At 62.8% G+C, this 57,671-nt stretch carries 48 protein-coding genes and 1 tRNA gene (2 of these 49 cut by a window edge); 26 read left to right on the top strand and 23 right to left on the bottom strand.

From position 1 onward, the window contains the following. The 4 genes from RIE31_03710 to RIE31_03695 form a co-directional block, all read right to left on the bottom strand. Positions 1-126, bottom strand: the beginning of a protein-coding gene (locus RIE31_03710) for a nitrate reductase subunit alpha (protein ID MEQ8639706.1). It extends 3,618 nt beyond the left edge of the window; the window shows 126 of its 3,744 coding nt (coding positions 1-126); it begins with the start codon at positions 124-126; its stop codon lies beyond the left edge, outside the window. 72 nt (positions 127-198) lie between these two features. Further along, positions 199-1,806: an antiporter gene (locus tag RIE31_03705; protein MEQ8639705.1), complete on the bottom strand. Its 1,608-nt coding sequence runs from the start codon at positions 1,804-1,806 to the stop codon at positions 199-201. 64 nt (positions 1,807-1,870) lie between these two features. Beyond that, positions 1,871-3,529: an MFS transporter gene (locus tag RIE31_03700; protein MEQ8639704.1), complete on the bottom strand. Its 1,659-nt coding sequence runs from the start codon at positions 3,527-3,529 to the stop codon at positions 1,871-1,873. 18 nt (positions 3,530-3,547) lie between these two features. Then, a complete protein-coding gene (locus RIE31_03695) occupies positions 3,548-4,045 on the bottom strand; it encodes a universal stress protein (protein ID MEQ8639703.1) in 498 nt (165 codons plus the stop codon). Between the two features lie 268 nt (positions 4,046-4,313). Between RIE31_03695 and RIE31_03690 the strand changes: the two genes are divergently transcribed. The 5 genes from RIE31_03690 (at position 4,314) to nhaA (ending at position 9,466) form a co-directional block, all read left to right on the top strand. Then, positions 4,314-5,012, top strand: coding sequence for a helix-turn-helix domain-containing protein (locus RIE31_03690; protein MEQ8639702.1), 699 nt, complete (start codon positions 4,314-4,316; stop codon positions 5,010-5,012). Positions 5,013-5,252: 240 nt separating this feature from the next. After that, entirely contained in the window at positions 5,253-6,581 is a 1,329-nt protein-coding gene (locus tag RIE31_03685) for an MFS transporter (GenBank protein ID MEQ8639701.1), read from the top strand. A gap of 141 nt (positions 6,582-6,722) precedes the next feature. After that, positions 6,723-7,724, top strand: a complete 1,002-nt coding sequence (locus RIE31_03680) for a sodium-dependent bicarbonate transport family permease (GenBank protein MEQ8639700.1) — start codon at positions 6,723-6,725, stop codon at positions 7,722-7,724. A 17-nt stretch (positions 7,725-7,741) separates the two neighbouring features. Further along, complete coding sequence (locus RIE31_03675; GenBank protein ID MEQ8639699.1) at positions 7,742-8,053, top strand: DUF190 domain-containing protein; 312 nt, start codon at positions 7,742-7,744, stop codon at positions 8,051-8,053. A gap of 186 nt (positions 8,054-8,239) precedes the next feature. After that, entirely contained in the window at positions 8,240-9,466 is a 1,227-nt protein-coding gene (gene nhaA / locus RIE31_03670) for a Na+/H+ antiporter NhaA (GenBank protein MEQ8639698.1), read from the top strand. 23 nt (positions 9,467-9,489) lie between these two features. Here nhaA and RIE31_03665 read toward each other — a convergent pair whose 3' ends face one another. The 6 genes from RIE31_03665 to RIE31_03640 form a co-directional block, all read right to left on the bottom strand. After that, complete coding sequence (locus tag RIE31_03665) at positions 9,490-10,155, bottom strand: DUF899 family protein (GenBank protein MEQ8639697.1); 666 nt, start codon at positions 10,153-10,155, stop codon at positions 9,490-9,492. 133 nt (positions 10,156-10,288) lie between these two features. Further along, positions 10,289-11,740: an aromatic amino acid lyase gene (locus RIE31_03660; protein MEQ8639696.1), complete on the bottom strand. Its 1,452-nt coding sequence runs from the start codon at positions 11,738-11,740 to the stop codon at positions 10,289-10,291. Between the two features lie 30 nt (positions 11,741-11,770). Continuing rightward, positions 11,771-13,222, bottom strand: a complete 1,452-nt coding sequence (locus RIE31_03655; GenBank protein MEQ8639695.1) for an aromatic amino acid lyase — start codon at positions 13,220-13,222, stop codon at positions 11,771-11,773. 52 nt (positions 13,223-13,274) lie between these two features. Continuing rightward, positions 13,275-13,790 carry a hypothetical protein gene (locus RIE31_03650; protein MEQ8639694.1) on the bottom strand — a complete coding sequence of 172 codons (516 nt, stop codon included), beginning with the start codon at positions 13,788-13,790 and terminating at the stop codon, positions 13,275-13,277. A gap of 2 nt (positions 13,791-13,792) precedes the next feature. After that, positions 13,793-14,512, bottom strand: a complete 720-nt coding sequence (locus tag RIE31_03645) for a flavin reductase family protein (protein MEQ8639693.1) — start codon at positions 14,510-14,512, stop codon at positions 13,793-13,795. 26 nt (positions 14,513-14,538) lie between these two features. Beyond that, on the bottom strand, positions 14,539-14,970 hold the full coding sequence (locus tag RIE31_03640) for a RidA family protein (GenBank protein ID MEQ8639692.1): 432 nt from the start codon (positions 14,968-14,970) through the stop codon (positions 14,539-14,541). 204 nt (positions 14,971-15,174) lie between these two features. Between RIE31_03640 and RIE31_03635 the strand changes: the two genes are divergently transcribed. Continuing rightward, positions 15,175-16,410 (top strand): MFS transporter, encoded by a 1,236-nt coding sequence (locus RIE31_03635; GenBank protein MEQ8639691.1) that lies wholly within the window; start codon positions 15,175-15,177, stop codon positions 16,408-16,410. A gap of 3 nt (positions 16,411-16,413) precedes the next feature. Here RIE31_03635 and RIE31_03630 read toward each other — a convergent pair whose 3' ends face one another. Continuing rightward, a complete protein-coding gene (locus RIE31_03630; GenBank protein MEQ8639690.1) occupies positions 16,414-17,793 on the bottom strand; it encodes an amidohydrolase family protein in 1,380 nt (459 codons plus the stop codon). Positions 17,794-17,941: 148 nt separating this feature from the next. On the opposite strand from RIE31_03630, the gene RIE31_03625 reads away from it, so the two are divergent. Beyond that, on the top strand, positions 17,942-19,138 hold the full coding sequence (locus RIE31_03625; GenBank protein ID MEQ8639689.1) for an acetyl-CoA C-acyltransferase: 1,197 nt from the start codon (positions 17,942-17,944) through the stop codon (positions 19,136-19,138). A 39-nt stretch (positions 19,139-19,177) separates the two neighbouring features. After that, positions 19,178-20,437 carry a sodium:proton antiporter gene (locus tag RIE31_03620; GenBank protein ID MEQ8639688.1) on the top strand — a complete coding sequence of 420 codons (1,260 nt, stop codon included), beginning with the start codon at positions 19,178-19,180 and terminating at the stop codon, positions 20,435-20,437. Between the two features lie 26 nt (positions 20,438-20,463). On the opposite strand, the gene RIE31_03615 is transcribed toward RIE31_03620, so the two are convergent. The 3 genes from RIE31_03615 to RIE31_03605 all read right to left on the bottom strand — a co-directional run bounded on the left by RIE31_03615 (position 20,464) and on the right by RIE31_03605 (position 22,298). Next, complete coding sequence (locus tag RIE31_03615; GenBank protein ID MEQ8639687.1) at positions 20,464-21,222, bottom strand: sulfite exporter TauE/SafE family protein; 759 nt, start codon at positions 21,220-21,222, stop codon at positions 20,464-20,466. Between the two features lie 65 nt (positions 21,223-21,287). Further along, positions 21,288-21,776: a peptide-methionine (S)-S-oxide reductase MsrA gene (gene msrA, locus RIE31_03610; GenBank protein MEQ8639686.1), complete on the bottom strand. Its 489-nt coding sequence runs from the start codon at positions 21,774-21,776 to the stop codon at positions 21,288-21,290. 63 nt (positions 21,777-21,839) lie between these two features. Further along, on the bottom strand, positions 21,840-22,298 hold the full coding sequence (locus RIE31_03605) for a RidA family protein (protein ID MEQ8639685.1): 459 nt from the start codon (positions 22,296-22,298) through the stop codon (positions 21,840-21,842). A 123-nt stretch (positions 22,299-22,421) separates the two neighbouring features. Here RIE31_03605 and RIE31_03600 point away from each other — a divergent pair, with 123 nt between their 5' ends. The 3 genes from RIE31_03600 to RIE31_03590 are packed head-to-tail and all read left to right on the top strand — an operon-like array spanning position 22,422 to position 26,204. Next, a complete protein-coding gene (locus tag RIE31_03600; GenBank protein MEQ8639684.1) occupies positions 22,422-23,492 on the top strand; it encodes a saccharopine dehydrogenase NADP-binding domain-containing protein in 1,071 nt (356 codons plus the stop codon). A 19-nt stretch (positions 23,493-23,511) separates the two neighbouring features. Next, on the top strand, positions 23,512-25,023 hold the full coding sequence (locus tag RIE31_03595; GenBank protein MEQ8639683.1) for an aldehyde dehydrogenase family protein: 1,512 nt from the start codon (positions 23,512-23,514) through the stop codon (positions 25,021-25,023). Continuing rightward, positions 25,020-26,204 (top strand): amidohydrolase, encoded by a 1,185-nt coding sequence (locus tag RIE31_03590; GenBank protein ID MEQ8639682.1) that lies wholly within the window; start codon positions 25,020-25,022, stop codon positions 26,202-26,204. The genes RIE31_03595 and RIE31_03590 overlap by 4 nt, the downstream gene beginning before the upstream one ends. 13 nt (positions 26,205-26,217) lie before the next feature. Here the strand turns inward: RIE31_03590 and RIE31_03585 are convergent, their stop codons facing one another. Further along, entirely contained in the window at positions 26,218-27,492 is a 1,275-nt protein-coding gene (locus RIE31_03585) for an amidohydrolase/deacetylase family metallohydrolase (protein ID MEQ8639681.1), read from the bottom strand. A 149-nt stretch (positions 27,493-27,641) separates the two neighbouring features. On the opposite strand from RIE31_03585, the gene RIE31_03580 reads away from it, so the two are divergent. Then, positions 27,642-29,009: an amino acid deaminase gene (locus RIE31_03580; protein ID MEQ8639680.1), complete on the top strand. Its 1,368-nt coding sequence runs from the start codon at positions 27,642-27,644 to the stop codon at positions 29,007-29,009. A 42-nt stretch (positions 29,010-29,051) separates the two neighbouring features. Here RIE31_03580 and RIE31_03575 read toward each other — a convergent pair whose 3' ends face one another. Continuing rightward, positions 29,052-31,778, bottom strand: a complete 2,727-nt coding sequence (locus tag RIE31_03575) for a methyl-accepting chemotaxis protein (protein ID MEQ8639679.1) — start codon at positions 31,776-31,778, stop codon at positions 29,052-29,054. Between the two features lie 552 nt (positions 31,779-32,330). Here RIE31_03575 and RIE31_03570 point away from each other — a divergent pair. Both RIE31_03570 and RIE31_03565 read left to right on the top strand, forming a co-directional pair. Next, positions 32,331-32,807 (top strand): hypothetical protein, encoded by a 477-nt coding sequence (locus tag RIE31_03570; protein ID MEQ8639678.1) that lies wholly within the window; start codon positions 32,331-32,333, stop codon positions 32,805-32,807. A 213-nt stretch (positions 32,808-33,020) separates the two neighbouring features. Beyond that, complete coding sequence (locus RIE31_03565; GenBank protein ID MEQ8639677.1) at positions 33,021-34,052, top strand: Fe(3+) ABC transporter substrate-binding protein; 1,032 nt, start codon at positions 33,021-33,023, stop codon at positions 34,050-34,052. Between the two features lie 9 nt (positions 34,053-34,061). Here RIE31_03565 and RIE31_03560 read toward each other — a convergent pair whose 3' ends face one another. Then, entirely contained in the window at positions 34,062-35,789 is a 1,728-nt protein-coding gene (locus RIE31_03560; GenBank protein ID MEQ8639676.1) for an iron ABC transporter permease, read from the bottom strand. A gap of 265 nt (positions 35,790-36,054) precedes the next feature. On the opposite strand from RIE31_03560, the gene RIE31_03555 reads away from it, so the two are divergent. The 3 genes from RIE31_03555 to RIE31_03545 all read left to right on the top strand — a co-directional run bounded on the left by RIE31_03555 (position 36,055) and on the right by RIE31_03545 (position 37,825). Beyond that, positions 36,055-36,450, top strand: a complete 396-nt coding sequence (locus RIE31_03555) for a hypothetical protein (GenBank protein MEQ8639675.1) — start codon at positions 36,055-36,057, stop codon at positions 36,448-36,450. A gap of 147 nt (positions 36,451-36,597) precedes the next feature. Continuing rightward, entirely contained in the window at positions 36,598-37,614 is a 1,017-nt protein-coding gene (locus RIE31_03550; protein MEQ8639674.1) for an aromatic ring-hydroxylating dioxygenase subunit alpha, read from the top strand. After that, complete coding sequence (locus tag RIE31_03545; GenBank protein MEQ8639673.1) at positions 37,604-37,825, top strand: hypothetical protein; 222 nt, start codon at positions 37,604-37,606, stop codon at positions 37,823-37,825. Before RIE31_03550 ends, RIE31_03545 begins: the two co-directional genes overlap by 11 nt. A gap of 23 nt (positions 37,826-37,848) precedes the next feature. On the opposite strand, the gene RIE31_03540 is transcribed toward RIE31_03545, so the two are convergent. The 4 genes from RIE31_03540 to RIE31_03525 form a co-directional block, all read right to left on the bottom strand. Further along, the gene (locus RIE31_03540; protein MEQ8639672.1) at positions 37,849-38,280 is read right to left on the bottom strand and encodes a DUF427 domain-containing protein; all 432 of its coding nucleotides are present in this window, start codon (positions 38,278-38,280) and stop codon (positions 37,849-37,851) included. A gap of 109 nt (positions 38,281-38,389) precedes the next feature. Further along, complete coding sequence (locus RIE31_03535) at positions 38,390-39,799, bottom strand: DASS family sodium-coupled anion symporter (GenBank protein ID MEQ8639671.1); 1,410 nt, start codon at positions 39,797-39,799, stop codon at positions 38,390-38,392. A gap of 146 nt (positions 39,800-39,945) precedes the next feature. Next, positions 39,946-40,022: transfer RNA gene (locus RIE31_03530), tRNA-Pro, on the bottom strand. Positions 40,023-40,146: 124 nt separating this feature from the next. Then, positions 40,147-41,169 carry a polyprenyl synthetase family protein gene (locus RIE31_03525; GenBank protein MEQ8639670.1) on the bottom strand — a complete coding sequence of 341 codons (1,023 nt, stop codon included), beginning with the start codon at positions 41,167-41,169 and terminating at the stop codon, positions 40,147-40,149. A 169-nt stretch (positions 41,170-41,338) separates the two neighbouring features. Between RIE31_03525 and RIE31_03520 the strand changes: the two genes are divergently transcribed. The 6 genes from RIE31_03520 to ppdK all read left to right on the top strand — a co-directional run bounded on the left by RIE31_03520 (position 41,339) and on the right by ppdK (position 49,490). Then, complete coding sequence (locus RIE31_03520; protein MEQ8639669.1) at positions 41,339-41,587, top strand: DUF2007 domain-containing protein; 249 nt, start codon at positions 41,339-41,341, stop codon at positions 41,585-41,587. 88 nt (positions 41,588-41,675) lie between these two features. After that, positions 41,676-42,446, top strand: coding sequence for a methyltransferase (locus RIE31_03515; protein MEQ8639668.1), 771 nt, complete (start codon positions 41,676-41,678; stop codon positions 42,444-42,446). 55 nt (positions 42,447-42,501) lie between these two features. Continuing rightward, the gene (locus RIE31_03510; protein ID MEQ8639667.1) at positions 42,502-43,374 is read left to right on the top strand and encodes a S49 family peptidase; all 873 of its coding nucleotides are present in this window, start codon (positions 42,502-42,504) and stop codon (positions 43,372-43,374) included. A gap of 346 nt (positions 43,375-43,720) precedes the next feature. Beyond that, positions 43,721-44,632 carry a glycine--tRNA ligase subunit alpha gene (locus RIE31_03505; GenBank protein ID MEQ8639666.1) on the top strand — a complete coding sequence of 304 codons (912 nt, stop codon included), beginning with the start codon at positions 43,721-43,723 and terminating at the stop codon, positions 44,630-44,632. Beyond that, positions 44,625-46,715 carry a glycine--tRNA ligase subunit beta gene (glyS, locus tag RIE31_03500; protein ID MEQ8639665.1) on the top strand — a complete coding sequence of 697 codons (2,091 nt, stop codon included), beginning with the start codon at positions 44,625-44,627 and terminating at the stop codon, positions 46,713-46,715. Before RIE31_03505 ends, glyS begins: the two co-directional genes overlap by 8 nt. 84 nt (positions 46,716-46,799) lie before the next feature. Continuing rightward, positions 46,800-49,490, top strand: a complete 2,691-nt coding sequence (gene ppdK / locus RIE31_03495) for a pyruvate, phosphate dikinase (protein MEQ8639664.1) — start codon at positions 46,800-46,802, stop codon at positions 49,488-49,490. A 51-nt stretch (positions 49,491-49,541) separates the two neighbouring features. On the opposite strand, the gene RIE31_03490 is transcribed toward ppdK, so the two are convergent. Continuing rightward, on the bottom strand, positions 49,542-50,498 hold the full coding sequence (locus RIE31_03490; GenBank protein MEQ8639663.1) for a folate-binding protein: 957 nt from the start codon (positions 50,496-50,498) through the stop codon (positions 49,542-49,544). Positions 50,499-50,688: 190 nt separating this feature from the next. Between RIE31_03490 and RIE31_03485 the strand changes: the two genes are divergently transcribed. From RIE31_03485 to pyrC, 3 genes are read left to right on the top strand one after another with little or no spacing between them, the layout of a single operon-like run. Continuing rightward, entirely contained in the window at positions 50,689-51,657 is a 969-nt protein-coding gene (locus RIE31_03485) for a glycosyltransferase (GenBank protein MEQ8639662.1), read from the top strand. Next, positions 51,654-52,676 carry a glycosyltransferase family 9 protein gene (locus RIE31_03480; GenBank protein MEQ8639661.1) on the top strand — a complete coding sequence of 341 codons (1,023 nt, stop codon included), beginning with the start codon at positions 51,654-51,656 and terminating at the stop codon, positions 52,674-52,676. The genes RIE31_03485 and RIE31_03480 overlap by 4 nt, the downstream gene beginning before the upstream one ends. Next, entirely contained in the window at positions 52,669-53,709 is a 1,041-nt protein-coding gene (gene pyrC / locus RIE31_03475) for a dihydroorotase (protein ID MEQ8639660.1), read from the top strand. The genes RIE31_03480 and pyrC overlap by 8 nt, the downstream gene beginning before the upstream one ends. Before the next feature lie 48 nt (positions 53,710-53,757). Here pyrC and gltB read toward each other — a convergent pair whose 3' ends face one another. After that, on the bottom strand, positions 53,758-57,671 hold the 3' portion of the coding sequence (gene gltB, locus RIE31_03470; protein MEQ8639659.1) for a glutamate synthase large subunit. Its footprint extends 700 nt past the window's final position; the window shows 3,914 of its 4,614 coding nt (coding positions 701-4,614); its start codon lies off the right edge, out of view — the gene reads right to left on this strand; its stop codon occupies positions 53,758-53,760.

The following is a 57,671-nucleotide window of genomic DNA, read 5'->3' as shown; positions in this document are numbered from 1 at the left end:
CTGCCAGCGCTTCCTGTAGCCGTCTTCCCAACGACGGTCCTCGTTGGTGGTCATTCCGTGGCCGTCGGAGAAACGGCCAACTGTCTTGCGGGACAGGAAGTTCAGGCGATCAAGCAGATGACTCATGACTATAGCTCCCTAAAGGCGGTATGCAGGTGGAGCCTGCCCGAAGCGATCTTCGGGCAGGCCGGGAGTGGTTCAGGGGTTCTGGATGTACGCGTTCCGGCGCAGATAGAACCACCAATTGATCGCGATACAGAGCGTGTAGAAAGCCGCGAAGCCATACAGCGCGTATTGCGGCGTTCCGCTACTCATCTGTTCCCCGAAGATCTGCGGGATAAGGAAAGCGCCATAGGCGGCCACGGCACTGGTCCAGCCAAGAACCGGCCCTGCCTGCTCCTTGTTGAAGGCAATCGCAATGGTCCGGAAAGTCGATCCGTTGCCGATTCCCGTGGCCGCAAACAGCAGCAGGAAGATCAGCAGGAAGGGCAGGAAGTAGGTTTCGGGCGTCGCCGACGAATAGGCCTGCTGCAGGATCCAGGCCAGCGCCAAGGCGCAGATCACCATTACGACCGAAATGATCTGGGTGACCTTCGCGCCCCCGGCCTTGTCCGCCCAGATACCGCCGAGCGGACGAATGAGCGCACCGATGAAGGGGCCCATCCATGCGAACATCAGCGCCGAAGGGCCATTCGGGTTCGACGTGTCATGGGTCAGAACGCCGTCCACCATCAGGTGCTGGAAGCCGAACACGACCTTGATAGTCAGGCCCATTGCGGCTGAGTAGCCGATGAACGAGCCAAAAGTCATGACATAGATGATGGTCATCGCCCAGGTGTGCTTGTTGCGGAAGATCTGGTATTGCCGCTGGAGATTTTTACCGATCTGACCGGGAATCATCCTCAGCAGCGCGATGGTCAGCACGATGACGATGGGCAGGACGAACCATTTCGAGATCATGAAACCGGACCCGCCGACCGCGGTCGGCAGCATCAGCCAGAGGCCGAAGCCGGCACAGAGCAAGCCGATCAGGTACATGAAACCGATGATCCCGAAGGCTCCGAAGGGGTTGGGAATATCAGGACTGACATGCTCGTCGCGGATGTTGTTCATGCCAAGCCAACCGGCGAAGGCCAGAGGGATCAGCGCCAGCAGCCAAACGAACCCGGCGTTCTGGATGTAGGTTTCGGTGCCGGCCGGGATGCGTCCAATCAGAGTGCCGGACGTGTTGACCAGCGTCTGGCTTTCACCACCAAACAGTCCGAAGGTCATCACCAGCGGGATCACGATTTGCATCGTGGTCACCCCGAAGTTCCCTAGACCCGCATTCATACCCAGCGCGTAGCCTTGGACCTTTTTCGGGAAGAAGAAGGAGATATTGGACATCGAGGCGGCGAAGTTGCCACCCCCGATTCCAGACAGAAGCGCCAGGATCTGATACTGCCAGAGCGGTGTATCAGGGTTCTGTAGGGCAATCCCCGTGCCGATGGCCGGGATCATCAGAAGCGCAGTGGTAAAGAAGATCGTGTTCCGTCCACCTGCGATCCGGATGAAGAAGGTCGCGGGAATTCTGAGCGTCGCGCCGGACAAGCCGGCGATTGCGGTCAAAGTGAAGAGTTGAGAGGTTTCGAAAGGGTAGCCCAGGTTGATCATCTGAACGGTGATGATCCCCCAGTAAAGCCAGACGGCGAACCCGCACAACAGCGACGGGATCGAGATCCACAGGTTGCGGTTCGCGATACTCTTGCCGGTCGAGGTCCAGAAGGACTCGTCGTCCGCTGCGTATCCTGTCAAGTCTCTTGCCATTGAGATGTCTCCTTGGTCTTTGGCATGGGTCGGCCAGAGGCGGTGTTCCGCCAGCAGTTCAGTCCTACTCGGCGGGTTCAGCGGGTTGGCCGCCGGATTTTGGTCCCAGCCGCGAGAGCGCGGCCCTCAGATCGTCGAGATCCCTGAAGCGAGCGGTGACCGTCAGACTGTCGGCTTTCTCGGCCAACGCGACTCTCTCGGACCCAGCAAAGATCAGCGCGAGTTCGGCCTCGGTTTCTTTCTTGCGGGCTGCCTGGGCGGCGATGGCCTCGTCCACCGAACTGAGGACATATTCTTCATCAAAGCCGCCCTCCGGTTCCTTCAGCCAGAAGTAGCAGATGAGCCATGAAGCCAGCGCACCGGCCGAAATGATGAAGAAGAAGGTCGAGGCGTCCACGAACATGAAGATGAAGAGGTAGAACACCGCGCCGACGTTGCCGTAGGCGCCAGCCATGCCGGCGACCTGGCCGGTCACCCGGCGCTTGATCGAGGGGATGATCCCAAAGGTCGCGCCCTCGGCACCCTGCACGAAGAACGAGCAGGCGATTGTGATCGCAATGGCAATGATCAGCGGCCAGGCACTGTTGAGCAGCCCCATCAGAGCAAACCCGATGGCGATCCCCAGCATGTAGGCGAGCATCACGAAACGACGGTTGCCCATCCGGTCAGACACCAGGCCGCCCATGGGACGGGCCACCAGGTTAATGAAGGCAAATGAGGCCGCGATGAGGCCGGCTGTCACCGGCGTCAGGCCCCAGGTCTCCTGGAAGAACATCGGCAACATGGAAACCACGGCCAGCTCAGCGCCAAAATTGGCGAAATAGGTGGTGTTGAGCGCCGCGACCGAGCTGAACGGATAGCGGTCGTCCTTGGGTACGCCCTTGCGCAAGATCGGAAGATTGACGCGCAGGACCTGCCAGACCTGGTAGATGACCAGAGTCGCGATGGAGGCGTAGCAGATTGTCGCGACGAAGCCATCGATATAGCCCATCCTCTGCACACGGTAGACAAGGATTGACAGAATCCCGATCAGCGGCACCGTGAAGACAACCAGCAGGGCAAGATCGCGGTATGTCGAGACCTCAAGCGCACCGGTCTTGCGGGCCTTTTTGTGGGTGTCAGCGGTCGGCCCGTCGGTGATGGCGAACCAGTAGAAGACCCCGTAGGCCGCCATGATCACACCGGAGGTCGCGATGGCGTAGCGCCATCCGTCATCACCGCCAAAAAGGACCAGTGCCACCGTGGGGATGGTCATCGCGGCCGCCGCGGAACCGAAATTGCCCCAACCGGCATAGAAGCCCTCGGCAAAACCGATGTCGCGAGGCTTGAACCAGAGCGCGGTCATGTGAATGCCGACGACGAAGCCGGCACCAACCGACGACAGAACCAGGCGCGAGACAAAGAGCTGCATCTTGGTATCGCCGAAGGCGAAGAACAACGTCGGAATGGCCATGACGATCATCAACAACGAGAACACCCGCCGCGGGCCCCATTTGTCGAGTGCCATGCCGATGAGAATTCGGGCCGGTATAGTGAGCGCCACGTTTGCGATGGCGAACAGTCGAATGTCGTCGCGCGTCAACCAATCATTTGACGCCAGCATCGACGATGCCAGCGGCGCCATGTTGAACCACACATAGAAGGTGATGAAGAACGCGATCCAGGTCAGATGCAGTGCCCGAATGGCGGGATCGTGAACCCGGACAAGACTGGAGATTTTCATATGATCTGTGCCCCGGTGCTATTCGGCCGCTTGCTTTGAAGGTGCCAGGACGTGGGAGGGAATGATGAGGATCGGGCATTTCGCGCGCCGCGCGAGAAAGGCTGAGACCGACCCGAAGGTCATGTGGTCGAATTCTTCGGCTATGGCGTCGAGCCGTTTGGTGATGAAGTTCAGCGCGCCGCCATCTGCCTGGTGGCTGTGGCGGGCCATGACCAAAAGGTCGGGTTGCCTTTCCTCGGTGGCGCGCAGGATCATCTTGCGTGCGTCGCCCTCGGCGATCATGACCTTGGCCTCGAGGCCGGCAGCCATGAGCTCTGCGGCCGCTGCTTCGACGCCCGCTTTCTGTTCCTGGTACTGTTCTGTGAATAGCTCGTCCGCGTCGGATGTGGCGCTGCCGATGTCTTCCACGACCGAGACCAGCGTAATGCTGGGCTTCAACGGCCCGAACATCTGTTGAACTGCGTCGAGCGCAATCCGCGCGTTGCGCGAGTGGTCGTACGCAATCATGATTTCCATGGGCCCCTCCGTTCTTGCGCGCCAAAACTCTTCAGCGCCTTGCGCGTTGGGACTGTCGTGCCCGTATTGGGGGGCGTCTGACTTGATCTAAGTCACGATTTCGGAGAAAACGTAGAAAACGTAGCTAAATAAATGACTTACATAAAAATGTTACGCGGGATTTGGTGCAACGTTAAGAGCGAAACTGTCGCCGATCAATCGTCCACTTGACAAATATCAAGCTCTTTAGAGATAGTCGTCAAGTGAAGAACACTAGGTGTATTTCAGCATGCCCGAGTCGGAATTCCCGGACATCCGGGCGCTACATCTTTTTGCCGACATGGCGGAAGAGAACTTCCGCGGACTGCTGCGTGGTGTCTACGTTCAGAACTTCCCGCCCCAAATCGACCTGATCGAAGAGGGCGACCCGAGCGATTTCCTGCATGTCGTGCTGTCGGGATCCGTAGAACTCTACTCGTCTTGGAACGGACGAGAGACCAGCATGGCAACCGTGCACCCTGTTTCAACCTTTATCCTCGCTGCCACGATCAAGGGCGCGCCATACCTCATGTCGGCGCGAACGCTTGAGAAAAGTCGCATCGCACTTGTACCCAGTCAGGATGTACGGCGGATCTTCGACAAGGATGCCAATTTCGCCCGTGCCATCGTGACGGAACTGGCCCAATGCTACCGGTCCGTTGTCAAGAACACGAAGGACCTCAAGCTTCGCACCTCGCACGAGCGACTGGCGAATTACCTATTGCGGCAACAAAGGCACGCAGGCGGAGGAGCTGAGTTTGACCTACCCTTCGAGAAACGCCTACTTGCATCGTTCCTCGGGATGACGCCCGAAAACCTCAGCCGTGCGTTCAAGGTCCTTCAGCCATATGGCGTACAGGTTAGTGGCAACCGGGTCGCAATCACCGACGAGCAAGACCTCGAGCAATTTGCAAAGCCGAATCAGCTCATCGACGATTACTCGACGTAGGGAAAGCTCAAGTCAGAAAAATATCCAGTGGCGCAGATGATCTCGCTGACCAACAACCGGAATCTGATCGGCCCTTCCCAACAGAAACACATCAAAACGATTCTAGTATCGCTCGCGGTGGCAGGCCAATTGTGCAATGATATCAGGCGCTACAGATGGCTGCCACGGTCTGACTCCGTCAGTTAATATCGGTCGCTACGGACGGCACCACAGCTGGTCCCTCGGCATGACAGGGGTTTCATGATCAACCTAGGCGGCATTGGCCAGGCCTTCTCCAATCCCAACTTCCGGCTTTACACCTATGGTTCGTCGATTTCGCTCATCGGCACATGGTTGCAGAAGGCGGCGGTGGCCTGGCTCGCCTGGGAGCTGACCAAAGATCCCAAGTGGCTGGGAATCGTCGTCCTGGCCGATCTGTTGCCGGCGGTTTTGTCCAGCCCGTTCGCCGGTGTGCTCGCCGACCGCCTCAACCGCCGCCGCATGCTCATTCTGCTGCAATCTCTGATGTTGGTTCAGGCGCTGGTCCTGGCGCTGCTGACCTATACGGGGCTCATCAACATCGGTTTGCTGATCGGCTTTACGGTCGTTCTCGGCGTCATCATGGGCTTCAATCATCCGACACGTCAGTCCTTGATCAATTCACTGGTGCGCCGCGAGCACCTGTCCAGCGCCGTTGCCCTGACATCTGTCATCTTCAATACCGGCCGCGTTATCGGTCCGGCCATCGCCGGCTTTGTCATCGCTGCTTTCGGCAGCGATGGTGCCTTCGCCCTCAATGCCCTGTCCTTCCTGCCCATGCTGGTGGCGCTGTTCTATATGCAGTTGCCAGCGCAGGAGGTGCCCGTCCGGTCGGCGGCCGGGTTCTTTGGCGACATGGCGGCGGGCTATCGCTATGCCGCCCGCCACGCCGGGATTGGTCCCATGCTTCTCATTGGCCTTTCTCTGGCCCTGTTATTCCGGCCACTGACGGAAATGATCGCGGCCTACGTGGGGCAGGTGTTCATGGGCGGGCCAGAGCAGCTTGGCCAACTCATGGCTGCGGGCGGGCTTGGCGCTGTGGTCTCGGGCATATGGCTGGCCTGGCGCGGCGGTGGCGGGCGCGGTCTGGTCAATATCGCGGTCGGCAGCATCCTGGCTTCGGCCGCGATTCTTCTGGCTTTTGGTTTTACGACCAACGTCTGGGTAGCGACGGGGCTGATGTTTCTCATGGGCGTCGTTATGACCATGCGCGGGACGTCCACGCAAACGCTGGTACAGATGGCGGTGGACCCTGTTATGCGGGGACGGGTGCTCAGCCTGCACACCATGATCTTCAATGCCGGCCCGGCCATCGGCTCGTTCGCACTTGGCCTGGTCGCGACCTGGGCCGGTCTGCATGTGCCGTTGCAAGTGGCGGCCGCTATCAATGTGGTTGTATGGGGCTGGGCGCTGAGCCGCCGCCGTCGCCTGATCGCTGCGCTGGAGCCTGAAGGGGCAACTCCGGGCGGGATGCCTGACAGCGGCCCGGCCGCCGCGCCGACGGCGCAGACGCCGGTCGTCGGCCCGGCGCGGCGTTTGCCCGGAGAATAGTTGCCCGGAGAATAGTTGGCGGGGCCTTGACCATCCGGGGCGGCGGTCAATGTCACGTCCCTACGCGGACATGCTCGCGGGCCGGTAGGACCAGATAGGTCCAACCCGGCGTTGATCGATTAGAGAAGGTGTGGCGGCTCAATGGCGACCGGTCTGGACCTCGTACTCGGCAACCTGGTGTCGCCGATCATCCTGTTTTTCCTGCTCGGCACCTTTGCCGGCTGGGCGCGTTCGGATCTGGCTATTCCCGAAGCCGTCAGCAAGGGTCTGTCGCTCTACCTCATTGTCGCCATCGGCTTTTCCGGCGGATCACATCTGGCCGAAGGATCCGCCGGTACGGCTCTCACGGCTGCCGCCCTTGCCTTGATTCTGGGTTTTGGCCTGCCGTTCGTCGCTTATGCCCTCCTGCGCGGGACGACCCGGCTGGATGTTGTCAATGCGGCGGCGGTTTCTGCTCACTATGGGTCTGTCAGTGTGGTTACATTTGTTGCCGCAACCGCCTTCCTGACCAGCCAGGGGGTTCCCTATGAAGGGATTCTGGTGGTCATGCTGGCGATCATGGAAACACCGGCCATCATCAGCGGATTGTTCCTGGCCAAGACATTCGATCAGACTTCCGCCGCTGCCGGCGGCTCGCCCGGCGCGCGGCCTATCTTTTCCGCCACGGTCGGGCGCGAGATTTTCCTGAGCGGTGGTGTCCTGCTGCTGCTGGGCAGCCTCCTTATCGGTTGGGCGACGGGTGCTGCCGGGCAGGAGCTGATGAAGCCGGTGATCGACGTGCCGTTCAAGGCGGTGCTGGCCTTCTTTCTTTTGGACATGGGGCTCCTGGTCGGGCGCCGTCTGGACAGCTTCCGCGCCATCGGTTGGCCATTGGTCGCCTTCGGCCTGTTCATGCCTCTGGTTGGCGCCATCGCCGGATTGGCCGGGGCATGGGCTGCCGGGTTCTCGGCCGGTGGCATGGCATTGACCGCAGTACTGGCCGGCAGCGCCTCCTATATCGTTGTGCCGGCCGCCATGCGGATGTCCCTGCCGGCGGCCAATCCTGGAATCTATGTGACGCTTTCACTTGGCGTCACGTTTCCGTTCAACCTGGTGATAGGCATTCCGCTCTATCATGGTGTCGCCAGTTGGCTGGCGGGATAGCCGGACGAGGGATCGAGATGATGCCATTGCATTCCAAGAAGAAAGTGGAAATCGTCGTCGAGGCGGCAAGACAGGCGGCCATCGTGCAGATGGTGGAGGCCGAAGGCGCTACCGGCTATACCGTAGTGCCGCAGGTTCACGGCATGGGACGCCGGGGTGTGCGGGACGAAGCCCATGTCTCAGACGTCTTCCGCAATGTGATGATCATCGTGGTGACCGACGGCGATACCGCCGGCCGGATCGTCGCCGCGGCGCAGCCCCTGCTGGAGAACTATGCCGGTATTGTCCTGGTGTCTGATGTCCAGGTTGTGCGCGACGACCACTTCTAGGAGGGGCCGCACGCAGTGATACTTGCGTGATCTGGGCCCCTGCCGGATTCCCTATCGGCGTGACCGGCTCCCTGCGGTATAGCCACCCGGCGGTTCCCTGTTTAATCTCCCGCCCGAAGGCACGGTGGTGATGGTTCGCCATTTGGTTATGAAAGATTCTCAGCGGAAAAGGGACGGCGGATCGGAATGAAGGGCGCGCTGCGATTTATCAATCCACAGGCGGCAGGCGGCCTCGTTCTCATGGCCACGGCTGTATTCGCCCTTGTGCTGGACAATTCGTCCTTCTCGCATCTCTATGCGACGCTGCTCAAAACGCCGGCGATGATCACCATAGGCGACTTCAAGCTGGCGAAGCCGGTTCTGCTGTGGATCAATGACGGGCTGATGGCGGTCTTCTTCTTCCTTGTCGGGATGGAGATCAAGCGGGAGATACTGGTCGGACAGTTATCCAGTCGTGACCGGATTATGCTGCCAGGCATTGCCGCTGTCGGCGGCATGGCGGTGCCCGCCATTATCTACGCAGCGATCAACTTCGGTGATCCGGTCCTGATCAACGGCTGGGCAATCCCGGCGGCGACCGATATCGCCTTTGCCCTGGGTGTGCTGGCTCTGCTGGGCAATCGTGTGCCGCCGGCGCTGAAGGCGTTTCTGCTGGCCGTTGCGATCCTTGATGACCTTGGTGCAATCATCATCATTGCCGTCTTCTACACGTCAGAGCTGTCATTCATGGCGCTGGCCGGGGCCGGGGGGGCCTGCGTCGTTCTGGCGGTAATGAACCGCATCGGGGTGGGGCGAGTATTCCCCTATATCGCCGTCGGTCTGGTGCTTTGGGTTCTGGTCCTCAAGGGCGGCGTTCACGCTACCCTTGCCGGTGTTGCGCTGGCTATGGCCATCCCGCTGCGCGACCGCCGTGGCAAGCATCTTCTGGAACATCTGGAGCACGGCCTGCAGCCCTATGTGGCCTTCGGTGTCATGCCTTTGTTTGCCTTTGCCAATGCAGGCGTTTCTCTGGCGGGGTTCACGTTGGGCGCCTTGCTGCAGCCGCTGCCACTGGCCATCGCCCTTGGCCTCTTTTTTGGTAAGCAGATCGGCGTCTTTGGCGCCGTCTGGCTATCGGTTCGTTCTGGCATTTGCCGTCCCATTCCCAACACAAGCTGGCTGCAGGTCTATGGACTGGCTTGCCTTGCCGGCATTGGCTTCACCATGAGCCTGTTTATCGGCACCTTGTCATTTGATGCTGCGCAATACGCTCCCGGCGTGCGTATCGGTGTCCTCGGCGGCTCGCTGATGTCCGCCATTGTGGGCGCTACGGTTCTGTATATCGCGGGGAGCCCGTCGCGCCGGACAAGGCCGGTGGCGGAAGGGCGCACTCCAGTGGCGCCGGACAGGCCGCAACCGTCCGCCGCCGAATAGCCTGACCGGACGCGGCAGCGACATCAGGACACGTCAGGATACCAATTGTCACCGCGTCCTGCCGGCGTCAGGTCCAGTGCGTTCCACAGTGGCCAGAGCTGGTCGATGTGCCGCGCGTGCTGGCCGGCCTCTGCTGTCGTGTAGAACAGCTCACTGGCCCAAACGTGGCGAATGCTGCCACTGTCCTTGCGAAAGACGTTGAGGATCGGCCACTGGTCGCCGCTGGCGGACTCCGCATTATAGTCTGTGTTGTAGGTCGTTCCGTCGGATGACAGCAGGCGCAGGTGGGTCCAGGCCCGCCGCCTGGCCAGGTCTGCCAGCTCGGCTGGCGTGGCGCGCGCCGCCACGGCCAGGGAAATACGTTGTGTGAGGGCCCGGGCACTGCCATTCAGGCTATCCAGGAACGCTGTGCACATGGGGCAGGGTGTTCCGCCCGGCTTGTACATCAGGCTGTACAGCAGCAGGGTGTCCTGCCCTGTCTGAAAAAGCCGGCTCAGCGGCACTGGGCCAGTTGCCGTTGCGAACACATAGTCCTGAGGCACTTCGCCGCCGGCCGGCAGTTGGCGCCGTACCGCTGCCACCTCCGCCACTTTGGCGCGCAATTCTCGCTCCAGGTCCAGCAGCTTGTTTCTGGCACTCCTGTACCCGTCCGATTCGTTGGGGAAGCGCACCTGATGGTGTACGGTCATGGCACTCTCCTGTGGCAGTCGTCTGGTCGGGTCCTTACAGTAAGCAAATACTTACATATAGGTCAAGCCAGGCAACTGACAGGCGTGGCGCTTTCAAATTGGCCAGGCAAATTGGCCAGGCTAGTCGGTCAGGCTAGTCGGTCAGGCCAAACCCCTGACGCTCCCCCAGGATGGCGGCACTGAAGGCATCGGCCAGTCGCTCCGTATCGGCCCCCAGATTGCGCGCGTCCGTGACCGGTGGAAACGCCTTGCGGATATCCGCCAGAATCGGCCGCAGGGCAGGGGCCGGCTCCCGTCCGGCGACGGTCAGAGCCTGGCTAGACGATGCGGCCAGCATGGCGAGGCACAGGTCATAGCAGCGCGCCGCCTTCATTTCCTTCTCATAGGCACTGAACAGCGGCATGACCGTATCGGTCTGGCCGTCGCTGCCGGAGTACAGGGGAATCAACGCGGGCGCTGCGTGCTCCGCCGCGCGCCGCGCCAGGTCGTAGCCGGAGACGGCCAGAAAGGCGGTGGAGTAGCGCTTGCCATCGACCCACAGACGATCAGGCAGGCCGGTCACCGATTTCTTATGAATCTGCTCGGTCTCGCGCGCTGTGATGACAGCCATGTCGGCCCATGTCGCCGTCATCCAGTTCATCGGGTGATAGGCGTAGGGCACATGAAAGCCGCCGCTGGAAATGACCCGGCCGTGCGGTGGTGACTGCTCTTCGTCCAGATAGACCGGATTATCGTTTATGGCGCTCAGCGCCATGGCCGCATGCTGCTCCAGCTGCGCTACGGTCCGCAGCATATGCCCCAGCATGCGGGTCAGGATGCGCCAGGAGATGGGCGGTTGCCAGGATCGCCGCCCCTTCATCTCCATGCCGTCGAGATAGCCGTTCAGCAGGTCGATCGCCTCGCCTTCATGGGGATCGGCGATCAGCGGTTTCAGCGCCCGGTCCCATGGGTCCATGTTCAGGCTGGCGGCATCGATCGACAGGGCATGGACGGCCCCGGCGATCTTCGTTCGGCGTCGGGCCCTGAGCGCGGTGTCGCCAAGCAGACCGGGCGCACAGCCTGTGCCGTTGCGCAGTGCGTTCTGATCGCGCGCCTGGCTCATATCGCCCATCAGGTGGGCATAGAGTGTGATGAGCTGCAGCACTTCGCCGGCGGAGTCCATCCCTGCAACCCTGACATCGGGCAGTGGTCGGCCATCGAGCATATCGGCCACGGCCTGGGCTGTTTCCATGCTGATGGCGGCATAGCCTGATACGTAGTTGATCAGGCGCGTAAAGATCATGGCGCGGATGGCCCGCGCCGGCATGGTCTCGCCGACGCCGGTGTTCTTCACGAAGTTGGGGGCCTTGGCCAGCTTTGCCTGGTCTTCCTTGCTCAGGATGGTTGCGGCGCCGTCGCCGAACCCTGTGGTCACGCCATAGATGTGCAGACCGGGCACTGTTTCGACCATGTTGAGGAATCGCTTGCGTGCGGTGCGCATGCGGGCCCGCGCATCTTCACCGAACTGCACGGCCTCGCCCTGCCAGGCAACGCGGCGCAGGGTGTCCAGATTGAAGTCAGTCGTTTCGTTCAGAACTACGGTCATGATGTCCTCGTATAGCTATGGCGTGTCCGTTCAGGCGGAAAAGCCGAAATCATCTGATTTGTTCACGATGGCGTCGCTGAAGCCGACGGCCAGTCTTTCCGTATCGGCGCCCAGATTGCGTGCGCTGGTTACGGGCGGGAAGTGGTCGCGTACTTCCGCCAGGAATGGTCGCAACGGCGGGGCCGGTTCACGACCCGCCACATGCAGGGCCTGACTGGCCGATGCCGCAAGGATGGCCATGCACAATCCCAGGTGTTCGCCGGCCTTGGTTTCCTTTTCATAGGCTTCGAACAGTGGCATGGCGGTATCGGTCTGGCCGTCGCTCCCGCCATGTAGCGGAATCAGGGCAGGGATCGCGAAGGCGCGGGCCCGGCTGGCAATGTCATGGGCCGGAACGATCATCTGCCGTGTTGAGAAGCGGGTGCCGCCGACCCACAGGTTCTCCGGCAGGCCGGTCACGCTGTGCTTGTGCAGTTGGGCACTTTCGCGCGCGGCCAGGACACACATTTCGGCCCAGGCAGCACTCAGACCATTCATCGAGTGATAGGCATAGGGCACATGAAAGCCGCCAGTGGAGACAACCCGGCCGTTGGGTGGCGATTCCTCTGCGTAGAAGAAGGTCGGATTGTCGTTGACGGCCAGCAGAGCTGTCTTCGCCATCTCTTCGGCGTGACCGACCGTTCGCAAGACATGGCCGATCATGCGGGTCAGGATGCGCCATGAGATCGGCGGCTGCCATGTCCGGCGGCCGGTCGTTTCAATGCCGGCCAGGCTGGCATTCAGAAGATCAATGGCTTCCTGCTCATGGCGGTCCACAATCAATGGTTTCAGGGCGGGGTCCCACGGGTCCATGTTCAGGCCGGCTGCATCGATCGAGAGAGCGAATACGCGCGTCATCAACCGCGCCAGTCGTCGTGCCCGCAGCGCCGTGTCGGCCAGCAGGCCCGGCGCGCAGCCTGACCCGTTGCTCATCCCATTCTGGTCGCGCACCTCGCATTGGTCATCGCGCACGGTGTGGAACAGGCTGAGAAGTTGAAGAAGTTCACCGGGGGAATCCTGCCCCATCACCGGCATTTCGGGGAGCGGGCGACCATCCAGCATGGCGCAGATGCGCTTCGCTGAAGTCAGGCTGATCCCGGTGCGCCCCGCCACATAGTTAATCATGCGGGTGAAGATCATGGCCCGCACCGCCCGCGCCGGCAGGTGTGGACCCATGCCGGTGCTGATAATCGTGGACGGATTCTTTGCCAGCTTCTGCTGGTCCTCGCGGCTCAGAATCTTGCTGGCGCCGTCGCCATACCATGTTGTCACACCGTATATGTGCAGGCCGGGCTCTTTTTCCAACAGGTTGAGAAATGCGGCACGGGCCCTGGTCATGGTGGCAATGGCGTCCGGCCCGAAGGAAACCGGTTCTCCCTGCCAGGCGACGCGGCGTACGGTCTCCAGATTGAAATCATCCGGTGTATTCAACATGACGGTCATGACGGTCGTCTCTTTGTTGTCTTGCGTGGTCAGGGGCGTGGTCAGGATGCGGTCAGATAAAGGGATCGTGTGACCACTGGAGAAGCGCTTGTCGCTGGCGCGGCCGGCAGGCCAGATCATGCGGTTGACAGTTCGCCCGTATCTGAGCGCTGTGACGGGCAAAAGCGCGCCAGCGGCGGATTTGCGCCTGGTCGATCCGCTCCAGCCGGCGACCTTGCCAGTAGCGGCAGAACCACTGGAACCAGCCACGCGGGTCCGGACCCATGATCCAACCCTTTTCCCGCCAATGGGCGAGGGACTGTCGGCTCTTTACGCCAAAGCAGTTTATGGTCGGATCAGGCGGGTCGGCCAGCCGCGCCGTGTCGAACCATGAACGCGGAAACTCGCCTCGGCAGTCACTGAGGTATCTACCCTCAAATACGCCAAGGGCGAGCAAGCGCTTTGGCGATGCGAAGGGCCGGAAACCCGGATCAAAACACCGTCCTGACGGTGCTTCGATCCGGTAGGTGTAGTTCCGCTGCATGCGGTCGTTGACCGTGACGTGATCGCCGATCCGCCATGTCGCCATGGTCAGTCTTTCTTGTAACCGGGGTCGGTTCGCACCTGGGTTTGCGTCGGCGTGGCCCGGATGATATCGGCCAGCTTCTCGTATCCCTTGACTCGCGAATTGACGATCTCTGCCGCCTCCTCCGGTTTCGGCAGCGGGTCTTTGCGCGCGTCATAGCCAATGACAGGGCCAACTGTGCGCCAGGTCATGGGCCGCGACCGGATAATGGTATCCACCAGATCCCACTGAATGGTGCCATTGACGACACAGCGTTCGTGCGCATGAACCTGGACAATACGGCCGACGACCAGGACAAAATCGCTGTCGGTGCCATCCTCCTTGGTTAGCTCGATTTCGCGATCAATCACGCACTCGATATTGACCGGACATTCGGCGATCAGGGGCACGTCCACCACTTTGCCGGGAATGGGCGTAAAGCCACAGTTCTTCCACTTGTCGGCTTCGATGCCGGAGTGGGTGCCGACAAACTCCATCTGGCGCAGCATTTCCGGCGTCGGGAAATTGACGACGAACTGCGGAACCTCCTGCATCAGTTTATAGGAGTACATGATTTTGCGCGGGCTGATCGTCAGGATCGGCGGATCGTCGGCCGGACCACCCAGAACGCCGACGGCCCAGATATTGGGCTTGCGAAATCCCGGCTTGTCGGCGCCGACGGTGATCAGAGTCACCGGCGCCGGCCACCAGTTGCTTTTCCACTTCATCGAAACGCGTGGTTCCATAATCGTCCCCTAAGTGAGCCGTCGGTCTAGCCGAGGCAGGCGATGGCAGAGATCATGATCTTTTCGGTCGGGCGCGGCAGGGCGATCCCGCCCATGACCATGCGGGCAGGTGGCGCGTCGCCGAAGAACTCGTAGCAAACCGGATTGACTTTGGGATAGACGTCCTTTTGCAGGTCTGTCTCGTGGACATAGAGGGTCATGGAACAGACGTCGCTCATTTTGGCGTCGACGCTGGCAAGGGCCGCCTGCATATTGCGAAAGGCCTGTCGGGTATGGTCTCCCAGATCGCCGTCGGCCAGTTTTTTGTCCTTGGTGTAGGGAGACATGCCGGCAAGGAAGATCATGTTCCCGCGTTTGCACACCCAGCTATAGAAAGGCGTGTCAGGGGCGCCGGTCGGCGGCGACAGTGTATCGGGGTTGATTGTAATTCGTGGCGCCGGATCGGCCGTGTGGCTCATGGCATGTCCTTTCGCGTGGTGGATCGCAGTGGTGGGTTTCTGTGACGAGTCGGAGTGTCCGGTGGCCGGTGCGGGCATCGAATGGCGCGACCGTCGCCAAGTGTGCGTGATGCCCTGTCTGGGGCGCAACTGCCGGCGCGGCCTCTGGACAGGCCTCCGCACCCTCGGTAGGGGCCTCTGGACACCAGCAGGATAGCGACATCCATGACAACCGCGGCCACACAGCCGGCAATGGACGGGGAAGATCCCTACAGATGGGTCATCCTGCTGGGCGCGTGGCTGGTCTATTTCTGCTTTGGCCTGACATCGGCCGCATTGCCGCCTCTGGTCTCTGAAATTCGGGCGGACCTTGTTCTGTCCGGCTCGGCCATGGGCAGTGTTCTGGGGGCCTGGCAACTGGTCTATATCGCCGCCGCCATTCCCGCAGGCGTGGCCCTGGACCGCATCGGGCCGCGTCGTGCGCTGCTGGCGGCGACCTTGATCATCGCCGCGTCCGGTGCCCTTCGGGCGGTGGCCGGTGGGCACCTGACGCTGTTTCTGGCGGTGGCCCTGTTCGGTATCGGCGGTCCGCTTATCAGCATTGGCGCGCCGAAGCTGGTCGCTGTCTGGTTTGCCAGCCGCCAGCGCGGCCTGGCCATGGGGCTCTATGTGACGGGCCCGGCGCTTGGCGCCATCGTCGCTCTGACGGCGACCAACAGCGTCGCCATGCCGCTGTTGGGCGGTGACTGGCGGCTGGTTCTGCTGGCCTATGCCACATTTGTCGCGCTGGCCAGTACGGCCTGGCTGGCGATCAGTGCTCACCCCTCGGCCCGTGCCAGCGAGGCGCGGCTCAATCGTCAGGAGCGCCAGCCGCAACGTCAGGTCTTTGTCGAGCTGCTACGGGTGCCTGCGGTGCGCATCGTGTTGGTCATGAGCATCGGTATCTTCTTCTTCAATCACGGTCTCAATAACTGGCTGCCGGAGATTCTACGTCTCGGTGGCATGACCGTGACTGTTGCCGGGTTCTGGGCCGCCATACCGGTCGGTGTCGGTATCGTGGCGGCGGTGCTTGTGCCGCGGTTGGCTACACCGCGCCGCCGCTATCTGGTCATGCTGGGGTTGCTGTTGTGCGCTGTCACATCCAGCGTATTGCTGCAATCCAGCGATCTGCCGTTCCTTTTGCCGGGTCTGGTGCTGCAGGGTGTCGGCTATGGCACGTTGATGGCGGTGGCCATGCTGATCCTGGTGGAACAGCCGGAGGTGCAGTCACGCCGCGCCGGCACCGCGGGCGGCCTTTTCTTTGCGGCGGCAGAGATCGGCGGCGTTCTGGGGCCGCTCTCCCTGGGTATCATGTTCGACGCCAGCGGCGGGTTTACGCTGGCGCTGGTGGTACTAACGGCGATCATGACCGGCCTGATCCTGCTTCTGGCGCGGCTGCGCCGGGTGGCGCCGCTCGCTTGATGTCTAACGCTGCAGCCAGACGGCGCCGCGCGGCGGCGCGATGTCGGGGCTCTGGTCCATCAGCCGGGTCCATACGGCGCGCGCAGCGCTTTCCGCATCGGCCATGACCTGATCTTCTTCCATGGCGAGGACTTTGCCGTCGCGCATGAGGAACTCGCCATTGACCATGACTCCGTCCACATTGCCGGGGTGGCCATAGTGAACGATGGCCGACACCAGATTGATTACCGGCCGCAGATTAGGGCCCAGCTTCAGCAGCGTCAGGTCCGCCTTCTTGCCGACCGCTATGGAGCCCAGATCATCCTCGCGACCAAGCGCCCGCGCGCCGTTGCGGGTGGCCGTGGCCAGCATTTCCTCCGGCTGCGGTTCGATGCCGCCGCCTTCATAGCTGCCACGATGGACAATCAGTCCGATCTTGAGGGCCTGGAACATGTCCTCGGTCATATTGTCGGTGCCCAGCACGATGTTGACGCCGGCGTCGCGAATGCGCGCCACATTGGCCCGGTGCGGTCCCCGTCGTGACGAGTTGGCCGGGCAATGAGCCATATGGACGCCGTGCTCGGCCAGCAGGTCGATGTCCGCCTCGGTGCACCAGGTCCAGTGGGCGCCGATCAATTCATCATCCAGCCAGTCATTCTGCTTGAGATACTCGGCTGGCGTACCGCCACACAGGCGCTTGACCTGCTGCAGCTCAAGCGGGCTCTGCGCCAGGTGGACATTGCGCCGGAGGCCATGTTTGTGGGCCAGTGTCAGGAGTTTCTCCAGCATCCAGGGTGAGCAGTTGTCCGTCGCGTGGGATGCCACCTGCACCTCAACCCGACCATTTTCGGCGCCGTGCAACTCCTCAATCAACTGGGTTGCACGGTCGAGATACTCTTTGCCGCGATCCTTGTCATAGGTGTACTCGCCGCGTCGGACCTGGTTGATCAGTGCGTCGGTGCATAGCTCGCTGAACACCAGGCGCAGGCCTGTCGGCACAAGATAGCCAGCATAGTCCGGAACATGGCGGTTGGACTCGACCAGGGTCGTCGTGCCGGAGCGGATGGCTTCCAATGCGCCAAGATTGACCATGGCCCGGCGTTCTTCCGCGGTCATGGACAGTGTGATGGGCACCATGTAGCCATAGACGGCATTGCCTTCCATGTCCTCTACCGTGGCGCGGAGAATGGTCAGCACCGTGTGGGTGTGAGAGTTGATCAGGCCGGGCAGGACGGCCTTGCCCCGGCCGTCATGCCGTGCGGCCTGGGGATGGGCGGCCAGCAGGGTCGCCGTATCGCCAACCGCGGCAATACGGTCATCGCGCACCAGGATGGCGCCATCTTCGATAATCGGCTGCGCCGCCTCGCCGGTGACAATCGTGGCGTTTGTGATCAGAGTGTCCATGGCTGCTGTCCCCGCTATCTGTCCTCTGTGCTAACCGTGTCACAGGCTGCTGGCGCCGTTCCAGCCCGCCCGCCTGCTGCCTGCTGTGTGGCCGCCGGATTTGTGGCACTGTCCGTCTCTGCGGAGCACTCCTTGGGGCACATCGGTTATGGCTGACTCCATCGTCATACTCGGCGCCAGCCGGACACCGGTCGGCGCCTTTCAGGGGGGGCTGGCGGGGCTGACCGCGCCGCAGCTTGGCGCCACCGCCATACGCTCTGCCCTTGATGCGATTGGCGTGACCAACGACCGCCTGCCAGCGCCGTACGCGCTGGAGGTGCTGATGGGCTGTGTATTGCAGGCGGGGCTGGGCCAGGCGCCGGCGCGCCAGGCGGCGCACGGTGCGGCGCTGCCGCGCGAGGTCGGCGCTTCCACCATCAACAAGGTCTGCGGCTCAGGCATGAAGAGCGCCATGCTGGGCCATGACATGATCCGCGCCGGTGGTGCGCAGTTGGTGATCGCTGGCGGCATGGAGTCCATGTCCAACGCGCCCTACCTGCTGGCGCGGGCGCGCAGCGGCTATCGCGCCGGCCATGACCGGTTGCTCGACCACATTTATCTGGATGGCCTGGAAGACGCCTACGAGCCTGGCCGGCTTATGGGAGTTTTTGCGGATGAGATGGCCTCCAGCCTGGGTTTCAGCCGCGCTGACCAGGACACGTATGCGGCTGAATCCCTGCGCCGGGCACAGGCGGCGGTGGAGACGCCCGCTTTCACAAAGCGAATGGCGCCGGTCGCAACGGACAGCGCCGGGCAGGCTGTGACCATAACGCGCGATGAACTGCCACAGCGCCTGAAACCGGAGCGTATTGCCTCGCTTAAACCCGTGTTCGGGTCAAACGGCACGATTACGGCGGCTACGGCCAGTGGCCTGGCCGATGGCGCTGCTGCGGTCGTACTGTCGTCCGCAGACGAGGCGCGGCGCATGGGCGCGGCGCCCCTGGCGCGGGTGATGGGTCATGCCAGCCACGCACAGGAACCGTCTGCCTTCACTACTGCGCCGGTCGGTGCCGTGCGGCGGCTTCTCGACCTGTTGGCTTGGCGCGTCGCCGACGTTGACTTGTTTGAGATCAACGAGGCCTTCGCGATGGTGCCCATGGCTCTGATGGCAGAACTTGGCGTCAGCCATAACCGGCTCAATATCCATGGTGGGGCCTGCGCCCTGGGCCACCCTATCGGCGCCAGCGGCGCTCGAATCCTGGTCGATCTTCTGCACGATCTGATCGAGTCGGGTGGAAGACGCGGTGTGGCCAGCCTGTGTATCGGCGGCGGCGAGGCAACCGCCATTGCCGTGGAGCGTCTTTAGAGTGGTGTGGTCCTGCTGCCGGGTTGCGCCGGGCGCGCCATGAGTCTGTTCGACATAGCCGCTATCGTCGTTGGCCTGTCGGCGATCTTCGCTTTGATCAATCATCGTTGGTTCCGGTTGCCGGCCACCGTCGGCCTGTTTGGCATCGCGCTCGGCGCGTCGCTGGTGGTGCTCCTGGCGGATCTTGTGTGGCCAGGCCTGCAGATCGCGACGGTTGTACGCTCGGTTCTGCTGCGGATCGACCTGCACGATGTGCTGATGGAAGGCCTGCTGAGTTTTTTGCTGTTTGCCGGCGCGCTGCACGTGGACTACGGCCAGTTGGTGCGCCGGCGCTGGGCCATCGGCGCCCTGGCCACTCTGGGTGTGTTGCTCTCCACGGCGCTGATCGGTGGTGCGGTGTGGGCGCTTTCGGCCCTGGCTGGCATGGCCATGCCGTTCATATGGGCACTGGTGTTTGGCGCCCTTATCAGCCCAACAGATCCGGTTGCTGTTCTTGGCATTTTGAAGGAAAGCCGGGTGCCGGCCTCACTGGAAGCCAAGTTGGCGGGGGAGTCCCTGTTCAATGACGGGATCGGCATCGTCGTCTTCACGATCCTGCTGGCTGTGGCTGTATCCGGAGCGGGTAATGTCACAACGCTGCAGATCGGCGGATTGTTTCTGCAAGAAGCGGTTGGCGGAGCCGTGCTTGGCCTTGGCGCCGGCTGGCTCGCCAATCGTGCGCTGGCTGTCGTTAACGATCATAGCGTCGAGATTCTGATCACGCTGGCGACGGTCATGGTCACCTATGCGGTGGCCTTGGCACTGCACCTCAGTGGGCCAATCGCCATGGTTCTTGCGGGTCTGCTGATTGGCAACAAGGGTGTGCAATTCGCCATGAGCGAGACCAGTCGCAACCATGTCCTGAGCTTCTGGACGGTCCTGGACGAGCTGCTGAATTCCGTATTATTCCTGTTGATCGGTGCGGAGGTGCTCATCATCGCGCTGGACTTCAGCCTGGCCGCGGCGGCACTCGCCACCATACCGGTGGTGCTGATTGCCCGGCTGGTCAGCGTCTGGGTGCCGATTCGTATGCTCGCTATCCGTCAGGACTTTACACCAGGCGCCGTGCCGATTCTGGTCTGGGGCGGCCTGCGCGGCGGTATAGCCGTGGCGCTGGCCCTGTCAATTCCGGAAAATGACGTCAAGCCGGCCATCCTGGCCATGACCTACAGTGTTGTCCTGTTCTCGATCCTGGTGCAGGGCCTGACCGTCACACGACTGGTGGCGCGGGTGATCGGATCGCCGGCCGCGCCGCGTTAGGTCGCGCGCCTTCGTCAACGTGCGGTTCAGCCAACCAGACTCCAGGCCGCCATCGCTGTGACGAACACCAGAACCGCTCGCTGGAACAGGGTTTCGCTGACATGGCCGAACAGACGGCTACCTGCCCAGCAAGCCAGCGCATAGGGCGCGAACAGCCACAGGGCGAGTTGCAGCACAATGCTGGTGACCAGGCCGAACGCCATGAAAGTGACGATGACGCCGAGGCTGAGAAAGGCGAAATAGGCCAGCAGACCGGCCCGGATTTCGGCAGCCTGAGCCCCCCTCCGGCCGACAAAGAACAGGATCACCGGTGGCCCGCCAACACCGGTGGCGGCGGTCAGGGCGCCGCTTGCCGCACCGGTTCCAAGGGTCACCGCCAGGGCCGGCCGGCCGTGATAGCGCCAGCCCGTGGCCATCAGACCCGTGAACAACAGAATCAACAATCCTGTGCCGCGCTTCAGTATTTCCTCGTCGGCCACCGTCAGGATGTGTGCGCCGAATGGCAGGACGACCAGCGCGCCCAGTGACAAGGGCATGACTTGGCGCCACGCGACGCGAGGCAGAACCGGGGGCAGGATGACTGCGGCAACCAGCAGGTCTAGCAGGATCAGTAGCGGTACACCGGTGGCCGGCCCCATGGCGATGGCAAAGGCCGGCGCCATCACCATGGCCGAGCCAAACCCGGAAAAGCCGCGGATCAGACCGGCAATCAGGACGGCGACAATGACCAGCCAGGTGCCGGCCGGGGTGATCGCTGCCGGCCACAAGGCCAGCAGATCGGTCATCGCCGACAATGGTCAGGCAGACCGCGGCATCGCCGGCTGCGTAGCCCCTGCTGGCCGGCAGCGCGTCAGGCGACGTCGCCGGTGAGGATCCGGCAGGTGGCCAGGCCGCGCTTCTCCAGGTAGCGCTGATGATAGTCCTCGGCCGGCCAGAAGCGGGTCGCCGGCGTGATATCCGTTGCGATGGGGCCATGGTGGCGCCCCGATGCCGCAAGTGCGTCCAACGCCTCCTGTGCCGTTTTCGCCTGGGAGCCGGCGTGGGTGAAGATGACAGACCGGTATTGGGTGCCCACGTCGGGACCCTGGCGATTACGCTGGGTCGGGTCGTGCAAGGCGAAGAACGCGTCCACCAACTGGCGATAGGTCACGACGGCCGGGTCGAACTGTACTTCGACGGCCTCGGCATGACCGGTACGGCCACTGCACACCTGTTCATAGGTGGGCGACTCGCCCGTTCCGCCGACATAGCCAACGCGGGTGGCGGTGACGCCCTCAATGTTCCTGAACCGCACTTCGACGCCCCAGAAACACCCCGCCGCAAAGGTCGCCGTTTCCATCGTCTTAATCTCCCACTGGCATCTGCCGGTTTGCGCAAGCCCATTATAGGGCGTACCGCCTTGCTACTCCACTTCGACGATTGCCTCGATCTCGACCGTGATGTTGTTGGGCAGGGCGCCCATACCGACCGCAGAACGGGCATGGCGACCACGGTCGCCGAACACCTCTACAAATAGGTCCGAACAGCCGTTGATAACAGCAGGCTGCCGGCCGAAATCCGGTGTGCAATTGACCATGCCCAGCACCTTGACCACCCGCCGGACGCGGTCCAGGTCGCCCAGCTCCTGCTTCAATACGGCTATCAGTTGCAGGCCCACCAGACGGGCATGGGTAAAGGCCTCGTCAACCGAGACATCGTCGCCAACTTTGCCGGTAGCCTGGCTGCCGTCAGGCCGAACCGGTCCCTTACCGGCCAGAAATATCAGGTTTCCCGTGCGCACCGCATGTACGTAGTTTCCGCCGGGCGCGCGCACATCCGGCAGTGTAATGCCAAGGTCCGCCAGCCGTTGTTCGATTGTCATGACGCCTCCTGTTGAATCCCTGCACCGGGCCTTAAACCTAGCCTATAGTCGCGTCCGGGACAGTGCCCACTGGTCCCAATCTGGCCATACCTGGTCGTGGGCGCTTCATCGGGACGACATTGTATGACGAAAGTGCTTCTGGTAGGCGCTGGCAAGATCGGCTCCGCCATCCTTGATCTGCTGGGGGAGACCGGTGACTACACCGTCACGGTGATTGATCGCAGCGAGCCAGCGCTCAGTCGCCTGCAATCGCGGGCCAGGGCGGTGAAGGCGGTTGATGTGTCGGACGAGTCGGCGGTCCGCGCGGCCATGGCCGGTCATGATGCGGTTCTCAGCGCCGCACCGTTCCACCTGACGCAGACCGTTGCCCGGGCCGCCAGAGCGGAAGGTCTGCACTACTTCGATCTGACGGAAGATCGCGAAAGCGCTCATGCTATACGCGATATAGCACAAGGGGCGGAAACCACGTTTGCCCCGCAGTGTGGACTGGCGCCGGGTTTTATCTCCATTGTCGCCAATGACATGGCCCGGGGATTTACGTCTCTGCGCAACATATACATGCGGGTCGGTGCTCTCCCGCAATTTCCGTCGAACAGCCTTAAGTACAACCTGACCTGGAGCACCGATGGCCTGATCAACGAGTACTGTAACCCCTGTGAAGCGATTTATGGCGGGCAGCGTATCGAAGTCCTGCCACTGGAGGGCATTGAGACCTTTGCCCTCGATGGCGACAACTACGAAGCCTTCAACACATCAGGCGGCCTCGGTACGTTGTGCGATACCTATGCCGGCAAAGTTGAAGACCTCAACTACAAGACTGTCCGCTACCCTGGCCATCGCGACATGATGCGTATGCTGGTTCGTGACCTGCGCCTGGATTTGCGGCGTGATTTGCTGCGCGAGATTCTGGAAGAAGCAGTGCCGATGACACTGCAGGATGTGGTGCTCGTGTTCGTCACGGTCAGCGGCGAGAAAGACGGCCGGCTGATGCAGGAAACCTATGCCAAGAAAATCTATTCGACGGATCGCGGTGCTGGCACGTTAAGTGCCATTCAGCTAACGACCGCATCGGGGATCACCGCGGTTCTGGATATGGTTGTGACCGGCGCGCTGCCCGACCGTGGCTTCCTGCGACAGGAAGATGTGCCGTTGGCCGGCTTTCTGGCCAACCGCTTTGGCCTTCATTACGCCTGAACGCCGACAGGGGGCTTTGATGGACCGCGATACAATTCTGGCTGATGCAGGACTTGATCCGGCGGCATTCCACAAAGGCAGCCTTTCGGTGCGAAGTCCCGTTGACGGCTCTTTGGTTGTCCGGCTTGCAACCGATTCACTTGATGATGTGGACCACAAGATCGGGCGCGCCGTGGCCGCCTTTCAGATATGGCGCGACGTTCCCGCACCGCGACGCGGCGAGCTGGTGCGGTTGTTTGCGGAGGAGTTGCGCGGCGCAAAGATGGCTCTCGGCCGCCTGGTGACGCTGGAAAGCGGCAAGATCGTTGAAGAAGGACGTGGTGAAGTTCAGGAGATGATCGACGTGGCTGATTTTGCCGTCGGCCTTTCCCGGCAGCTCTATGGCCTGACCATTGCATCCGAGCGTGTGCACCACCACATGCGGGAAACCTGGCATCCTCTGGGGCCGGTGGGCGTTATTTCCGCGTTCAATTTTCCGGTTGCCGTATGGGCGTGGAACGCCATGCTCGCTTTTGTCTGCGGTGATCCTGTTGTATGGAAGCCATCAGAAAAAACGCCGCTGACCGCGCTGGCCTGCCAGGCGCTGTTCCGGCGGGCGGCCGCTCGCTTCGGGGACGCGCCGGAAAACCTGTTGCAGATCGTCACTGGCGGCGGCGACGTCGGCGAAGCCATGGCGCGAGACCCGCGGTTGCCGCTGATCAGTGCCACGGGCTCGACGCGCATGGGGCGCGCCGTGGCTCCGCTGGTGGCAGCGCGACTTGGCCGCAGCCTGCTGGAGCTGGGTGGCAACAACGCCATGATCGTGGCTCCATCGGCCGATCTGGACCTTGCGCAGCGAGCCATTCTGTTCTCTGCCGTCGGCACGGCGGGCCAGAGATGCACCACTCTGCGTCGCCTGATTGCTCAACGGGGTATCTGCGGTGATCTGGTCGACCGACTGCGTCAGTCCTATGGCCAGATCAGGATTGGTGATCCCTTCGACAGCGATACACTGATGGGTCCGCTGATCGGCGGCGATGCCTATGAGGCCATGCAGAACGCTCTCAGCGCCGCGCGTTCCGAAGGCGGCATTGTTCATGGCGGAGAGCGCATGGAGACCCATATGGGCAGCAATGCCTGGTATGTGCGGCCGGCCATTGTCACCATGCCGGAACAGACGGCAATTGTGCGGACGGAGACTTTTGCCCCTATCCTCTATGTTATGGCCTATGACCGGATTGACGATGCATTGACCATACACAACGATGTGCCACAGGGGCTGGCCTCCAGCATCTTTACCCGCGATGTGCGCGAGGCGGAGCGCTTCGTCTCCGCTACGGGTAGTGATTGCGGTATTGCCAACGTCAATATCGGGCCCAGCGGCGCTGAAATCGGTGGCGCCTTCGGCGGCGAGAAGGAAACCGGTGGCGGCAGGGAATCCGGCTCCGACTCGTGGCGCGCTTATATGCGTCGCATGACCACTACGGTGAATTACTCAGACGCGCTACCGCTGGCCCAGGGTATTCGTTTCGGTCAGGAGCCGGGGGCGTGAGTCTGGTCCTGACCAATGTTCGCCAGGTTGATGGTTCGGTCGTTGCAGTGCGTACCGAAGGCAAAACCATCACCGCAGTTGGTCCTGAGGTATCCGCGGCGGGCGGCGACATGCTCATTGACGGCAAGGCCGCCTTCGTCGTGCCCGGGCTTGTGGACTGTCATGTTCATCTGGACAAGACATACTGGGGGATGGCCTGGCGACCGCATGAGGCCGGGGCCGATATCCAGGATCGCGTGCGTACGGAGCGTCGCCAGCGCCGCCAACTGGACAAGTCGGTTGAAGTCAGGGCGATGGCCCTGCTGCAGACCATGCTGGACAACGGCACGACCCGCTTGCGCACCCATGTGGACATCGATTCGGATGTCGGTTTAACCCAGCTTGAGGCGGTTCTGGCAGCGCGGCAGGCGGTTGCCGGCCAGATGGAGATTCAGATCGTCGCCTTTCCTCAGAGCGGCGTGGTCCGGGAACCCGGCATGGCTGATTTGCTTGCCGCGGCCCTATCGGCCGGTGCTGATCTCATCGGCGGTGTCGATCCCGAAGGTTTTGATCATGACGTCAATGGTCAGCTCGACATCCTGTTTGATCTGGCCGAGGCAACGGGCAAGGGACTGGACATCCATCTGCATGATGGCGGTGAGAGCGGCGCCTGCCAGATTGACCAGATCGTCGAGCGAACTCTGGCGCTGGGCCTCTCTGGCAAGGTAGCTATCAGCCACGGGTTTTGCCTCGGGCAAGTGGGCGCCTCCCGTCTGGCAGGGCTGGCCGACGGCCTGGCCAGAGCGGGAATCGCCATCATCAGCCATGGTGGCGCTGCTGCGACGCCGCCGCCGTTCCGCCGGTTGTACGAGGCCGGCGTCGTCGTGGCCGCCGGGTCCGATAATATCCGCGATGGATGGAGCCCGTTCGGCAACGGGGACATGGTGGAGCGCGCCATGTTGTTGGCCTGGCGCTCCGGCTTTCGCCGTGACGAAGACATCGCTTTTGCGCTGGATATGGCGACGGGCCTGGCGGTCCGGGCTCTTGGTATGACGGACTACGGATTGCGCCCGGGCTGCCGCGCCGACCTTGTAACACTGCCTGGCGAAACCCTGGCTGAAGCGGTCGTGTCGCGGCGCGCTCGCGGCGTTATTGTTCGCCACGGTGGTCTGCACCAAACCCGACCGGATTCCATCCGCTAACGGTGCCGTACGCTTAGAACACCGGCGGTGCGCCACTCTGGCGGCGGCGGTCCAGGGCCAACCGTGGCACCGCCGGCATGGTCAGGGGGAAGGGGTCGAGCCCGCGGCCTGACGGATCGTCCTCTCCGTCGGACCACCAGCGACCGGCAATGACCACGCCACGTGCAATCAGGCGCTGTCTGGCCGCCAGGGCCTCGTTATTTGCATCACGAAAGTTGAAGCGGCCTTTTGCGAGCTCCAGAACGGCCACATCTGCGGGCGAGCCGATGGAAAGAGTGCCCAGCTCCGGCCGGCCGATGACCGCCGCCGGCGTCTCGGTCGCCGCGCGGACAACCTCTGTCAGTGGCATGCCCATGGCCAGAAGCTTGCTCATGGTGACCAGCACGTCAAAGGCCGGCCCGTTGAGGCTGAGGCTATGCACATCGCTTGAAATGACGTCCGGCATGATGCCGGCATCCAGCAGTCGCCGCGCCGCCGTAAAGCCAAACGACCCTTTCCCATGGCCGATATCCATGATGACACCACGGTCGCGCGCGCGCAGAAGCTCGCGGTTGATGGTGCCGGACGGTGTTACGGGCCCGTTGGGGGCCGGTCGGAAACAATGGGTCAGGATATCGCCTGGCCGTAGAGCTTTCAGCACCTCGCCATAGGCGGGCGGTCCCTTCGAAATATGCGCCATAATTGGTTTACCGATGGCGGCGGCGGCGGCCTTTGCACGAGCCAGAGGCTTCATGCCCAACTGTCCGGTCGTCACCACTCCCATGCGGATCTTGATGCCGACGATAAGGTCGGCGTTGGCTTCCGCCATCTCGATGCAATGCTTGCGGTTGAGATAGCTCAGGTCCTTTGCCTCGCCGATGTCCAGATCGTGGGCAAAACCGAATATGCCAGGGAAGCTGAGGTTGATAAACGCCAGGATGCGGCTGTCGGATCGCTCGATGACATGATGGCGGAAGCCGCGGAAGTTGCCGGCGCCGGTTGTTCCCGCGTCAACCGATGTGGTGGTCGCGCTGCGCCGGGCTATGCGATCGGCATCCACACCGCACGATGCGCCACCCCAATAGACATGGGTGTGTAAATCGATCAGACCCGGGGTCAGGAGGCGGCCGGCGACGTTGCGGACCTCTTTCGCCTTTGCGCGGGGAAGGCCCGTGCCGACCGCGGCGATTTTCCCGCCGGCCATGGCGATATCGGCGGGCCCGTCCAGATTCCGGGCCGGATCGAGCACATGCCCCCCTTTGAGCAAAAGGTCCCAGGATGCTTTCTGCGGGGTCTGATTTCTGGCCATGAGTCACCTGCCGTGCTGAAGGCGGGCTGGACTGGCAGGAACCAGTCTCGCCCCACGCCGGGAAGCCTGACACAATCCCGTGCGGCTACAAGAGGGGCCTGCGCTGCGGCAAGACGGGCCTGTGCCACGAGAAAAGGGAGGATCGCCATATGGACACGTCGACACCACAACCCGTACCACCGGGCGAAGCTGTGGGAGTCAGCGAGCTGACCACGCCCGGGACCGATGGACTGATGATCGATGACCTGGTCAAGGGCTATCCTAACGGCGCGCCGCCCCGGCGTTTGAAAGACATTGGCCAGGCCGGCTGGTCTGTGCTGGGCGAAGACGTGCCGTTTCCTGTTGCCGTCCTCAAGGCGTCCGCCATCGCCCATAACAGCCGGTGGATGCAGCGGTTCGTAGGCCTGTCAGGCGCATGCATCAGCCCGCATGGCAAGACCACCATGGCGCCACAGTTATTCCATCGTCAGTTAGCGGACGGTGCCTGGGGCATCACAGTGGCGACGGCCGATCAGATTCGTGTATGTCGGGCACACGGCATTGATCGTGTGCTGCTCGCCAACCAACTGGTCAGTCGCCAGGGCATCGCCTATGTCTGCAACGAGTTGGCGCGTTGCCCGGATTTTGAGTTCTACAGCCTGGTGGATTCACCCGCCGGTGTGGCGCGGCTGGCTGACGGCGCGCGCGCTTGTGGTCTTACCAGGCCCTTGACCGTGTTGATCGAAATCGGTCTTCCGGGCGGCCGTACAGGGTGCCGCGGCGACGATGATCTGGCGGCGGTAGCCCGTGCTGTTGGTGATGCTGCGCCGTATGTGAGCCTGGCTGGGATTGAGGGTTATGAAGGACAGGTCGAGGGTCGGGATTCGGCGGACACCGAAGACCGCGTAGCACGCTATCTGGACCGATTGGCGGGCGCGGTCCGCAGGGGATTGGGCGAAGGGTGGTTTGCCGGCGGCCCGGTCATCGTCTCGGCCGGCGGCTCGACCTATTACGACATGGTGGTGGACCGTCTGGCCGGCGACCGGACTCTCGGTGAGGTGCGGGTCATCACCCGCAGCGGCTGTTACCTGACCCAAGACTCCGGCCAGTACCGCCGGAGCTTTGCCCGTCTCCTGGAACGCAGCGGCACGGCGCGAGAGCTTGCCCTGGACATGGGGGAAGGGTTGCAGTCGGCGTTGGAGGTATGGGCCCAGGTGCAATCGCGTCCGGAGCCCGGACTTGTCATCTGCACGGCCGGCAAGCGTGACCTGTCCTTTGACATCGAGTTGCCGGTGCCGCTGGCGTGGTATCGCTCCGGTCATTCAACTGTGCCGGAGCCGTTCTCTGGTGCCGCACGTGTACGGCAGTTGAGTGATCAGCATGCTCATGTGGACGTGGCCGCGGACTCTCCGCTGGCTGTAGGTGATCTCGTGGCGTTCGGTATTTCCCACCCATGCACCACGTTTGACCGCTGGCAGATGCTTTATGTGGTGGATGACGCCTATGGCATCACAGGGGCGGTGCGGACGTTTTTCTGAGTCCGCACCGCGCCCGCTGCTTATGAGACCAGACGGTCAGTATTAGAGCGTCCGCACCTGCTCGAGGAAACGCTCGACTTCCGCGCGCAGACTCTCCGACTGTTTGGACAATTCGCCCGCCGCTTCGACTACCTGGGCTGACGCCGCCCCTGAGTCATTGGCGGCCTTGTTGACGCCGGCGATATTGGATGAAACCTGTTGTGTGCCGGCCGCGGCCTGCTGCACATTGCGGGCGATCTCCTGGGTTGCCGCGCCCTGCTCTTCGACCGCGGCGGCGACGGTGGCGGAAATCTGGTTGATTTCCTCAACCGTCTTGGCAATCGCCTGTATCGACTGAGCGGAGTCGCCCGTGGCCTGCTGGATCGAATTGATCAGGGCTGCGATTTCCTCCGTCGCTTTGCCGGTCTGATTGGCCAGACTCTTGACCTCGCTGGCGACAACGGCAAAGCCCTTGCCGGCATCGCCGGCCCGTGCCGCCTCGATGGTGGCGTTCAGGGCCAGAAGGTTGGTCTGCTCGGCAATTTCCGAGATGAGACTGACGACCTCGCCGACTTTCTGTGATGAAGCGACAAGGCTTTCCACCTGGGCGTTGGTGCTCATGGCCTGCTGGGCCGCCTGACCGGCAATCTTTTTCGATTGGTCGACCTGGCGGGCGATTTCCTCCACGGAGCTGGCCAGTTCCTCCGCCGCGGATGCCACGGTTTGGACATTGGTGGAGGCTTCTTCCGAGGCCGCCGCCACGGCGCTTGCCTGGCGATTGGTTTCCTCCGCCGAGGCACTCATGGACTGGGCTGTAGAGTGCATCTCGGTGGATGCGGACGACACGGTTTCCACTACGCTTTTGACGTTGCTCTCAAAGGTGTCGGCCAGGCGAACCTGCTGGGTGATGATCGACCATGTGACCATGGGACCGACATAGTCGCCTTGATTGTCCGTGATCGGTGAGATTCTCAGGTCCAGGGTTTCGTCGCCCATATCGATACGCTTGCGGTGGGGCAGGCTGGCCGGGTCTGCCAGGGCTTTGCGGTCCTGCTCTGACTGCTTCTGGAAGATGTCCAGATCGGCGCCGATCACATCGTCTGCCTTGATGGGCAGCAGATGCTCAAGGGACTTGAGCGTTTCTCTGGCTGAGCGATTGGCATAGACGAACTGAAACTTGTCTGTGTCCGTCAGCATGACGTTGATAGGCATTTCTTCAATCATCGTGGTCAGGCGGGCTGTTTCGGCCTGTGAGCGGACCTGATCGGTGATGATGCTCCAGCTGAGCATAGGTCCGGCGTATTGGCCCTTCTGGTCGTTGATGGCATTGACGTTGAGCTCGAGCTTTTCGTCACCGAGGGAGATGACGGCCTTGTGCGGAAGGTTTGCGGGGTTGGCGAGGAGGGCTCTCTTGTGGGCGGGGTTCTTGTGGAAGATATCGATGGAGGATCCCTCGACCTGACTGGCCTTGACCGGCAGGAGGTGCTCGAGGGACTGCAGGGTCTTGCGGCTGGCGTCGTTGAGATAGGTGATGGTGCAGTCCTTGTCGGCCATCATGATGTTGAGGGGCATCTGCTTGATCATCTGGGCCAGCTGGAAGGATCGGGCGACCTCGTCCTTGAGGGCGTTGAGGCTGTCGGTCATGTCGCCGATCTCGTCGGATGAGCGGCGCTCCAGGGTGATATCGGTGTCACCCTGTCGCAGGCGGTCCATGGCGCGGGCGATGGCGCGGATGGGGCTGGATGCGGCGCCGCCGATAAGGAAGCCGCCGGTGAGGGCCAGGGCGAGGGTGGCGAGGATGGCCAGCTCCATGATCAGTTCGACGCTTTTGACGGTGGCGAAGGCCTGATCGGTGGGGACGCGGACGAGAGCGGACCAGCCGAGGCCGGGATAGTCATAGGCGCCCTGGGTGTGGGCGAAGCCGGCCGCCTGGGCGATGCCCTTGCGGGCGTGGTTGGCGACCATGGAGCCGCGCTCGCCGCGGACGGCGGCCTGGGCGGCGGTGACCCCGGCGTCGGCCAGGTTGAGCTGACCGATGACTGCGAAGTTGCGGTCATAGGTGGTCCAGCCCTGACCCTTGGGGTCGTAGTCGACGATGACCTTGCCGCTGCGGTCGAGGAGGGTGAGTTCGGCATTGCCGAAGCCCTCTGCGGCGAGCTGGTCATAGGCGCCGGCGATGATGTCCTCGACCAGGGCGAAGTCGGCGAAGTTGGCCCAGATGGCGACGATGCGGCCATTGTCGTCGCGGACGGGGGCGGCGAAGACCATGACGAAGCCGTCATCGCCATAGAGGGAGGCGATGAAGGGGTCCTGATAGGGCTCGGTGACGGTGGTGCCGGTGAAGCCGTTGGCGCCTTCCAGGAAGCGCCCGGCCAGGGCATCCTGGAACCAGGCCTGGCCGGCGAAGGTGCGGGCATAGGCGGGGCGGCTGTCGAGGGCCTGGCCCCTGGGATCGACGGTATTGACGGCCAGCACATTGCCCTGGAGGTCGAGGAGGGTCATGGCCCGGTAGATGCCATAGCCGGTCATATAGCCGTTCATGGCCCGCACCAGGGCGGTATCCTGGCCGGGACGGCGCCAGTTGGCGGGGTCCTGGGCGGCCTGGTTGAGGCCGAAGGCCTGGACGTCGCCATAGCGCTCGAACAGGTTGCGTTCGATGGTCTCGATGACACTGGAGGCACTGCTCAGGTAGCGTTGCTCGAAGGCATCCTCGAACTGCCCCTCGCTGAACCAGTAGACACCGAACAGGCCCGCCGCCGGCACAATGCCGAATACCGTCAGCAGCACCATCAGCTTGCCGCGGACGCCGAGCTTTATGGTTGATCGAAGCCTGCTGGAGGCTCTGATTGTGCTGTCAGATCCAGACGGGCTGGCTGTGATGTCCAGTTTGTCCATGGCTTCTGTTGACATTGCCCGGTTCCCTTTGTCTGTTGGGCTGGCTGCATCCGTGGATGGCCAGTTATTGATGAAATACACGGAAAGGTTGTAGTTGAAGATAGTAAAGCAGCACTTAATTGGTGATCGAGACGGGGTGGCCGTGCCAGCCTGTGCACACGAAGCCGTTAGTTCGAACGTACTTCACAATGGCCGGCCGGCCTGCGGATAATGGCTATCGCCAGCCGACGCCCGGCCGGCGCCAGCCGGCATCCAGCCGGCACCCGGCACTATGCGACGGGCGGAACGACACCAGGAGTGATCACAATGGTCTGCCCTCGGAGAATCCTGTCTGGCCTGGTTTTGTGCGGATGGCTGATTGTTGGCAGCCATTCACCGAGACCAGCTTATGCGGAGCCCATAGAGTGGGGCGGTCTGACATTCTCGGACGAGCTGGGCGGGTTCAATTTGATCTCGGTGTCTGGCGCCGGCAGCAGCATCGACCCTTACGTAGTTGTGGAGGACATTACCGGTGCAGAGCCGGCGGTTCTGATTGTTCGGGGCCTGTCTGACGTGTTTCCCCATGGGGTCGGCACACATCGCCTGCCCGGGTTTCACCTGATTAAGGTGGCCATAAACCGGACGGATTTTGCCTGGACTTCCTATGAGCTGGAACTGCAGGAAGTCTTGTGGCTGCCGAGTGACTATCTGGATGGTCTCTCATGGGATCAGGCGGTGCAGTCTGTCCGTCCCTTCAAGTCTGACCGCTTCGCCCAGAGTGTCGACGTGCGCGAGCCCAGTGATGTGGTCCGGTTCAGTGAAGGCAGGGTAGAGCCTGGCGATCTGGTGACCATGCGGGTGACTTTGTCCGACCCGACTCCGGCGGCGGAGTTTTATGTGGTCCAGGTACCGCAGCGTCTGGTCGAATCGGCGCGGCTGCGCTGATTACAGCCTATAGTATTGCGTTTGACTCTCAATTGATTGGTCCAGACCTTTCTGGAAGCATCGTAAATCGGCTCAAAACAGGTATATGCGGCGAAATGACGCAATTTTTTTGCTAGACACTCAAATAATAATGATAATCATTCGCAATTAGTGAACCAGTGGAAACGCCGGCTGGTCCATGGTCGGCGGCAGCTATACAGGAAGGGACGCTCTATGTTTCGCACTCTCGTCACGGCTGTCTTCGGGCTTGCGGCTGTGCTGCTGGCTCCGCCCGCCATGACCCAGGCGCAGGACTCCGTGCTGAATGTCTATTCAGCGCGCCATTACGCAACGGATGCGACGTTGTATGACGCCTTCACGGCAGAGACCGGAATAGAGGTGCGCCGGATCGAAGCGGAGTCCGATGAACTGATCCAGCGCATGCTGGCCGAAGGCCGGAACAGTCCAGCCGATGTTTTCATCACGGTTGATGCCGGCAATTTGTGGCGGGCGCAGCAGGCTGGTCTGCTGCAGCCAGTGTCGTCACCGATTCTGGAGGCTGCCATCCCCGGATATTTGCGCCACGAGGATGGTTACTGGTTCGGTTTTGCCCAGCGCGCGCGAGTCATCTACTACAACAAGGAGCGTATCGACCCTGGCCTGGTGCAGTCCTATGCGGACCTGGCTGATCCGGCGCTGCGTGGGCAGGTGTGCATCCGCACCAGCTCGAACATCTACAACCTTTCCCTCATGGGCTCCATGATTGAAACCTTGGGGGAGGCCGGCGCCCAGGCGTGGGCCGAGGGAGTCGTAGCCAACTTTGCTCGCCAGCCGGCCGGCAATGACACCGCACAGCTCAAGGCGGTTGCCGCCGGCGAGTGTGGCGTCGCCGTTGCCAACACCTACTACTACATACGGCTCCTGACGTCAGATGACCCGACCGATCAGGCTATGGCGGCGCGTATCGGTGTCGTCTTTCCCGATCAGGAGGGTCTGGGCACTCACGTCAACATTTCCGGCGCCGGCGTGGCGGCTCATGCACCGCATCCGGCAGCGGCTGTCCGCTTTCTGGAGTTTCTGACATCGCCCGGAGCACAAGCCTACTTCGCCGGGGTCAACAACGAGTACCCCGTGGTGGACGGGGTCGCGCCGGATGCGGCGTTGGCCAGCCTTGGCCAGTTCCGGGCCGCTCCGGTCAATGTGGCCGTTTATGGTGAGAATCAGCCATTGGCTCAGATGGTCTATGACCGCGCCGGCTGGAAATAGGCGGCGGGCCTAGTAAACCCGGGGGCCGCTGCCGGCAGATTGTGCGGTGGCCCCCGGCTCGCCCGTGCCGGGTCGGCCGTGGCCGATTCTTCGGCTCAGGATGATTACCGGCAGGATGCCGACACCGACGATAGCCAGCGCTGTGGTTGCCGCCTCGGCCAGCCTCTCGTCGGAGGCCAGCTGAAATACGCGGATAGCTAATGTATCGAAATTGAACGGCCGGATGATCAGTGTCGCCGGCAGCTCCTTCAGGATTTCGACGAACACGAGAAGCCCTGCCGTCAGCAGTGTGCCGCGCATCAGGGGGGCATGTACGCGGACAAATGTCGGCAGAGCGCCCAGTCCCAGATTTCTTGCCGCGTCGTCCATGTTGGGCCGAATGCGGCTGAGGCCGGACTCGACGGTCTTGACTCCCAGCGCGGCAAATCGCACGAGATAGGCGAACAGGACGGCGGCGATCGTGCCGGTCAGGACCAGGCCGGTCCCCACACCGAAGGTCTGCTGCATGATGCTGTCCAGCTGGTTGTCCAGCCAGGCGAAGGGTATGAGTACGCCGACCGCGACCACTGTACCCGGTGCGGCATAGCCAAGGGTGGCGATTCTGGCACCGCCGCGGGTTACCCATCCTGGCGCCTGGCGGACCGCATAGGTCAGCAAGGCCGATGCAGCGACCACCAGAACAGCGCCAATTCCCGCCAGAATCGTCGTGTTCCAGGCGAGGCTGGCAAAGCTTCCGCCAGCGTCAGCAAAGCGATTGGCAACCGCCAGCCACAGCAGCACGGCAATCGGCAGAACGAAACCGAGGCTCACCGGCAACACGCACGCGGCCGTCGCCAGGCCGCCCCGCAATGCGGTCAGACGCGGCCGTGGCAGCGGCTGATAGCGTCCGGAGGTGTGGGCGTAGCGGGCGCGTCCCCGCAGGCTGAATTCAATCAGCATTAACATGGCAATGACGGCCATCAGGGTGGCAGATAGTTGCGCGGCCGCCACCCGGTCGCCGAAGCTGAACCAGGTGCGGAAGATCCCGGTGGTAAAGGTCTGCACACCGAGGTGCTGCACCGTGCCGAAATCTGCCACTGCTTCCATTACCGCCAGGGCAACGCCGCCGGCCAGTGCCGGGCGCGCCAGCGGAACCGCCACCTGAAAGAAATTGCCCCAGGGGCCGCAGCCCAGTGTGCGGCCGACCTCCAGGACGCATACGGACTGTTCAAGAAAGCTGGCCCGGGCCAGCAGATAGACATAGGGATAAAACACCACAGACATCAGAAAAATGGCGCCACCCAAAGACCGGATCGGTGGAAAATATCCGGCGACGGCCGGCGAAATATCCCGCAGCAGCGTTTGCACCGGGCCGGCGAAATCCAGAAAGTCGGCGTAGGTATAGGCTATGAGATAGGCGGGTACGGCGAGGGGCAGCAGAAGGGCCCACTCCGCTATCCTGTGCAGAGGAAAGCGGTACATCGTTACCAGCCACGCGGTGCCGGTGCCGATCAGCAGGGTGCTGAAACCGACGCCGACGACCAGCAACAGCGTGTTGCGCACATAGTCGGGCAGAACAGTGGCTGCAAGATGGGCCCAGGTATCGCCGAACGGCTGCAGCAGCCCGGCCGCAATCACCAATAGCGGCAGCGACAAGCCACTGGCCAGTGCCAGGGCGATCAACCGCCAATACGCGCGGCTGGCCCGGTGGCGAGCGGCCGGCGCGGCGTGGCCTGGGTCGGCGGTCAGAACAGTCACGGCATCCCGGCGTTTGGCGGTCTGTGGCGATGGTCGGCGTAGATAGTGCGAATCATTCTCATATACAATACTCCTGCGGACGGGTCACGCGCTGACCTCCCGCCCATCGTCCGCCTATCCGCCGCCTGTGAAGGTCGCCCGTGCAGGATGCCCGGCTGAGCCAGACTACGCTGGCCTGTTGCTATCGGTTCGCAATTGTCGCGGCCCGCCGTGGCGACTATCCTGTGGTGAACGCAGTCGGGAACACGCTTGGGAGGCATCCGCCATGGCACATGAAACAGAACCGGTATTTCACGAGGCTGGCCCCTTGATGTTCGAGTTACAGTATCGCGGCGGCGAGGACCGGTTCGCAGGCCCCACCTTCAAGGTGCATGCACGGGGTCCGGAAAACCACTGGAAACTGGTCATGCGGTTCGATTGCACGGTTGCCGGCCCGCACTGGCACGAAGTCTGGAAAGACGGGCCGGAGAAGATCATGCAGTGGACCAATACCGACATGGCCGAGGCCGTCAAACTGTCCACCGCTGAAATCCGCGCCACCTTGCCGGAAAAGCTGGAGAAGCTTGGCTGGAGGGCGGAAGCCGATGCGGCGCGGTCACCGGACCTGCGTCGGAAGGTGAGCGGCCTGTGCCGGGACTTCGAGCAACTCCTGGCGGATTAGCGGGTGTCGGGTGCGGAGACGAGAAGGATTGGGCCGGCGGTCCTGCGGCCGGGCGAGCATGCCATCGGCCAGTCTCCGGATAGCGGATGGACACTGCCGGCACGGCTATACACTGATGAGGCGGCATGGCGGGCAGAGCGCGGCCCTGTGTTTTTCGCCTCCTGGCAATACGTATGTCATGTCAATGATGTGGCGGATGCCGGGTCTTATGTCACGGCGTCAATCCTTGACCAGGACGTGTTCGTTATTCGCGACAAGGCTGGCCCCCTGCGCGCCTTCTACAATGTTTGCCGGCATCGCGCGCACCGGCTGCTGAATGGCAGTGGCCGCGCGCCAGTCATTACCTGCCCCTACCATGCCTGGTCTTATCGCCCGGATGGCAGTTTGCGCTCCGCGCGCGCGACGGACGGTGTACGGGACTTTCGTCCCGACGACTTTTCCCTTGTGCCGGTGCAATTGGAAGAGTTGCACGGCCTGGTGTTCGTCAATCTAGATCCGGCAGCCCGGCCGCTTGCGGAGCAGGCGGGTGATCTGGTGGGGCAGATGCAGAAGCTCGCCGGCGACAGCGCGAGCCTGGTCAAGGCGGCCACTATGGAGTGGGAAATCGAGGCAAACTGGAAAGTGGTGATCGACAACTTTCTGGAATGCTATCACTGCGCCCCGGCCCATCCGGACTTTGCCCGCCTGGTCGATCTGGCGACCTACAAGCCGACCACCTATGCAATTCACTCCATGCATGAAAGCGACGCCGGTCGACCGGACAACTCCGCTTATGCCTTTGACCCCGCGCGCCATGGCACGCGCGCAATTTTCTGGTGGTTATGGCCGACCACAACCTTCGGCGTCGTACCAGGGCCACCGAACCTGGCCATGTTCTACCTGCGGCCCTTGGGCCCGGAGCGCACAGTGGAGGTGGTTGACTACTATTTCCCGGACGGGCCCCTGGACCAAACGGCCAAGGACCGCATCCGTTACGCAAACGAAGTTCTGCAGCCGGAAGACAATCGCCTGTGTGAGAACGTTCAGCGTGGTCTGCGGTCGCGGGGCTACAGCCAGGGACGATTCATCGTCAATCCCGACCGGACCGACATCAGCGAACATGCGGTGCACCACTTTCACAGCCTGTATATGCAGGCCATGGCGGAGGTTTCACATGACCGATGACGAGGACGAAGCGGCGCGCAAGGCGCGCATGCGCAAGCTGTTGGGCCAGATTGTCGAGGCGACGGAAGGGCGTGTCGACCCCGATCAGCCCGCGTCGCCGTCGGCGACGGGGGCTGAAGGCCGGTCAGATGACAAGCGGGACAGTGGCCCGCCGCGTCGGCGCATGAAGCCGGTGGTCAAGGTCCGGCGGCCTGGTGGCGGCCGGACCTGACCGTCACGCGCACTCGGCAGATTTTATTCCGCCGCCTGCCGGGCCTCGGCGAAGGGCTCGCTCTCGAAAACGTACTGGTTAACCTTGTTGGTATAGAACGACACCCAACCGTCGATTTCTGGGCTGTAGTCGTCATAGATCTCCGGATAGGCCCACATGGCGTTTTCCGCGACCTTGTCTCCGACGGTGATTGTCCAGTAGTGCGCGTCGCCCTTATAGGGGCAGTAGGTCGTGTGATCGGTCTGCGTCAGAAACTCGTCCCGCACTTTGGATCGCGGAATATAGTAGAGGGAGCCGACGCCCGTCTCATGATAGATCAGGGCCTGGTCAGATTCAGCGATCACCTGACCGTTGAATACGATGCGGATCTTCTTGTTCGCCGGTTCGGTGGCGATTCTCTTCTCTGCCTTGCGACTGCTGATTCGGTCGTCTTTATGCGGATCGATAACGGTCATCGCGATGGGCTCCCGGTTGATGTCTCACCTGAATAATAATGTAGGGTGGTGGCCGGCTGTGGCAAGGCGAGGATGGCCGATCCTCGGCGGCGTGGATCGCGTGACAGGATCACGCGCCAAAGATCCATCGTGTCAGCCATGGCAGAATCAGGCTCAACACCAGTATCGCCGCTAGATTGACCGTGAACCCGACTGCCGCCATTTGTGTGACGGATAGCCTGCCACTGCCATGGACGATGGCATTGGGTGGTGTGGCGACGGGAAGCATGAAGGCGGCGCTGGCGGCCAGTGCCGCGGGCACCATCATGAACAACGGGTTTGCGCCGGCGGTTACCGCAAGCGCTCCGATCAGCGGCAGTAAGGTGGCGGCCGCTGCCGTGTTGCTGGTCAGTTCCGTGGCGAAGACCATGATGGTCACGATCAGTCCGACCAGCAACCACAGGTTCCAGCCGCTGGCCTGATTCAGCGCCGTGCCGATCCATGTGGCGAGACCGCTGGCGACGATGGCATCGGCAAGAGCCAGTCCGCCGCCGAACAGAAGCAACGTTCCCCATGGCAGCCGGCCTGTATCGGACCACACCAGAAGTGGCCGCCCATTGCCCGACGGAATCAGGAACAGGGCAAGTCCGGCCACCAGGGCGATGGTCGTGTCGTTCAGCCAGGCTAACGGCGGCCAGCCGGACAGCAGTGGCCGACAGACCCACAAGATAGCCATGGTGACAAAGACGGCGGCCACTCGCTTTTCGGCAGACCTTGGTGGGCCGAGCCGGTCGAGATGCTGGCGCAGAACGTCTCGCCCGGGACCGCCCCGGCGGGCGGCCAGGTGAGCGGCCGTGGAGCGTTGTGTGACGAGTCTGGTCAGGATTAGCCAGGTGAGCAGCCCCAGAACCAGGGAAATGGGCAGAGCGACGGCCATCCATTGGGCAAAGCCGATTGCCAGGCCATAAGTCTCTTCAACGAAGGCGGCAAGGATGGCATTGGGGGGAGTCCCGATCAGCGTCGCCAGACCGCCGATGCTGGCGCCATAGGCAATGGCCAGAAGCAGGGGCAGAGTCAGCCCGCCATCGTCGTCGCCGATTTCGTCAAGCACCGACAGGGCGATGGGCAGCATCAGCATGGCTGTCGCCGTATTTGACACCCACATCGACAGAAAGCCGGTGACCAGCATGACGCCGGCTATCAGCCGCGGCGGTCTGACACCTATCCGGAGAATGATGGCCAGGGCCAGCCGGCGATGGAGGTTCCAGCGCTGTACGGCCAGCGCCACCATAAAGCCACCAAGGAAGAGGAATATCAGGGGATGGGAATAGGCCGGCGCCACTGTCGCCAGCGGGCCAATTCCTGTGGCCGGCAGAACCAGTAGAGGCAACAATGCCGTCGCCGGTACGGGAAGAGCTTCTGTGGACCACCACAGCGCCATCCACGCGGCGAGTGCCACAACCGTCCAGGCGCCGTCCGGCATGGTTGCCGGCGCCGGTACCAGGAGCAGGGCGGTGAATACAACGGGCCCCGCCAGCAATTTACCGGGCCTGAAGACGGGGCTTTGTCCGATCGGAACCGACACGCGCCCCGCCCTATGATTGGCAATTCTGTATGATGCCGCGACCGGCCGGGCAACACTGATATCGCAGGACCGGGTCGGGCGGGACCGGGTCGGGCGGGATCTGGTCGGAGTGAGAGGATTTGAACCTCCGGCCCCCGCCTCCCGAAGACGGTGCTCTACCAGGCTGAGCTACACTCCGACCGGTCGTGTATCGGACCGCCATTCCGCGTCGCGCGGCGGGCCGTCCGGGACCGCAGCTTATAGCCCCATCGCGCGCCGCCCGGCAAGGCAGGCGAGCAGCGCCTTTGTGTCCCGTGCGCCCGTCAATAGGCGCGTTCAACGCAGAAATGCGCCACATCCGCCAGAGCCACCCTGGCGTCGTTGTCGGGGAAAATACCAAGGGCATCGGAGGCGACCGCCGCATAGTGGCGGGCCCGTTCCAGGCAGTCATTGAGGCAGTTATGACGTTCAATCAGGGCGATAGCACGGCTGAGGTCCTCGGGCTGCTGATTTACGTCTTCCAGGGTTCGTTTCCAGAAATCCCTCTCGGGCCCGTCTCCGCGATGGTAGGCCAGTATGACAGGCAGGGTGATTTTGCCTTCGGCGAAGTCGTCGCCTACTGATTTGCCAAGGCGCACGTCCCGCGAAGAGTAGTCAAGCACGTCATCCACCAGCTGAAATGCAATGCCGAGATTGCTGCCATAGGTCGCCAGGGCACCTTCTTCGCCCGACGGTCGCTCGCCGACGATGGCACTGATACGGCAGGCAGCGGAAAACAGAACCGCTGTCTTCGATTCGATGACCTGCAGGTAGGTCGCTTCGCTGGTGCTCGTGTCGTTGACCGTCGATAGCTGCAGAACTTCGCCTTCGGTCAGTGTGGCCGCCGCATTGGACAGCACTTCCAGCACGCGCAGGGAGCCATCGGCGACCATCAGTTGAAAGGCCCGGCTGAACAGAAAATCACCCACCAGAACACTTGCCTGGTTGCCCCACACGCTGTTGGCGGTGGCGCGACCGCGCCGGAGGTTGCTTTCATCAACGACGTCATCGTGCAGCAGGGTGGCCGTATGGATGAACTCCACCGCCGCCGCCAGTCCCAGATGACGCTGGCCCTGGTATCCGACCAGCCGGGCACTGGCCAATGTGAGCATGGGCCGCAGCCGCTTGCCGCCGGCAGCGACGATGTGGCCGGCCAGCTCGGGGATAAGCGGCACGGAGCTCGCCATATTGTCGACGATGACCCGGTTTACCGCTGCCAGATCATCCACCACCAGCCGTTGCAGGGCTTCTATGCCCGTGCGCCTGGGCGGGCGCCGACGATCTCCCAGTTCGACAATATCAGCCATCTTCCCCTCACGGCCGCACCAGGCAGCACCAGACCCCACAACAGCATAGGAACACAGAGGGGCCGGTCAAGCAGCGGCGCTGGCGACCCCCGCATTGTCCGGGCAAACCGGCTAGACTGTGCTCCGCCTGTCGGACACTGGCTGTCAGGCCCTGACTGTCGGAGATGTCATGCAGGAGCTGTTGCGAACGAACGATCTGGTGTGGCTATCCTGGCTGCAGGCCTTGCTGACCGACAGCGGCATGGCCAGTCAGGTTCTCGATGGCCATGCCAGCGTGCTGGAAGGCAGCGCCCAGGCAATTCCGCGGCGGCTTATGGTGGCGGATGAAGATCTGGTTCCGGCCCGCGCATTGGTGCGGGAGGCGGAGCGTGCCGCCGGTCTGGTCGGGTCTGCGGACATCGGCGGTGATAATGGTTAACCGCCGGCCGGAAGGCCTGCCCCCTGTTGGTGCCGGCAGGGGCTCGTGGGCCGCTGCTGCCCCCGCTTCGGCCAGGGTGCCGTTGTCCATGCGGGCGGATTCCGGGCCGGATGTGACGACTGACGGGTTGCTCAACCATCGGGTGCGCGTGCGCCAACCGGCTACTGGTTATCGTGTCGCCATAGACCCGGTGTTTCTTGCAGCGGCAGTGCCTGCATCGGCCGGTGCGCGCGTTCTTGATGCCGGCACGGGGGTCGGTGCGGCAGCCCTGTGCTTGCTGGCCAGAGTCCCTGGATGCTATGTGGCGGGCATTGAGATTCAGGACCGGCTGGCCAGCCTGGCGCAGGACAATGCCCGCCTCAACGGACGGTCGGACCGCTTTGATGTGGTCGTCGGTGACATCCGCCATGGGGCGGCAAGCCTGGGCCGCGCACAGTTCGATCATGTCATGGCCAATCCGCCCTTCAATCCGCCGGGTTCTGCGGCCTCCCGCCTCTTGTCACGGGATGTGGCGGTGCGTGAAGGCGATGCGTCGCTGGCGACATGGTTGAACTTCTGTCGCGATATGGTGCGACCCGCGGGCACCGTCACGATCATCCACCGGCCGGAGCGTGAAGACGAGTTGGTCGCCGCGTTCCCGCGCTCGGCTATCAGCCTGTTTCCGCTGCTGGCACGATCAGGGGGTGAGGTGCGGCGGTTGGTTTTCCAGGCGAGACTCGGCGCCGTTGCCGGCGTCCGTCGTATGACCGGTATGGTGTTGCATGATGAGGACGGTCGCTTCAGCCCGGCGGCTGAAGCGGTTCTTCGTCATGCTGCGGCCCTCGACTGGACAGTCCGCGACGGGACAGCCGGCGGCTGAAACGAGAGAGTCTCGCGCTCCGGCGGGGTATTTGGCTATCCGAGGTGGTCCATCCATGACACGTTTTTCTACCGGGGGTTTCTCCACACGGCTCTTCGGTCGTCGCGCGCCCGTGGTTCCGGTTGTGCGTTTGACCGGGACTTTGCTGGCACGCGGCGGTCTGCGCCAAAGCCTGTCCATGGAGTCCGTGGCTCCGCTGCTGGAGCGTGCGTTTGGTCAGCGCGGCGCCAGGGCCGTGGCGCTGGTGATCAATTCACCCGGTGGGGCGCCGGTGCAGGCCAGTCAAATCCATGCGCGTGTCCGTCAACTGGCGGATGAGAAGAAGCTGCCGGTCCTGGTCTTCGTTGAAGACGTGGCCGCTTCCGGCGGCTATTGGCTGGCGTGTGCCGGTGATGAGATTTTTGTTGATGAGACCTCCATCGTCGGCTCCATAGGTGTCGTTGCGGCGTCCTTTGGATTCCAGGACTTCATTGCCCGACATGGGGTCGAACGGCGTTTGCATACCGCTGGCAGCAGGAAGGGTCAGCTCGATCCCTTCCTGCCGCAGAACCCCGATGACGTCCGTCGTCTCCATCAGGTTCTGGACGAAATGCACGCCAGATTTCAGCGCCTGGTGGTGGACCGTCGTCGTGGTCGCCTGAAGGCGTCCGAAGATGAGCTGTTTTCGGGTGAGTTCTGGACCGGCACACGGGCCGTGGATCTGGGTCTTGCCGACGGGGTTGGAGAGCTGCGTGCGACGCTGCGTCATCGTTTTGGCGACCGCGTCCGGCTAAAACCGATCACCGCCGGTCGCAAGTTTCGCCTGGCCGTGCCTGGCTTCGCCCGCGGCCAGGGGGCGCCGGAGCCGCTGTCTCTTGCCGCGCTGGCCGCCGACGGCCTGATTGAGTCGGCGGAGGCCAGGGCGCTCTGGGCTCGTTTCGGTTTGTAGGCGGGCGGCTTGACCCCTTTTCGGGCGACCCATACAACCTGCCCATGTTCGGATTCAGCTTCTGGAAGCTCATTGTCCTGGCCGCCATCCTGATCGGCGTCTGGCAGATATTTCGCATTGTCCAGCCGAAACCGTCTGGCACACGCCGCGACACGGTCACGCCCGGGGTCACGCCCGGGGTCACGCCCGGGGCCGGGCCAGGGGCCGGGCCGGAGGCAAGCCGGCGGTCGGCCGGGACCGCGGCGAAGGCTGAGGACCCTTCGATCCGGGCGGTGGAGACCACGGCCTGTAGCCGTTGCGGAGCCTATCAGCCAATCGACAGCGCCACCGCGTGTGGCCGTGACGATTGCCCGTTCGCCCCGTGAGCGGCGCCGGCTTTCAGGACCTGATCCTGACTCTTCAGCGCTACTGGGCAGATCGTGGCTGCGTCATTCTGCAACCGCTGGACATGGAGGTCGGTGCGGGAACCTTCCATCCGGCGACAACGCTCTGGTCGCTGGGGCCGTCGCATCGGCGGGTTGCCTATGTCCAGCCGGTGCGCCGTCCCACCGATGGGCGATACGGCGAAAACCCCAACCGCCTTCACCACTACTACCAGTTCCAGGTCATGCTGAAGCCATCGCCGGACAATGTTCAGCAGCTCTACCTTGATAGTCTGGTCGCCTTGGGAATTGACCCGGCCAGGCATGACATCCGCTTTGTCGAGGACGATTGGGAAAGCCCGACTATCGGCGCCTGGGGTCTTGGCTGGGAAGTGTGGTGCGACGGGATGGAGGTGTCCCAGTTCACCTATTTCCAGCAGGTTGGCGGCATTGACTGTGATCCGGTCTCGGCCGAACTGACTTACGGTCTCGAACGTCTGGCGATGTATGTTCAGGGCGTCGAGAACGTATACGATCTTGCCTTTACCGGTCCGTCCGGTGAACCGCCGATGACCTATGGTGACGTGTTTTTGCGCAATGAGCGCGAGCAGTCCGCCTATGCCTTTGACGTGGTGGACACTGATCGTTTGTTCGGACACTTCCGCGATGCGGAGGCGTCGTGTGCGGAGCTGCTGGCGGCCAATCTAGCGTTGCCGGCCTATGAGCAGTGCATCCACGCCAGTCATATCTTTAACCTGCTTGATGCGCGTGGCGTAATCAGCGTCATGGAGCGTCAGGCCTATATCGCTCGTGTGCGGGATCTGGCTCGGGGCTGCTGTGAGGCCTGGCTGGCTGCTAAGCCGTCGGCGGCTGCAATTGGCACGGCCCGTGGCTGAGTTCTTACTGGAGCTCTTTTGTGAAGAGATTCCGGCCGGCTATCAGGCAGCGGCCGCGGCGGATCTGGCACGGCGTCTGGATGCCGGGCTGGCTGCGGCGCGCTTGGCCCATGGTCCGGTGCTCAGTGGTGTTACACCGCGCCGACTGTGGGCCGTTGTCGCGGATGTGGCGGAGGGTCAGCCTGACCTCAGAGAAGAGCGTCGCGGGCCCCGGGCCGATGCACCGGACAAGGCGGTTGCCGGCTTTCTCAAGGCGAACGGACTCGAGCGGGAGCAGGTCGAGACCCGTGAGACCGAACGTGGCGCATTTCTGTTCGCCGTGATCGAACAAGCCGGCAAGCCCTCGGTGGACCTGTTGCCCGCCATCGTGCAACAGGTCGTGGAGAGCCTGTCATGGCCGAAATCGATGCGCTGGTCCGACAATCGTCTGCGCTGGGTGCGACCGCTCCGCAGTGTGCTGGCGCTCTTTGCTGGCCAGGTATTGCCTGGTGGTCTGGATCTTTCGCCAGGCGTCCTGACGTTCGGCAATGCCACCGCCGGCCATCGCTTCCTGGCGCCGGAACCGTTTCGTGTGCGTGATTTTGCCGAGTATCGGGACCGTCTGCGCGCTGCCTATGTGATGATCGATGCAGCGGAGAGGGCTGAGACCATTCGAGAAGACGCGCAGCGTCTTGCCGCATCGCAGGACCTGTCGGTTGTCGCTGATGATGCTCTGGTGCGTGAGGTGGCGGGCCTCGTCGAGTGGCCGGTGGTTCTGCTGGCCTCATTTGATCGTGACTACCTCAACTTGCCCCCGGAAGTCCTGACCACCACCATGCGCAAGAATCAGCGCTACTTTGCGCTGACAGATTCCACTGGCGCCCTGGCGCCGCGGTTTGCGTTGGTGGCCAATTTGCTGGCCGATGATGGTGGAACGGCCATCGTCGCTGGCAACGAGCGCGTCCTTCGAGCCCGTCTGGCCGACGCACGGTTTTTCTGGGACCAGGATCGCCGTCGTTCACTCGCCAGTCGGGTGGCGGACCTCTCGGGCATGGTGTTTCACGCCCGGCTGGGTCATCTGCGACAGAAAGCCGACCGGATGGCGGCTCTCGCGGCTGACCTAGCGCGCGTGATTCCCGGCGCCGACATAGAGTTGGCCAGTACGGCGGCACGGTTGGCAAAAGCCGACCTTGGCACGGGCATGGTTGCAGAGTTCCCTGAATTGCAGGGCGTCATGGGACGCTATTATGCAGAGCAGGACTCTGAAGCGAGCGAGGTGGCGCTGGCGATCCGCGATCACTACCGGCCCGCCGGGCCGTCTGATTCATGCCCGTCGGCCCCGCTCAGTGTGTGCGTGGCTCTCGCCGACAAGATTGATACGCTGGTTGGTTTTTTTGCCATCGGCGAAACACCAACCGGGTCACGGGATCCCTTTGCGCTTCGTCGTGCTGCTCTTGGGGTTATCCGGCTGATTCTGGAGAACGGAATCCGTTTGCCGCTGGTCCCTGTTTTTGGCCAGGCCGCGGCCCTGTATGGACGGACCGTGGATGGTTTCGACGGCGCTGATCCGACGGCTATCCTGCTGCCGTTTGTTGCAGAGCGTCTGAAGGTTCACTTGCGCGAAAGCGGGATTCGCCATGACTTGGTCACCGCCACCTTTGCGGAGCGGCTGGGTCGGCCGGATGATGATCTGGTGCGCCTCGTTGCCAGGACCAGCGCGTTGGCTCTTTTTCTGGAAACAGAGGACGGAGCCAACCTTCTTACCGCCTACCGCCGTGCCGCTAATATCGTGCGCGCTGAGACGCACAAAGGCTGGGTAGAGACTGGCACACCTGACGATGCCTTGCTTTCACAGAAAGAAGAAATCCGGCTGGCTGCCGTCCTGCACGAGCTTGCCGGGGTCTCCGGCAAGGCGCTGGACGGAGCCGATCTTAAGAGCTACTTCACCGCTCTGGCCGCATTGCGGCAGCCGGTGGATGCGTTTTTTGACAATGTCACGGTCAACAGCGATGACCAGCATTTACGTCACAATCGTTTGCTGTTGCTGATGGCGCTGTGCCGGTGCATGGAGACAGTCGCTGACTTCTCCTGCATCGAGGGGTAGGACTGGTCTGTCTGCGACAGTCTCAAATACCCCAAAGGTATTGGGCCTAAATACGTCAAGGGCATCAGGAAGGATCCAGGGGCGGTGACAGACTCTCGACAATCAGGGCGCCGGTGGGTCTATGGATTTGGTCCCGATGGCGCCGATGGCCAGGCTGCCATGGCCGATCTTCTGGGAGGCAAGGGCGCCAATCTGGCGGAAATGGCCAATCTCGGATTACCCGTACCGCCGGGTTTTACCATCACGACGGAAGCCTGCCGCTTTCACGACGTGCACGACGGCGCCTGGCCGCCCGAACTGGATGATCAAATCACGCAAGCCTTGCGACATCTGGAATCCCAGGTTGGTAGTCGCTTCGGCGAGGCCGGGGATCCGCTGCTTGTGTCAGTTCGCTCAGGCGCCAGAGTGTCCATGCCTGGCATGATGGATACGGTGCTCAATCTCGGGCTGAACGACAGTACCGTTGAGGACCTTGCCCGTCATAGCGGCAACCGGCGATTCGCTTTCGACAGCTACCGCCGGTTCATACAGATGTATGGCGACGTCGTGCTCGGCGTTTCGCACTACAATTTTGAAGATCTTCTTGAGCGCCTTCGCGATGAGAGGGGCGTATCACTGGATACGGATCTTGGCGCAGAAGACCTGGCGAAGCTGGTTGGCCAGTATAAGGCCTTGATCGAGGACTCTTTAGGCCGACCGTTTCCGCAGTCGGCCCGCGATCAACTGCGCGAGGCGATCAACGCGGTGTTCCGGAGCTGGGGTAACCAGCGAGCGCAGACCTATCGCCGATTACACGGTATTTCGGACGAGTGGGGCACGGCCGTGACAGTACAGGCCATGGTTTTTGGTAATATGGGCGATGATTGCGCCACCGGCGTTGCCTTTACGCGCGACCCGGGCACCGGCGAAAATGCCTTTTATGGTGAGTATCTGGTTAACGCCCAGGGCGAGGACGTGGTCGCCGGCATCCGTACGCCGCAAAACCTGACACGACGTGAACGCGAGGCCAGCGGCGGCGATCAACCGTCCCTTGAAGAGGCGATGCCGGATATCTACAGGCAGCTGGTGGACGTCCGCGACAAGCTGGAGCGTCACTACCGCGATATGCAGGATATTGAGTTCACGGTCCAGAAGGACCGCTTGTGGATGCTCCAGACACGCTCTGGCAAGCGGACGGCAGCCGCTGCGTTGCGCATTGCTGTGGAAATGGCGGACGACGGCATTATTTCGCGGCCGGAGGCTGTGTGCCGGGTGGACCCGGCCTCACTTGACCAGCTACTGCACCCGACTCTCGATCCTGCAGCGGAAAAGACAATCATCGCGCGGGGCCTGCCGGCCTCGCCAGGGGCCGCGTCGGGCGCTGTGGTGCTCACGGCCGATGAAGCGGAAAGCCGCGCCGCCGCCGGTGAGTCGGTCATCCTTGTGCGGGTGGAGACCAGCCCGGAGGACATTCACGGGATGCACGCGGCAAAGGGCATATTGACCACGCGGGGGGGGATGACCAGCCATGCCGCTGTCGTCGCTCGCGGTATGGGCCGGCCTTGCGTGTCGGGTGCCGGTGAAGTCTGGGTGGATCTGGCGAACGGCACTATGGGCGGCCGCGGCGTCACGGTCCGCGCCGGCGAGACCATCACCATAGACGGTGTCACGGGGGAGGTCATGGTGGGCGAGGTGGCGACCATAGAGCCACAGATGTCCGGTCACTTTGATCGGCTGATGGCGTGGGCGGATGAGTCCCGCCGGCTCAAGGTGCGGACCAATGCGGATACCCCGGCCGACTGCCGGACGGCGCGCCGCTTCGGGGCGGAAGGAATCGGCCTGTGCCGCACCGAGCATATGTTCTTTGACGCCGAACGGATTGTCGCTGTGCGCGAGATGATCATGGCCCATGATCAGGCTGGTCGTCGCCGGGCTCTGGCCAAGATCGAGCCCATGCAGCGGGCGGATTTCCGCCAGATTTTCGAAATCATGGAGAACCAGCCGGTGACCATCCGGCTGCTGGACCCACCTCTGCATGAGTTTCTGCCAAAGACCGACGACGATATGGCTGCGGTAGCCGGCGCCATGGGCCTCGACATGGCGGCGGTGCGGGCCAGGCGACAGGAACTCAGCGAAAGCAATCCCATGCTGGGTCACCGCGGTTGTCGGTTGGGTATCAGCTTCCCCGAAATCTACGAGATGCAGGTCCGCGCCATCATGTTTGCCGCAGCCGATCTGTATCACGAGACCGGTCAGCGCGTTCATCCCGAAATCATGGTTCCGCTGGTGGCGACGCGGCGGGAAATGGACATTCTAAAGGAAGTCATTGATCGCACAGCGGCGGCGGTGGTGGCCGACGCCGGCGAAGAGCTGACCTATGAAGTCGGCACGATGATTGAATTGCCGCGCGCTGTGCTGCGAGCCGGGTCCATCGCAGAGGCAGCGGTTTTCTTCAGCTTCGGCACCAATGACCTGACGCAGACGACCTTCGGGATTTCACGCGATGACGCCGGACGATTCATAGACGAATATCGTAAACGCGGCGTGTTCGGAATCGATCCGTTCATCAGTCTCGATATCGAAGGGGTGGGAGAGCTGATCCGCATGGGAACGGAACGCGGCCGCGCGACCCGGCCTGACCTCAAGGTTGGCATCTGCGGCGAACATGGTGGCGATCCGGCCTCAATCGCTTTCTGCCATGAGGTCGGACTCGACTATGTGTCCTGTTCGCCGTATCGCGTGCCTATTGCCCGCCTCGCCGCCGCACAGGCGGCGCTAGGTGGTTGCCTCGCCTGAGGCACCTTGCTTGGGGTGCGTGGCTGATCCTGGTTGCGGCAGATTGCCGGTTCAGGTTGAGCGCGACTCCAGGGCGTCAATCTGCTGGCGGAGCCAGTCCGGCAGAACGGGGGTGATCCGGGCCTCCCCGCACCAGAGATCCTGCTTACCCGTCAGCGTTTCCTTCAAGGCGTCGAGCCGGACATGGGCAAGGGCCAGTGTAGGGCTGTCCTTCACGCCATTGGCAACAGATCGCATATCGCCGATTTCGGCCTCGCCGGCCCGGATGGTCGCGCCTGTCCGGGGCAGGGGGCCATCGATGCGGACCGGGATGAGGCGGCGTTTGACCAACGCTCGATAGTGCATGCGGGCGGTCAGTTCCTGACCGACATAACAGCCCTTGGTCCATGAGATTCCATTCAGTCCATCAAAACCGGACTCCATCGGCAATGATCGCTCCGCCTCGAGATCACGACTGCCGTCCGGCACACCCAGGGCGATGCGGTGTGCGTCCCATGCCGCCGCCGGCGCTGTCACGAATCCGGCCGCCGTCAGGCTGTCGGTTGCGCCGGTTGGCACTAGCGCCCGTAATCCCATTACGGGATGGCGCGGGTCACGCCATACCAGCCCACCATGGGCCTCGACGAGGGCCCCCGGCTCGCTGGCCAGTGGCAAGGTAGTCGCCGACTCTTCGCCCCACAGGGCCAGAACCTGCCAGGCATCCGGCAGGCCGGTGATCTGGCAGCGCGCGCGCAGCCTGTAGCGTGACAGGCGTTGAACCAGATCGTCCGTCCGCTCCCGCTCCACCTCCAGAAGCAGCGCGTCGGAATCCAAACCCGGGGCCTGCAGGATGAAAAGATCGTGCAGGAACCGGCCCTGCGGCGTCAGAAAGCCCCCCCAGCAGGCATGGCGACCGTCTGCCAGAGCCACATCCTGGGTCAGCAGACCCTGCAACAGGCTGCGGCTGTCCGGGCCACTGACGGACACGGCACCGCGCCAGGCGAGATGGGTCAGATACTTTTCCGCCATAGGGGCTCCACCGGTTGGCCGTTGCCGGAAGAATTGGGCCTGCGGCGCCACATGGCAAGGTCACCTGCCCGAGAGCAAGCCATCTGTGAGCAGGGTCCTTGGCAGCCGCCATTCCGGTGCCTATAGATGGCCCGCCATGCGCATTATAATGGTCGATAACTCCATACCGTTTGACGCACGGACTCCGGTCTTGAGCCCTCTCAACGGGGCCGAGAAGGTCTTTGCCAACCTGCCCGGTGCGTTGGCTAGGCGTGGTCATGACGTCCATGTTTACAACCGGGCAACGGTGGCCGATGTCATCGAGGGCGCCCGCTGGCATACCATGGCCGTACCGCCGGCCACACGCAGCGATGTCCTGATCGCCTATCGCAAGACCAATTTACTGGGGTTTGTCGAGGAAACCCATCGTCGCATCCTGTGGCTGGCCGGGTCTGCCGCGCGACTGTCAGAAGGTCCGGCGCGTGAACGGCTGGACCGTTTTCAACCGGCTCTCATTTTCCAAAGCGAAGCGCAGCGCGCCACATGGACCGGGCAGCCGGACCTGGACGTAAAGGTCATCCCCCCTGCCGTCGGCTGGCACTTCCGGCAGGAAACGCCAACCGACCCGGTTGATCCGCCACGTGCCATCTTCACCAGCCATCCGTTGCGCGGTCTTGCCTGGACGCTCGATCTCTGGCGCGAGCGGATTCATCCGGAATGCCCGGCGGCGGAATTGCACGTCTTTTCGTCCTCTCTTCACGCGGCATTGAATGGTGCCACTGTGGATGACCGGTTGCGGCCGATCATGGAGGCGCTGGGCCGGTGCGAAGGCGTTATGGTCCGGGCCCCTGCCGCCGACCCGGACATGGCGGCCGAGTATCGCGCCGCCCGCGTCCATCTGTTTCCCTCCGATTCATTGGAAATGGTGGCGCTGACTCTGGCGGAAAGTCAGGCGACCGGGCTGCCGGCCGTCGCCCGACCACTGGGCGCGGCGGCAGAACGCATCGTCGATGGTGAGACCGGTCGTCTGGTCGCCGATGGCCCGGGCTTCGCACAAGCGGCGGTTGGCTATCTGGCGGATGCCAACCTCTACCTTGAGGCCAGCGCGCGCGCCATGGGGCTACAGCGCTCCCGCACGGCCGATACCACGGCTGGTTTCTACGAAGCCCTGTTCTCGTGAGCGGGCGTCGTGCGATCCGCGATGCCGGTCATGACAGCGGGGCGATTCTGTTCATCACGGCCAATCGTATCGGCGATGCCGTACTGTCCACCGGTCTTCTGGCCTATCTGGCGGCCGCGCGGCCGAACGCCGCCATAACGGTTGTCTGCGGCCCGCTGCCGGCGCCGTTGTTCGCCAATGCGCCGGGAGTCACCCAGGTCCTGCCGGTGGTCAAGCAGAGGGCCGCTATGCATTGGCTCTCTTTGTGGCGGCACCTGGTTGTCCGGCGCTGGAGCGTGGTGGTTGACCTGCGGGCCTCGCTGTTCGCGGGCCTGGTTCGCGCCCGTGAAAGGCGCACCGCCCGTCCTGGTGCTGCCCGGTACCGCGTACAACAGGCAAAAGTGCGCGAGCTGGCAGATGTTCTGGGGCTGGCCGATCCGCCGCCGCCGGTCCTCTGGCCAACATCGGATGATGCGCTGAGGGCTGCCCGGCTGCTCGGCGGTCGTGGCGAGTTTGTTGCCATGGGACCGACCGCCAACTGGCCCGGCAAGGAATGGCCGGCAGAGCGTTTTGTCCGGCTGGGTCGCCAGCTGTGCGGGCCGGGGGGCCGGTTTGCCGGGCAGCCGATTGCTGTTCTTGGCGGTGCCGGTGAGGAAGCGCGGGCGCAGGCAGTTGTGCGTGGCCTCTTGGACGGAGGTATTGATACGCTGGATCTGGTCGGTCGCTGTGACCTGCCGGTGACGGCGGCCTGCCTGGCGCGAGCGCGTCTGTATATCGGCAATGACTCGGGGCTTATGCACATGGCGGCGGCGGTCGGCGCTCCGACGTTGGGCTTGTTCGGTCCGACCGATGAGCGGGTTTATGGTCCGTGGGGTGAGCATACAGCGGTTGTCCGCGCGCCGGAGCCATTCGACCGGCTGCAGGCGCAGGGGCTGGCCGGCCACATGTCCGGCCTGATGGATGGTTTGACCGTTGACATGGCCCTGTCGGCCGCGCTGACACTGCATGACCAATGTCACGAGCGGCCGTCCAATGACTGAACAGAGCCTTACCCTGCGCCAGCCCGACGACTGGCACCTGCATTTGCGCGATGATGGTGTCATGGCGGCGGTGCTGCCGGACACCTGCCGCGTATTCGCCCGCGCCATCATCATGCCCAATCTGACACCGCCCGTACGCACGGCGGCGGACGCGCTCGCCTATCGTGCGCGGATCATGGCGGCCTTGCCGCAGACTGCCACCTTCGAGCCGCTGATGACCTGCTATTTGACGGACACGGCGGACCCGGACGAGATTGAGCGCGGCTACGCCAGCGGAGCGTTTGTCGCGGCGAAGCTGTATCCGGCCGGGGCCACCACCAATTCCGACGCCGGCGTCACCGACATCGCCCATGTTCACGGTGTTCTGGAGCGCATGGAGCGGCTCGGCATGCCGTTGCTGGTCCATGGTGAGGTGGCGGATCCGGATGTCGATATTTTTGATCGTGAGGCGCTGTTCATAGAGCGCGTTCTCGCTCCGACGCGGCGGCGTTTTCCAGCTCTCAAGATCGTAATGGAGCACGTCAGCACGGCCGAGGCGGTTGCCTATGTCAAGGCCGCGGAAAGTCATCTGGCTGCTACGGTGACAGCGCATCACCTGATGGTCACCCGCAACGATCTGCTTGGATCGGGTATCCGTCCCCATCTCTTCTGCATGCCGGTGGTCAAGCGGAGCAGCGACAGGCAGGCGCTGATCGCCGCCGCCACGTCCGGTGATTCGCGCTTTTTTCTGGGGACCGATTCGGCGCCGCACCCCTTGCGTGACAAGGAGGCGGCAATCGGCCGTGCCGGCGTCTACACCGCCGCCGCCGCCCTGGAGCTGTACGCCGAGGTCTTTGAAGAGGCCGGCGCGCTCAGCGCGCTCGAGGGTTTCGCCTCTGTCAACGGTCCCCGCTTCTATGGATTGCCGGTCAATCAGAAGACGGTGAGTCTGGTCCGGCGCGATTGGCACCATCCGGAAACGACGCCTTTGCCCGGTGGTGTTGTTCACCGCTTCCGGGGCGGTGAAACCCTGCGCTGGCAGGTGTCTGTTTAGGCCGCGCCCCGTGTGGTTCTTTGACGGCCGTCCCAGTGAGAGCCGGACCTATTCTCCGGCGCTCAGAAGCCCGTCGACCAGTTCGCTATCGCCTGTTGCGGTGACAGGCGGCTGCAGACGCGACAGCATCTCCCGAGGCACAACCTGCCAGAAGTGACGCAGTTCGCTCTCCCAGTTGGCGATGATCTGCTCGGCATACGGGGACTGGGTCATGGTCTGATGGCGCCGGACCATGGCGCGCACCTTGTTGTCCCAATGGTCTACCTGAACGCGTTGAAAAATAACGGTTTCTTCGTTGATCATATCGGGCAGGCGATTCTCCGGATCATAGACAAACGCCATGCCCCCCGTCATGCCGGCAGCGAAATTGTCGCCGACCCCGCCCAGGATAACGACCGTTCCGCCTGTCATATACTCGCAGCCGTTGCTGCCACAGCCCTCGACCACGGCCTCGGCACCGGAGTTGCGGACGGCAAAACGCTCGCCGGCCTGGCCGGCTGCAAACAACTGCCCGGCAGTCGCACCGTACAGAACCGTATTGCCGATGATGGTGTTCTCGTTGGTCACCAGCGGGCTGGCCGGCGTCGGTCGGACGATGATCGTTCCGCCGGACAGACCCTTGCCAACATAGTCATTGGCATCGCCGAAGACCTCCAGCGTCAGGCCCTGAACGGCAAACGCGCCCAGCGACTGGCCGGCCGAGCCGCGCAGGCGCACCGTGATATGCCCGTCCTTCAGGCCGCGCATGCCAAAGCGTCGCGTGATCCTTGACGAGAGCTTTGTGCCGATGGCGCGCTGGGTGTTCCGGATATTGTAGGTAAGCTGCATCTTCTCGCCGCCTTCCAGGGCGCGCCGGGCGTCCTTCAACATCTGCGCATCCAGAGTTTCGGCCACTTCGTTGCGCCCTTCGACCACGGAGTAGGCGGCATGGGCGCCCGGATCGGCCTGCACCAGCAACGGATTGAGGTCGAGATCGTCAAGGTCGGGAATGCCCCGGATAACCTGCGCCAGCAACTCGGTGCGGCCGATCACGTCTTCCAGCCGGCGCGCGCCGAGATAAGCCAGGAACTCGCGCACCTCCTCGGCGATGAAGCTGAACAGATTAACGACCTTTTCCGGCGTCCCGGCAAACTTCTGTCGCAGACTTTCCTGTTGTGAGCAGATGCCGACGGGACAGGTGTTGGAATGACACTGCCGCACCATGAGACAGCCCATGGCGACCAGGGCGGCGGTGCCGACGCCGAACTCCTCGGCGCCAAGAATGGCGGCAATCACCACGTCGCGGCCGGTCTTCAGCCCGCCATCAACCCGCAGGACCACCCGGTGCCGCAACCGGTTCATGGTCAGAATCTGATGGACCTCGGCCAGACCCATTTCCCACGGCAGGCCGGCATACTTGATCGACGACTGCGGGCTGGCGCCGGTACCACCGGAATGACCGGAGATCAGGATGACGTCAGCATTGGCCTTGGCGACGCCGGCGGCGACCGTGCCGATGCCGTTCTGTGACACCAGTTTGACGCAGACCTTGGCTTCCGGATTGATCTGCTTCAGGTCATAGATGAGCTGCGACAGATCTTCGATGGAGTAGATGTCGTGATGCGGCGGCGGGGAGATCAGAGTTACCCCGGGCGTGGCATGGCGCAGCCTGGCGATGATCTCGCTGACCTTGATGCCGGGCAGTTGCCCGCCTTCGCCGGGCTTGGCGCCCTGCGCCACCTTGATCTCAATTTCCCGGCAGTTGTTCAGATACTCCGCCGTTACGCCGAAGCGAGCCGAGGCCACCTGCTTGATGGCTGACGAGGCATTGTCGCCATTGTCGCGCGGCCGGTAGCGGGCCGGGTCCTCGCCGCCTTCGCCGGAATCGGACTTCGCGCCAATCCGGTTCATGGCAATTGACAGGGTCTCATGGGCCTCGGGGCTTAGGGCCCCCAGTGAAATGCCGGGTGATACAAGGCGCTTGCGGATTTCGGTGATGGACTGCACGTCGTCCAGCTCGACGGACTTGCGGCCAGGCACAAACTCCAGAAGGTCACGGATTGTTACCGGCGGAAGTTGGGCCACGTGATCGCTGTAGCGCTTGTAGGTGGAGTAGGAATCGTTGCCGACCGCCGTTTGCAGCAGGTGGATCAACTCACCCTGAAAGGCGTGAATCTCGCCCTTGGCCCGGTGACGGTACAGGCTGCCGACTGGCAGGCGCACCACATTGCCCGAAAAGGCGGCGGCATGACGATCAAGATGCTTGCGCTGGATACCCGCCAGACCAATGCCGGAGATGCGCGAGGACATTCCCGGAAAGTATGTGCTGACCAGAGCGCGGCTCAGGCCCACTGCTTCAAACTTGTAGGCGCCGCGATAGGAGGAAATGACCGAGATGCCCATCTTCGAGATGATCTTCAGCAGACCCTGCTCGACGGCCGCCTTGAAGTTGCGAATGCATTGCTCAAGCGGCGTCTCGCCGAACAGACCGCGACGATGGCGATCGGCGATGGAGTCCTGCGCCAGATAGGCGTTGACGGTCGTTGCGCCGACGCCGATCAGAACGGCGAAGTAGTGGACGTCGAGACAGCCGGCGCTCTCCACGTTGATTGATACGACGGTGCGCAGGCCGTTTCGCACCAGGTGGCTGTGAATGGCTCCGGCTGCCAGTATCAAAGGGACTGCCGCGCGATCAGGCGACATGGCTCGGTCGGACAGAAAGAGGTGGCGAGCGCCATCCTGCACGGCCTGCACGGCCTCCGCCTGAATGCGTGACAGCGCCTCGCGCAACCCGTGCTCTGCGCCATCCGTGGCGAAGGTGCAATCGATGTGCCGGGCTGTTCCGGACAAATGGCTTTTCAGAGCGGCGTGTTCGGCATTGGTCAGGACCGGAGATTCAAGCTGCAGAACGCGGGTCTGTTCCTCGCTTTCGTCAAGCAGATTGGACAGATTGCCGAGCCGTGTGCGCAGGCTCATGACGCCGCGCTCGCGAATACTGTCGATCGGCGGGTTCGTCACCTGGCTGAAGTTCTGGCGAAAAAAGTGGTGCAGCCCGCGATAGTGCTGCGCCAGCACCGCCAGCGGTGTGTCGTCCCCCATGGATCCTGTCGCTTCCTTGCCTTCTTCGGCCATGGGCTGCAGCAGCAGTTCCAGTTCTTCCATGGAGTAGCCGGCCGCCGCCTGCCGGCGGCGCAGTTCCTCGCCCACGTAGTGGATGTCTTCGCCGTCATGGTCAGCGATGATGTGCGACAATTCCCGGGTGTGCTTCGCCCACTCGCCAAATGGACGTTGCCCAGCCAGCCAGTCCTTGATCTCGCGATCATGATAGACACGGCCCTCGTCGAGATTGACGGCGATCATCTGGCCTGGGCCCAGCCGGCCTTTTTCGACGATATCGCCCTCATAGACCGGAACCATCCCGGATTCCGACCCGGCTAGCAGTAGCCCGTCACGGGTCAGCGAGAACCGCATGGGCCGCAGTCCATTGCGGTCCATGCCGGCGATCACCCAGGTGCCATCCGTCGCGGCGATGGCGGCCGGACCGTCCCAGGGCTCGATAATGGCGTTGCAGTAGCTGTAGAAATCACGATGGGACTGGGGCATACCCGGCCGGTTGGACCAGGCTTCGGGGATGAGGACCGATTTGACCATCGGAGCTGGCCGGCCAGCCCGCGCGAGCAGCTCAAACGCGTTGTCGAGGGCGGCGGAATCCGACGCGTCAGGCTCAATCACTGGTTTCAGGTCGGCCAGATGGTCGCCGAACACCGCAGAGCGCATGCGCGCCTCATGGGACCGCATCCAGTTGATGTTGCCGGACAGCGTGTTGATCTCGCCGTTATGGGCAAGCATCCGGAAGGGCTGAGCCAGACGCCAGGTGGGAAATGTGTTGGTCGAATAGCGCTGGTGGTAGATGGCAAACCGGCTTTCAAACCGCTCGTCCAGCAGGTCGGGATAGAAGGCCGTCAACTGTTCGGCCAGAAACA

It is taken from the genome of Alphaproteobacteria bacterium (assembly GCA_040218575.1).
Taxonomy (GTDB): domain Bacteria; phylum Pseudomonadota; class Alphaproteobacteria; order JAVJRE01; family JAVJRE01; genus JAVJRE01.
This window is presented reverse-complemented; position numbering and strand designations above follow the sequence as displayed.

Coding starts and splice junctions, on each gene's coding strand:
- RIE31_03705 (MEQ8639705.1), bottom strand. CDS start 1,806: ATGGCAAGAGACTTGACAGGATACGCAGCGGACGACGAGTCCTTCTGG.
- RIE31_03700 (MEQ8639704.1), bottom strand. CDS start 3,529: ATGAAAATCTCCAGTCTTGTCCGGGTTCACGATCCCGCCATTCGGGCA.
- RIE31_03695 (MEQ8639703.1), bottom strand. CDS start 4,045: ATGGAAATCATGATTGCGTACGACCACTCGCGCAACGCGCGGATTGCG.
- RIE31_03690 (MEQ8639702.1), top strand. CDS start 4,314: ATGCCCGAGTCGGAATTCCCGGACATCCGGGCGCTACATCTTTTTGCC.
- RIE31_03685 (MEQ8639701.1), top strand. CDS start 5,253: ATGATCAACCTAGGCGGCATTGGCCAGGCCTTCTCCAATCCCAACTTC.
- RIE31_03680 (MEQ8639700.1), top strand. CDS start 6,723: ATGGCGACCGGTCTGGACCTCGTACTCGGCAACCTGGTGTCGCCGATC.
- RIE31_03675 (MEQ8639699.1), top strand. CDS start 7,742: ATGATGCCATTGCATTCCAAGAAGAAAGTGGAAATCGTCGTCGAGGCG.
- nhaA (MEQ8639698.1), top strand. CDS start 8,240: ATGAAGGGCGCGCTGCGATTTATCAATCCACAGGCGGCAGGCGGCCTC.
- RIE31_03665 (MEQ8639697.1), bottom strand. CDS start 10,155: ATGACCGTACACCATCAGGTGCGCTTCCCCAACGAATCGGACGGGTAC.
- RIE31_03660 (MEQ8639696.1), bottom strand. CDS start 11,740: ATGACCGTAGTTCTGAACGAAACGACTGACTTCAATCTGGACACCCTG.
- RIE31_03655 (MEQ8639695.1), bottom strand. CDS start 13,222: ATGACCGTCATGTTGAATACACCGGATGATTTCAATCTGGAGACCGTA.
- RIE31_03650 (MEQ8639694.1), bottom strand. CDS start 13,790: ATGGCGACATGGCGGATCGGCGATCACGTCACGGTCAACGACCGCATG.
- RIE31_03645 (MEQ8639693.1), bottom strand. CDS start 14,512: ATGGAACCACGCGTTTCGATGAAGTGGAAAAGCAACTGGTGGCCGGCG.
- RIE31_03640 (MEQ8639692.1), bottom strand. CDS start 14,970: ATGAGCCACACGGCCGATCCGGCGCCACGAATTACAATCAACCCCGAT.
- RIE31_03635 (MEQ8639691.1), top strand. CDS start 15,175: ATGACAACCGCGGCCACACAGCCGGCAATGGACGGGGAAGATCCCTAC.
- RIE31_03630 (MEQ8639690.1), bottom strand. CDS start 17,793: ATGGACACTCTGATCACAAACGCCACGATTGTCACCGGCGAGGCGGCG.
- RIE31_03625 (MEQ8639689.1), top strand. CDS start 17,942: ATGGCTGACTCCATCGTCATACTCGGCGCCAGCCGGACACCGGTCGGC.
- RIE31_03620 (MEQ8639688.1), top strand. CDS start 19,178: ATGAGTCTGTTCGACATAGCCGCTATCGTCGTTGGCCTGTCGGCGATC.
- RIE31_03615 (MEQ8639687.1), bottom strand. CDS start 21,222: ATGACCGATCTGCTGGCCTTGTGGCCGGCAGCGATCACCCCGGCCGGC.
- msrA (MEQ8639686.1), bottom strand. CDS start 21,776: ATGGAAACGGCGACCTTTGCGGCGGGGTGTTTCTGGGGCGTCGAAGTG.
- RIE31_03605 (MEQ8639685.1), bottom strand. CDS start 22,298: ATGACAATCGAACAACGGCTGGCGGACCTTGGCATTACACTGCCGGAT.
- RIE31_03600 (MEQ8639684.1), top strand. CDS start 22,422: ATGACGAAAGTGCTTCTGGTAGGCGCTGGCAAGATCGGCTCCGCCATC.
- RIE31_03595 (MEQ8639683.1), top strand. CDS start 23,512: ATGGACCGCGATACAATTCTGGCTGATGCAGGACTTGATCCGGCGGCA.
- RIE31_03585 (MEQ8639681.1), bottom strand. CDS start 27,492: ATGGCCAGAAATCAGACCCCGCAGAAAGCATCCTGGGACCTTTTGCTC.
- RIE31_03580 (MEQ8639680.1), top strand. CDS start 27,642: ATGGACACGTCGACACCACAACCCGTACCACCGGGCGAAGCTGTGGGA.
- RIE31_03575 (MEQ8639679.1), bottom strand. CDS start 31,778: ATGGTGCTGCTGACGGTATTCGGCATTGTGCCGGCGGCGGGCCTGTTC.
- RIE31_03565 (MEQ8639677.1), top strand. CDS start 33,021: ATGTTTCGCACTCTCGTCACGGCTGTCTTCGGGCTTGCGGCTGTGCTG.
- RIE31_03555 (MEQ8639675.1), top strand. CDS start 36,055: ATGGCACATGAAACAGAACCGGTATTTCACGAGGCTGGCCCCTTGATG.
- RIE31_03545 (MEQ8639673.1), top strand. CDS start 37,604: ATGACCGATGACGAGGACGAAGCGGCGCGCAAGGCGCGCATGCGCAAG.
- RIE31_03540 (MEQ8639672.1), bottom strand. CDS start 38,280: ATGACCGTTATCGATCCGCATAAAGACGACCGAATCAGCAGTCGCAAG.
- RIE31_03525 (MEQ8639670.1), bottom strand. CDS start 41,169: ATGGCTGATATTGTCGAACTGGGAGATCGTCGGCGCCCGCCCAGGCGC.
- RIE31_03520 (MEQ8639669.1), top strand. CDS start 41,339: ATGCAGGAGCTGTTGCGAACGAACGATCTGGTGTGGCTATCCTGGCTG.
- RIE31_03515 (MEQ8639668.1), top strand. CDS start 41,676: ATGCGGGCGGATTCCGGGCCGGATGTGACGACTGACGGGTTGCTCAAC.
- RIE31_03510 (MEQ8639667.1), top strand. CDS start 42,502: ATGACACGTTTTTCTACCGGGGGTTTCTCCACACGGCTCTTCGGTCGT.
- RIE31_03490 (MEQ8639663.1), bottom strand. CDS start 50,498: ATGGCGGAAAAGTATCTGACCCATCTCGCCTGGCGCGGTGCCGTGTCC.
- pyrC (MEQ8639660.1), top strand. CDS start 52,669: ATGACTGAACAGAGCCTTACCCTGCGCCAGCCCGACGACTGGCACCTG.